57 protein-coding genes (1 of these 57 only partly in view) are annotated in these 51,390 nt (G+C 64.1%); 28 read left to right on the top strand and 29 right to left on the bottom strand.

Going from position 1 to position 51,390, the window contains the following annotated elements; genetic code table 11:
- Positions 1-384: 384 nt before the first annotated feature.
- On the top strand, positions 385-1,482 hold the full coding sequence (locus tag D8676_RS19850) for an NADH:flavin oxidoreductase/NADH oxidase (RefSeq protein ID WP_121582841.1): 1,098 nt from the start codon (positions 385-387) through the stop codon (positions 1,480-1,482).
- Between the two features lie 5 nt (positions 1,483-1,487).
- Here D8676_RS19850 and D8676_RS19845 read toward each other — a convergent pair whose 3' ends face one another.
- The 7 genes from D8676_RS19845 to D8676_RS19815 form a co-directional block, all read right to left on the bottom strand.
- A complete protein-coding gene (locus D8676_RS19845; RefSeq protein WP_121582821.1) occupies positions 1,488-2,567 on the bottom strand; it encodes an ABC transporter ATP-binding protein in 1,080 nt (359 codons plus the stop codon).
- Entirely contained in the window at positions 2,567-3,670 is a 1,104-nt protein-coding gene (locus D8676_RS19840; protein ID WP_121582820.1) for an ABC transporter ATP-binding protein, read from the bottom strand. The genes D8676_RS19845 and D8676_RS19840 overlap by 1 nt, the downstream gene beginning before the upstream one ends.
- A complete protein-coding gene (locus tag D8676_RS19835) occupies positions 3,667-3,915 on the bottom strand; it encodes a hypothetical protein (RefSeq protein ID WP_121582819.1) in 249 nt (82 codons plus the stop codon). Before D8676_RS19835 ends, D8676_RS19840 begins: the two co-directional genes overlap by 4 nt.
- Positions 3,912-4,871 carry a carbohydrate ABC transporter permease gene (locus D8676_RS19830; RefSeq protein ID WP_121582818.1) on the bottom strand — a complete coding sequence of 320 codons (960 nt, stop codon included), beginning with the start codon at positions 4,869-4,871 and terminating at the stop codon, positions 3,912-3,914. Before D8676_RS19830 ends, D8676_RS19835 begins: the two co-directional genes overlap by 4 nt.
- Position 4,872: 1 nt before the next feature.
- On the bottom strand, positions 4,873-5,778 hold the full coding sequence (locus D8676_RS19825) for a sugar ABC transporter permease (RefSeq protein ID WP_121582817.1): 906 nt from the start codon (positions 5,776-5,778) through the stop codon (positions 4,873-4,875).
- 85 nt (positions 5,779-5,863) lie between these two features.
- Positions 5,864-7,177, bottom strand: a complete 1,314-nt coding sequence (locus tag D8676_RS19820) for an extracellular solute-binding protein (RefSeq protein ID WP_121582816.1) — start codon at positions 7,175-7,177, stop codon at positions 5,864-5,866.
- Between the two features lie 342 nt (positions 7,178-7,519).
- The gene (locus D8676_RS19815) at positions 7,520-8,191 is read right to left on the bottom strand and encodes a TetR/AcrR family transcriptional regulator (protein ID WP_121582815.1); all 672 of its coding nucleotides are present in this window, start codon (positions 8,189-8,191) and stop codon (positions 7,520-7,522) included.
- Between the two features lie 99 nt (positions 8,192-8,290).
- On the opposite strand from D8676_RS19815, the gene D8676_RS19810 reads away from it, so the two are divergent.
- The 4 genes from D8676_RS19810 (at position 8,291) to D8676_RS19795 (ending at position 11,860) form a co-directional block, all read left to right on the top strand.
- On the top strand, positions 8,291-9,484 hold the full coding sequence (locus D8676_RS19810; protein ID WP_121582814.1) for a Tm-1-like ATP-binding domain-containing protein: 1,194 nt from the start codon (positions 8,291-8,293) through the stop codon (positions 9,482-9,484).
- A 25-nt stretch (positions 9,485-9,509) separates the two neighbouring features.
- Positions 9,510-10,346 (top strand): phosphoenolpyruvate hydrolase family protein, encoded by an 837-nt coding sequence (locus tag D8676_RS19805; protein WP_121582813.1) that lies wholly within the window; start codon positions 9,510-9,512, stop codon positions 10,344-10,346.
- A 29-nt stretch (positions 10,347-10,375) separates the two neighbouring features.
- Positions 10,376-10,798: a cupin domain-containing protein gene (locus tag D8676_RS19800; RefSeq protein ID WP_121582812.1), complete on the top strand. Its 423-nt coding sequence runs from the start codon at positions 10,376-10,378 to the stop codon at positions 10,796-10,798.
- Positions 10,799-10,969: 171 nt separating this feature from the next.
- Complete coding sequence (locus D8676_RS19795) at positions 10,970-11,860, top strand: DMT family transporter (RefSeq protein ID WP_121582811.1); 891 nt, start codon at positions 10,970-10,972, stop codon at positions 11,858-11,860.
- Between the two features lie 12 nt (positions 11,861-11,872).
- Here D8676_RS19795 and D8676_RS19790 read toward each other — a convergent pair whose 3' ends face one another.
- The 6 genes from D8676_RS19790 to D8676_RS19765 form a co-directional block, all read right to left on the bottom strand.
- Positions 11,873-13,066, bottom strand: a complete 1,194-nt coding sequence (locus D8676_RS19790) for a Xaa-Pro peptidase family protein (protein WP_121582810.1) — start codon at positions 13,064-13,066, stop codon at positions 11,873-11,875.
- 126 nt (positions 13,067-13,192) lie between these two features.
- Entirely contained in the window at positions 13,193-14,224 is a 1,032-nt protein-coding gene (locus D8676_RS19785; RefSeq protein WP_121582809.1) for a histone deacetylase family protein, read from the bottom strand.
- Between the two features lie 9 nt (positions 14,225-14,233).
- Positions 14,234-14,728: a GNAT family N-acetyltransferase gene (locus tag D8676_RS19780; protein ID WP_121582808.1), complete on the bottom strand. Its 495-nt coding sequence runs from the start codon at positions 14,726-14,728 to the stop codon at positions 14,234-14,236.
- A 16-nt stretch (positions 14,729-14,744) separates the two neighbouring features.
- Entirely contained in the window at positions 14,745-15,674 is a 930-nt protein-coding gene (locus tag D8676_RS19775) for a 3-keto-5-aminohexanoate cleavage protein (protein WP_121582807.1), read from the bottom strand.
- 10 nt (positions 15,675-15,684) lie between these two features.
- Complete coding sequence (locus D8676_RS19770) at positions 15,685-17,052, bottom strand: aspartate aminotransferase family protein (RefSeq protein WP_121582840.1); 1,368 nt, start codon at positions 17,050-17,052, stop codon at positions 15,685-15,687.
- A gap of 30 nt (positions 17,053-17,082) precedes the next feature.
- Positions 17,083-18,723, bottom strand: coding sequence for a ThuA domain-containing protein (locus D8676_RS19765; RefSeq protein WP_245426915.1), 1,641 nt, complete (start codon positions 18,721-18,723; stop codon positions 17,083-17,085).
- A 194-nt stretch (positions 18,724-18,917) separates the two neighbouring features.
- On the opposite strand from D8676_RS19765, the gene holA reads away from it, so the two are divergent.
- Positions 18,918-19,958, top strand: coding sequence for a DNA polymerase III subunit delta (holA, locus tag D8676_RS19760; protein ID WP_121582806.1), 1,041 nt, complete (start codon positions 18,918-18,920; stop codon positions 19,956-19,958).
- A gap of 38 nt (positions 19,959-19,996) precedes the next feature.
- Here the strand turns inward: holA and D8676_RS19755 are convergent, their stop codons facing one another.
- From D8676_RS19755 to hemE, 8 genes are all read right to left on the bottom strand, one after another.
- Positions 19,997-20,884 (bottom strand): ParB/RepB/Spo0J family partition protein, encoded by an 888-nt coding sequence (locus tag D8676_RS19755; RefSeq protein ID WP_121582805.1) that lies wholly within the window; start codon positions 20,882-20,884, stop codon positions 19,997-19,999.
- A 35-nt stretch (positions 20,885-20,919) separates the two neighbouring features.
- Positions 20,920-21,717: a ParA family protein gene (locus D8676_RS19750; RefSeq protein ID WP_121582804.1), complete on the bottom strand. Its 798-nt coding sequence runs from the start codon at positions 21,715-21,717 to the stop codon at positions 20,920-20,922.
- 41 nt (positions 21,718-21,758) lie between these two features.
- Positions 21,759-22,400: a 16S rRNA (guanine(527)-N(7))-methyltransferase RsmG gene (gene rsmG, locus D8676_RS19745; protein ID WP_121582803.1), complete on the bottom strand. Its 642-nt coding sequence runs from the start codon at positions 22,398-22,400 to the stop codon at positions 21,759-21,761.
- The gene (mnmG, locus tag D8676_RS19740; protein ID WP_121582802.1) at positions 22,397-24,268 is read right to left on the bottom strand and encodes a tRNA uridine-5-carboxymethylaminomethyl(34) synthesis enzyme MnmG; all 1,872 of its coding nucleotides are present in this window, start codon (positions 24,266-24,268) and stop codon (positions 22,397-22,399) included. Before mnmG ends, rsmG begins: the two co-directional genes overlap by 4 nt.
- A gap of 213 nt (positions 24,269-24,481) precedes the next feature.
- Entirely contained in the window at positions 24,482-25,813 is a 1,332-nt protein-coding gene (gene mnmE / locus D8676_RS19735; protein WP_183097171.1) for a tRNA uridine-5-carboxymethylaminomethyl(34) synthesis GTPase MnmE, read from the bottom strand.
- Positions 25,814-26,058: 245 nt separating this feature from the next.
- Complete coding sequence (gene rho / locus D8676_RS19730; RefSeq protein ID WP_121582800.1) at positions 26,059-27,324, bottom strand: transcription termination factor Rho; 1,266 nt, start codon at positions 27,322-27,324, stop codon at positions 26,059-26,061.
- 239 nt (positions 27,325-27,563) lie between these two features.
- Entirely contained in the window at positions 27,564-28,088 is a 525-nt protein-coding gene (hemJ, locus tag D8676_RS19725) for a protoporphyrinogen oxidase HemJ (RefSeq protein WP_121582799.1), read from the bottom strand.
- Positions 28,085-29,167 (bottom strand): uroporphyrinogen decarboxylase, encoded by a 1,083-nt coding sequence (gene hemE, locus D8676_RS19720; protein WP_121582798.1) that lies wholly within the window; start codon positions 29,165-29,167, stop codon positions 28,085-28,087. Before hemE ends, hemJ begins: the two co-directional genes overlap by 4 nt.
- Before the next feature lie 392 nt (positions 29,168-29,559).
- Between hemE and D8676_RS19715 the strand changes: the two genes are divergently transcribed.
- The 5 genes from D8676_RS19715 (at position 29,560) to dnaQ (ending at position 33,349) form a co-directional block, all read left to right on the top strand.
- A complete protein-coding gene (locus D8676_RS19715) occupies positions 29,560-30,387 on the top strand; it encodes a pyruvate, water dikinase regulatory protein (RefSeq protein WP_121582797.1) in 828 nt (275 codons plus the stop codon).
- A gap of 52 nt (positions 30,388-30,439) precedes the next feature.
- On the top strand, positions 30,440-31,039 hold the full coding sequence (locus D8676_RS19710) for a Maf-like protein (protein WP_121582796.1): 600 nt from the start codon (positions 30,440-30,442) through the stop codon (positions 31,037-31,039).
- Complete coding sequence (locus D8676_RS19705) at positions 31,032-31,892, top strand: shikimate dehydrogenase (protein ID WP_121582795.1); 861 nt, start codon at positions 31,032-31,034, stop codon at positions 31,890-31,892. The genes D8676_RS19710 and D8676_RS19705 overlap by 8 nt, the downstream gene beginning before the upstream one ends.
- A complete protein-coding gene (gene coaE, locus D8676_RS19700; protein ID WP_121582794.1) occupies positions 31,889-32,494 on the top strand; it encodes a dephospho-CoA kinase in 606 nt (201 codons plus the stop codon). The genes D8676_RS19705 and coaE overlap by 4 nt, the downstream gene beginning before the upstream one ends.
- A gap of 138 nt (positions 32,495-32,632) precedes the next feature.
- Positions 32,633-33,349, top strand: coding sequence for a DNA polymerase III subunit epsilon (gene dnaQ / locus D8676_RS19695; protein WP_121582793.1), 717 nt, complete (start codon positions 32,633-32,635; stop codon positions 33,347-33,349).
- A gap of 28 nt (positions 33,350-33,377) precedes the next feature.
- Here the strand turns inward: dnaQ and D8676_RS19690 are convergent, their stop codons facing one another.
- From D8676_RS19690 to D8676_RS19680, 3 genes are all read right to left on the bottom strand, one after another.
- Entirely contained in the window at positions 33,378-34,241 is an 864-nt protein-coding gene (locus tag D8676_RS19690; protein WP_121582792.1) for a DMT family transporter, read from the bottom strand.
- A gap of 139 nt (positions 34,242-34,380) precedes the next feature.
- Positions 34,381-34,878 carry a protein-export chaperone SecB gene (secB, locus tag D8676_RS19685; protein ID WP_121582791.1) on the bottom strand — a complete coding sequence of 166 codons (498 nt, stop codon included), beginning with the start codon at positions 34,876-34,878 and terminating at the stop codon, positions 34,381-34,383.
- A gap of 150 nt (positions 34,879-35,028) precedes the next feature.
- Entirely contained in the window at positions 35,029-35,541 is a 513-nt protein-coding gene (locus D8676_RS19680) for an FxsA family protein (protein WP_121582790.1), read from the bottom strand.
- A gap of 251 nt (positions 35,542-35,792) precedes the next feature.
- Here D8676_RS19680 and D8676_RS19675 point away from each other — a divergent pair, with 251 nt between their 5' ends.
- The 5 genes from D8676_RS19675 (at position 35,793) to D8676_RS19655 (ending at position 39,025) form a co-directional block, all read left to right on the top strand.
- Complete coding sequence (locus D8676_RS19675; protein ID WP_121582789.1) at positions 35,793-36,497, top strand: Tim44/TimA family putative adaptor protein; 705 nt, start codon at positions 35,793-35,795, stop codon at positions 36,495-36,497.
- A gap of 28 nt (positions 36,498-36,525) precedes the next feature.
- Positions 36,526-37,626, top strand: coding sequence for a murein transglycosylase A (locus D8676_RS19670; RefSeq protein WP_121582838.1), 1,101 nt, complete (start codon positions 36,526-36,528; stop codon positions 37,624-37,626).
- On the top strand, positions 37,623-38,156 hold the full coding sequence (locus D8676_RS19665; RefSeq protein WP_121582788.1) for a Smr/MutS family protein: 534 nt from the start codon (positions 37,623-37,625) through the stop codon (positions 38,154-38,156). The genes D8676_RS19670 and D8676_RS19665 overlap by 4 nt, the downstream gene beginning before the upstream one ends.
- Positions 38,153-38,536 carry a helix-turn-helix domain-containing protein gene (locus D8676_RS19660; RefSeq protein ID WP_121582787.1) on the top strand — a complete coding sequence of 128 codons (384 nt, stop codon included), beginning with the start codon at positions 38,153-38,155 and terminating at the stop codon, positions 38,534-38,536. The genes D8676_RS19665 and D8676_RS19660 overlap by 4 nt, the downstream gene beginning before the upstream one ends.
- Before the next feature lie 102 nt (positions 38,537-38,638).
- A complete protein-coding gene (locus D8676_RS19655) occupies positions 38,639-39,025 on the top strand; it encodes a DoxX family protein (protein ID WP_121582786.1) in 387 nt (128 codons plus the stop codon).
- A 3-nt stretch (positions 39,026-39,028) separates the two neighbouring features.
- Here D8676_RS19655 and D8676_RS19650 read toward each other — a convergent pair whose 3' ends face one another.
- The 5 genes from D8676_RS19650 to hslV form a co-directional block, all read right to left on the bottom strand.
- Complete coding sequence (locus D8676_RS19650) at positions 39,029-40,018, bottom strand: DUF1402 family protein (protein ID WP_121582785.1); 990 nt, start codon at positions 40,016-40,018, stop codon at positions 39,029-39,031.
- A gap of 183 nt (positions 40,019-40,201) precedes the next feature.
- The gene (hslU, locus tag D8676_RS19645; protein ID WP_121582784.1) at positions 40,202-41,512 is read right to left on the bottom strand and encodes an ATP-dependent protease ATPase subunit HslU; all 1,311 of its coding nucleotides are present in this window, start codon (positions 41,510-41,512) and stop codon (positions 40,202-40,204) included.
- An 83-nt stretch (positions 41,513-41,595) separates the two neighbouring features.
- Positions 41,596-42,195: a DUF2585 domain-containing protein gene (locus tag D8676_RS19640; RefSeq protein ID WP_121582783.1), complete on the bottom strand. Its 600-nt coding sequence runs from the start codon at positions 42,193-42,195 to the stop codon at positions 41,596-41,598.
- Positions 42,196-42,410: 215 nt separating this feature from the next.
- The gene (locus tag D8676_RS19635; RefSeq protein ID WP_121582782.1) at positions 42,411-42,938 is read right to left on the bottom strand and encodes a GNAT family N-acetyltransferase; all 528 of its coding nucleotides are present in this window, start codon (positions 42,936-42,938) and stop codon (positions 42,411-42,413) included.
- 85 nt (positions 42,939-43,023) lie between these two features.
- Positions 43,024-43,578: an ATP-dependent protease subunit HslV gene (gene hslV / locus D8676_RS19630; protein WP_121582781.1), complete on the bottom strand. Its 555-nt coding sequence runs from the start codon at positions 43,576-43,578 to the stop codon at positions 43,024-43,026.
- 206 nt (positions 43,579-43,784) lie between these two features.
- Between hslV and hisB the strand changes: the two genes are divergently transcribed.
- The 12 genes from hisB to D8676_RS19570 all read left to right on the top strand — a co-directional run.
- Entirely contained in the window at positions 43,785-44,384 is a 600-nt protein-coding gene (gene hisB / locus D8676_RS19625) for an imidazoleglycerol-phosphate dehydratase HisB (RefSeq protein ID WP_121582780.1), read from the top strand.
- Between the two features lie 4 nt (positions 44,385-44,388).
- Complete coding sequence (locus tag D8676_RS19620) at positions 44,389-44,874, top strand: DUF2628 domain-containing protein (protein WP_121582779.1); 486 nt, start codon at positions 44,389-44,391, stop codon at positions 44,872-44,874.
- 1 nt (position 44,875) lies between these two features.
- Positions 44,876-45,526: an imidazole glycerol phosphate synthase subunit HisH gene (gene hisH / locus D8676_RS19615; protein WP_121582778.1), complete on the top strand. Its 651-nt coding sequence runs from the start codon at positions 44,876-44,878 to the stop codon at positions 45,524-45,526.
- Positions 45,526-45,813, top strand: coding sequence for a DUF1330 domain-containing protein (locus D8676_RS19610; protein ID WP_183097170.1), 288 nt, complete (start codon positions 45,526-45,528; stop codon positions 45,811-45,813). Before hisH ends, D8676_RS19610 begins: the two co-directional genes overlap by 1 nt.
- A gap of 4 nt (positions 45,814-45,817) precedes the next feature.
- Positions 45,818-46,558, top strand: coding sequence for a 1-(5-phosphoribosyl)-5-[(5-phosphoribosylamino)methylideneamino]imidazole-4-carboxamide isomerase (hisA, locus tag D8676_RS19605; RefSeq protein WP_121582777.1), 741 nt, complete (start codon positions 45,818-45,820; stop codon positions 46,556-46,558).
- Position 46,559: 1 nt separating this feature from the next.
- Positions 46,560-47,396, top strand: a complete 837-nt coding sequence (locus D8676_RS19600; protein ID WP_121582776.1) for an arginase family protein — start codon at positions 46,560-46,562, stop codon at positions 47,394-47,396.
- Complete coding sequence (hisF, locus tag D8676_RS19595; protein WP_121582775.1) at positions 47,396-48,187, top strand: imidazole glycerol phosphate synthase subunit HisF; 792 nt, start codon at positions 47,396-47,398, stop codon at positions 48,185-48,187. Before D8676_RS19600 ends, hisF begins: the two co-directional genes overlap by 1 nt.
- 9 nt (positions 48,188-48,196) lie before the next feature.
- Entirely contained in the window at positions 48,197-48,523 is a 327-nt protein-coding gene (locus D8676_RS19590; protein ID WP_121582774.1) for a phosphoribosyl-ATP diphosphatase, read from the top strand.
- 11 nt (positions 48,524-48,534) lie between these two features.
- Positions 48,535-49,494: a type I pantothenate kinase gene (gene coaA, locus D8676_RS19585; protein WP_121582773.1), complete on the top strand. Its 960-nt coding sequence runs from the start codon at positions 48,535-48,537 to the stop codon at positions 49,492-49,494.
- A gap of 113 nt (positions 49,495-49,607) precedes the next feature.
- Positions 49,608-49,796 carry a hypothetical protein gene (locus tag D8676_RS19580; protein ID WP_147448228.1) on the top strand — a complete coding sequence of 63 codons (189 nt, stop codon included), beginning with the start codon at positions 49,608-49,610 and terminating at the stop codon, positions 49,794-49,796.
- A 314-nt stretch (positions 49,797-50,110) separates the two neighbouring features.
- Positions 50,111-51,055 carry a glycosyltransferase family 2 protein gene (locus D8676_RS19575; RefSeq protein WP_245426913.1) on the top strand — a complete coding sequence of 315 codons (945 nt, stop codon included), beginning with the start codon at positions 50,111-50,113 and terminating at the stop codon, positions 51,053-51,055.
- A gap of 28 nt (positions 51,056-51,083) precedes the next feature.
- A protein-coding gene (locus tag D8676_RS19570) for a hypothetical protein (RefSeq protein ID WP_121582770.1) crosses the window boundary here: on the top strand, positions 51,084-51,390 show its start. It continues 1,274 nt past the right edge of the window; 307 of the gene's 1,581 nt are visible here — the first part of the coding sequence; its start codon is at positions 51,084-51,086; its stop codon lies beyond the right edge, outside the window.

The following is a 51,390-nucleotide window of genomic DNA, read 5'->3' as shown; positions in this document are numbered from 1 at the left end:
CACCGGACGGGGGCGGAGGCCCAAAGCCTTCCGTCGCCTGACGCCAGGGGGTCAGGCTGGGTCGACAAGACCACCCACATTAAAAACTAGACTGGTGGTCACGACCCTCCCGTCTTCCCGACTTTCTTCAACGGCCAGATCGGAAACGAGGCGTGGCAACGGCGGAGCTTGGCCTGTTCCTCGCCCCCGCAACGCGGGGGAGAGGTGGATCGGCCCGCAGGGCCGAGACGGAGAGGGGGGAACTATGAAGCGCGAGACGCAAGGAAACCGCCGAGCGCTGCCTCCGCCGACCCCACCCGACTGGCCCATCGCCATCTGCCACGCACCCCGTTGCACGAAGCCTGCCGGCGCTTAAGTATGCACGATCCCTCCCAGGAGCTTCTCATGACGGATCATCTCTTTTCGCCGATCGCGCTTGGCGGCCTCGAAATCCCCAACCGCATCGCCATCGCGCCGATGTGCCAGTATTCGGCCGACGACGGCTCGGCCTCCGACTGGCATCTCCAGCAATGGATGACCTACGCGCTGTCAGGCGCCGGCATGGTCACCGTCGAGATGACTGACGTCGAACGGCGCGGCCGCATCTCGCATGGCTGCCTCGGCCTCTATTCCGATCACAACGAGGCGGCCGCGCGGCGCACTCTGGACGCGGCCAAACGCGTGGCGCTGCCCGGCACCAAATTCGGCGTGCAGCTCGCCCATGCCGGCCGCAAGTCCTCCTGCCAGCGTCCCTGGGAAGGCGGCGGACCGCTGAAGGCAGGCCAGGATCCGTGGCAGACCGTGTCGGCGTCCGCCCTGCCCTTCGCCGATGGCTGGCACACGCCCCACGCGCTGACCGAGGACGAGATCCATGCGCTGATCGGCCATTTCGTCAGCGCCGCGCACCGCGCCGAACGCGCCGGCTTCGACTTCATCGAGCTGCATTCGGCGCATGGCTATCTGCTGCACCAGTTCATCTCACCGCTCTCCAACCAGCGCACCGACAAATGGGGCGGCTCGTTCGAGAACCGCGTGAGGTTCGCCGCCGAGATTGCCCGTGCGGTGAAGAAGGCCGTGCCGAAACTGATGCTCGGGGCCCGCATCTCGGTGACCGACTGGGTCGATGGCGGCCTCTCGGTCGAGGAAGGCATCGAGGTCGCCCGCGCGCTGAAGGACGCCGGCGCTGCCTATATCTGCTGCTCGAGCGGTGGCAATTCCCCTCACCAGAAGATCCCGGCCGGTCCCGGCTACCAGGTGCATCTCGCCGAAGCGGTGAAGAAGGCGGTCGGCATTCCCGTGCGCGCTGTCGGCCTGATCGACGATGCCAGGCAGGCGGAAGAAATAGTCACCGGCGACCGCGCCGACATGGTGGCGATCGCACGCGCCCTGCTCGCCGATCCGCGCTGGCCCTGGCGCGCAGCCGCGACGCTCGGCCGCGAGTTCAAGACCGCCCCGCAGCTCGCCCGCGCGAGCCACATGCACAAGCACTGGGTGGCGGCGTAAGCCGCCTACCCGGCGTGCTTCAGGCTGTTGCCGCTCTTCTGGTCGAACAGCACGACCTTCTCGGGGTTCCAAGAGAAGCGCACCGCATCCTCGATGGCGAGGTGGGTCTGCGCGGGAACGGTGGCGCGCAGCATGGCGTCGCCGACGCGCAGCGTGAGGATCTTCTCGACGCCGTGGTTCTCGACATCGTGCACCTTGGCCTCGACCGGCGCGCCGCTTTCGACAACGAGGTCCTCCGGCCTGATGCCGAAGGTGAGCGCGCGTCCCTCGACATTGCCGTTGGCTGCGCCCTCATAGGGCAACTCGAAATTGAGCGGCGCCATGACGGCGCGGCCGGAGACGAGCTTGCCGTCGATCAGGTTCATCGGCGGCGAGCCGACCGCACGGGCAACGAACGTGTTCTTCGGATTGTTGTAGATCTCGTTCGGCGTGCCGGTCTGCACCAGATGACCATGGTTGAGGACGCCGATCTTGTCGCCCATCGACATCGCCTCGATCTGGTCGTGGGTGACGAAGAGAAACGTCTGGCCGAGATTCATCTGGATGTTCTTCAGCTCGGTTCTGAGCGCCTCGCGCAGCTTCGCGTCGAGTGCCGACAGCGGCTCGTCCATCAGGAACACGCGCGGCTTGCGGACGATGGCGCGGCCGATCGAGACGCGCTGCATCTCGCCGCCGGACAGCTTGTCGGTCTTGCGTTCGAGCAGGTGCTCGATGCGCAGCGTCTTCGCCACGCGCGCGACACGCTCGGCGATCTCTGCATCCGGTACCCGGCGCAGCTTCGACTTCAGCGGGAATTCGAGATTCTGGCGGACCGTGTAGCGCGGGTAGAGCGAATATTGCTGCAGCACCAGCGCCACGTCGCGCTCGGCCGCGCCCCAGTCCGCCACGTCGACGCCGTCGATCAGGACCTGGCCTTCGGTCGGCTTCTCCAGTCCGGCGATGATTCTCAGCGTCGTCGTCTTGCCCGCCCCCGTCTCGCCGAGAAGGACGAAGAACTCGCCGTCGGCGATGTCGAGGTCGAGATGGCGGAGCGCCGTGTGATTGCCGAACTTCTTGGTGACGTTCTTGAGCTGGATGTGAGCCATCAGAGCCGTACCCCGAGCGACTGGCCGCTCTCAGTGTCGAAGAAGTGCGCCTGTGCCGGGTCGATGCGGGCAAAGACACGGTCGCCGGGTTTGGCGACAAAACCCGAACGCGTGCGGGCGCGCAGCATCTGCTCGCCGAACTTCAGGTCAACGATGTCGTATGAGCCGAGCGGCTCGATGATGTGCGCCTCGGCTGGCAGGAAGCCGTCGGCGGCCTCATGCGCCACGACGAGGCCTTCCGGACGCACGCCGAGCGACAGCTTCCTGCCGGCGCTGCCGTTAAGGCTTCCGAGGAGTTGCTGCGGGAACGCGAAACCCTGCGGCGCGCCCTCGACGGTGACGGCGGCCTTGCCTTTCTCCTCCGCCACCGTAGCGCTGGCGATGTTCATCACCGGGCTGCCGACGAATTGCGCGACGAAGAGGTTCGCAGGATGCGCATAGACCTCCTCCGGGCTGCCGACCTGCTGCAGCACGCCCTCATGCATGATGACGATGCGGTCGGCGAGGCTCATCGCCTCGATCTGGTCGTGCGTGACGTAGATGGTGGTCGAGCCCTGCTTGATGTGCAGGCGCTTGATCTCGGCGCGCATCTCCTCGCGCAGCTTGGCGTCGAGCGCGCCGATCGGCTCGTCCATCAGCATCGCCTTGGGGCGGCGGACCAGCGCGCGCCCGATCGCGACGCGCTGCATGTCGCCGCCCGACAGCGCCGACGGCCTCCTGTCGAGCAGCTCGGTGATGCGCAGCACCTTGGCCACCTCGCGCACCGCACTGTCGGTGTCGGCCCGGTTCATGCGGGTGGCGCGCAGCGGGAAGGCGATGTTCTCGTAGACCGTCATGTGCGGGTAGAGCGAGAAGGACTGGAACACCATGGCGATGTCGCGGTCCGAGCATTTCAGGTGCTGCACCGCCTGCCCGTCGATGAGGATATCGCCCTCGTCGATCGTCTCGAGCCCGGCGATGGCGCGCAGCGTCGTCGTCTTGCCGCAACCGGACTGGCCGAGCAGCACGATGAACTCGTTGTCCTCTATTCTGAGATTGAGGTCCTTGATGACCTGGACGGCGCCGAAGAATTTCTGGACGCCGCGAAGCTCGATCTGGGTCATGACCGGCCTCCATGCGCGGTGCCGTCGTGATGGTCCGAGACGTCGAACACGCCGTCGGTGATCTCCTTGTCTCCGTCGCCCGCAGGCTTGCCGAACCAGCCGGTGAACATGAAAGTCAGGAGCCCGATCAGGATGATGGCCACCCCGTAGCGATGGAGGAACAGGTTCCAGGGCTGGCAGAGCGCGACGATGCCGAGCACCATCACGATCTCCGCGATCCTCTGCAGTTTGGCGCTCGAGATCATTTGCGGATCGCTCCGAATGACATGCCGCGCAGCAGGTGGTTGCGAAGCAGGAAGGTGAAGATCGCGACCGGCAGCAGGAAGAGGAACGTGCCGGCGGCGATCACCGTCCAGTCAGGCAGGCCGGAGCCGACCTGGCTGGGGATAAAGGGCGGCGCGGTCTGTGCGCGGCGGTTGGTCATGATCAGCGCGAAGGCGTATTCGTTCCATGCGGTGATGAAGCAGAAGACGGCGGTGGCGGCGATGCCGGTCGCTGCCTCCGGGATGACGATCTTGAAGAACGCCTCCATGCGCGTGTAGCCGTCGACCAGTGCCGCCTCCTCGTACTCCTTCGGGATCTCGTCGATGAAGCCCTTCATCAGCCAGACCGAGAAGGAGAGGTTGAAGGCGGTGTAGAGGATGATCAGGCCCCAATGCGTGTCGTTGAGGCCGACGGCGCGGTACATCAGGAACATGGGGATCGCCACCACGACCGGCGGCAGCATGCGCGTCGACAGGATGAAGAAGAGCATGTCCGCCTCCCCCTTCACCCGGAAGCGGGAGAAGCCGTAGGCGGTGATCGTGCCCATCGACACCGCCAGCACGGTCGATGTGATGGCGACGATCAGCGAGTTCATGAAGCGGTTCGGATAGGCCGACCACTGCACATTGCCCTTGCCGTCGCGCACGACCTTCTCGCCGCCGTCGAACACCATGCGCTCCCACCATGGCGCCGCAGCGTATTCCTCGGCCGTGGGCGGCTCGCGCAACTGCGAACGCTTGGTGAAAAGTTTCACGAAGGGCGAGACTTCAGGCGTGAAGACGATAGTCGGCGGGATCGTCGTCGACAGATTGCGCGGCTTGAACGAGGTGGAGACGATCCAGTAGATCGGCGCCAGGAAGATCAGCGTGATGACGAGCACGGCGACGATGGCGACGCGGTTAAGCGCCTTTTCGCCGGATGTCTGGACGGCGGCCATCTCAGCGTTCCTTCACCTTGTTGAGGTATTTCACGTAGATGTTGGTGATCGCCAGGATCATGATCAGCACGATGTAGGCCAGCGCACAGGAGCGACCGGTCTGCCACTCCTGGAAAGCCATCTTGTAGAGCCGGATCGAGATCACCTCGGTGGTCGGCTGGCTGGTCAGGATGTAGGCGAGGTCAAAGGTCTTGAACGCTTCCATCGTGCGGAAGATGATCGCGATCATCAGGATCGGCGCGACCAGCGGCAGCGTGATGCGAAAGAAGGTGTAAAGCGTGCCGGCGCGGTCGATCGCGGCAGCCTCGTAGAGATGCTTCGGCACCGCCGACAGTCCGGCGAGCGACAAGAGCATCACGAAGGGCGACCACATCCAGATGTCGGTGATGGCGACTGCATAGAGCGCCATGTCGGGGTTGGACAGCCACTCGAAGGTACCTAGCCCCAGCACGTGGTTAATGATGCCGAAGGACGGATCGTAGAGCAGCTTCCAGAACAGGCCGACGACGGCCATCGAGAGCATCATAGGCAGGAGCAGCAGCGTGGTGATCAGCCCCTTGAAGGGGATCGTGCGGTTGAGCAGCAGCGCGACACCGAAGCCGACGACGACCTGGCCAACGACCGAGACGATGACGTATTTCGCGGTGATGGCGAAGTTCGACCAGATGAAGGGGTCGTTGAGAAGCTCGCGATAGTTCTGCAGCCCGACAAAATTGGCTGCCGCCGGAGACGACGCCCTGAAGTCCGTGAACGAGTAGCCGAGCGAATAGATCAGCGGGAAGATGTTGAAGACGATCAGGAACAGGATCGTCGGGATGATGAAGAGATTGCGGATCGCGATGTCGCTCATGCCGCGCGAGGCGGCGCCCGATTTCGGATCCAGCGTTGTCATGACTGCGGTGGCCAAGGCCCGTTCCTTCCCGTACTTCGATTCCGACCGCTGAAAAAGAAACGGAGGGGGCGGGCCGCCGCCCCCTCCGATCCAGGCGTGCTTACTGCTGCACGCGGTTGTACTTCTTGAAGGTCGCGTTCCAGTCTCCCGCCAGCGCGTCGAGCGCTTCCTTGGCGGTGCCCTGGTCACCCGTGATGTAGGGATAGAGGCGCTGGTTCATCTGGATCAGCAGCTCCGCATATTCGGGTGTCGCCCAGAAGTCCTTCACCTTGAACATGGTCTCGTAGAAGGCCTTGTTGTACGGCGTGGCGTTCTGGAATTCCGGCGACTCCAGCACCTTGGCGCTGGCGGTATAGCCGCCGAGTTCGGCCCACTTCTTCTGGGTCTCGTCCTTGATGAACCATTCGAGGAACTTCATCGCTTCCTCCTGGTTCTCCGAGTAGGAGATCACGGAGATGCCCTGCCCACCGAGCGCGGCGAACTGATCGCCGTTCGGACCCGGAGGATTGGCGAAGAAGCCGGTGTTCTTGGCGTGCGGGTTCGACGCCTCGTTCACCAGCGCCGGGAAGAAGGCGAAGTAGTTCATGCTCATCGCCGCCAGGCCTTCGGTGATGGCCTGGTTGTCTTCCGCGAAGAACGTCTTGGCCCAGCCCGGAGGCGTAAAGCCGTAGAGTTCCTTGTAGGCCTCGAGCGCCTTGACGTTCTGTTCCGAGTTGATGATGCCGTCGACCTTGTAGTTGGCGTAGTCGCCAAGCTCGCCGCCGAAGGAGAAAATGGCGTTCTCGACGCCCATCACCAGCGCGTCATAAGAATTGTCGGTATAGATGGCGATGCCGTAGCGCTTCTCGTCCGGGCGATGGAAGAACTCCGCGATGTCACGCAGGGCCTTCCAGTCCTTCGGCGGAGCCAGGTCGTAGCCGTACTTGGCCTTGAACGCCTCCATCTCCTTGGGGTCTTCGAACCAGTCCTTGCGGTAGGACCAGCCGACCGCGTCGCCCTCGGCCGGGATCGACCAGTATTTGCCGGAATCGGACGGGTATTCGGCGTAGTATTTCACCGTCGCCGGCGCCATCACCTCCTTCAGATTGTGCTTGTTGAAGAAGTCGGTGAGGTCGACATAGTGGCCCGCCTCGGAGGCGGCGCCGATCCACTGCGAGTCGCCGACGACCATGTCGTAGGCGCTGCCCTTGGCGTTGAACTCGGTGAAGGCCTTGGTCTGGAAGTCCGACCAGGGCGTCGTTTCGACCGTGACCTTCACGCCGGTCTCGGCTTCGTAGATGTTCGCGAGTTCCTGCAGGTAGTTGGCCGGATCCCATTCCGCCCAGAAGATGGTGAGTTCCTGCGAGTACGCCGCCGTTCCGCTGGCGAGCGTCATCGCGATACCGGCAAGCATGCCGGTCAGTTTCCTGCGCATGTCCACTTCCTCCCTTGGTATCCTGCCCGATTCAGACGGGCGAGATCTCGACTAGTTCTTATGTTCCCGGCGGTTCTGCTCAGGCTCCTCCCCGACCAGTTCCGATATGGATCAGGTTCCTCTTCCCGATCCCATTCTACTTCAATCTGGTATTACCAATCCGAGAGTTCCGTCAAGCGCTTTCTTGGCAGCCTCCTCGCAGGCTGCGATCACAATTTTGCGCAAAAAACCCTTCAATTTCATCCGGTTCTGCATGATAAGCGAAAAAAAGCCAATGATTTCGCACCTGCGGCAGGTTTTGCAGGGCGATCAGTCAGCGAAATCTGGTCGAACCAGTTGTGCTTAAGCCGGCTTCACTGCTTCCAGCGTCGGGGCGGCATCCTCTTCCAGCGCGGCGCGGACGAGCGCATTGGCCGCCCATTGAGCCACAGATTGCGTTTCTTGACCACCCAGCCCCCAGATGTCCTTGAGAACCGTGAGCACCTCGACTCCGAAAACCAGCGACAGCGCCTGCGCCAGTCGTTCGAGCTTTTGCGGCTGGAGCTTGCCTTGCAGCGGCGCGAGTGCGTCCATGAGCAGATCGGTCCGGTGGCCGCGCTTGAACTCGGGCTCCTCTCCGAGCGTGCCGGCGCGACCCCGCGCCCATTGATCGAGGGACAGCTTCAGCGCCGCCTTGAAGGTCGCCTCGAATGTTTCGATCCGCGGCAGGCCGGTCGCAAGCAGGTCGGCGACGCGGTGCGCCGGATCCTTCGAGGTCGAGCTCCAGGTCAGGATGGGACCGAGCGCCTCATCGACCACTGCTCCCACAAGCGCGGCCTGGCTCGGGAAATAACGATAGGCCGTAGCGCGGGAAACGCCGGCAGCCTCGGCGACCTCGCTGACCGACGGCGTCGCGCCCGACTGCATCAGCCTGATCGCCGTTTCGAGCATCAGTCGGCCGGTACGGGCTCGCGGCCCGCCCTTGGAAGGACGTTCGCTATTGGTGCCGGCATCCGATTGACGTGAGACGAGCATATCAATACGATACGCCCGTCTCAAAAAAACGCAAGGGCGACGAACGTCGTCATTTGCAGGCGGCCAGGGCGGTCGGAGGATCCGGCCCGGAGGAAGACGTTGAAGCGCATCTACGTCGTCGGCACGGCCGACACCAAGGGCGAGGAACTCGCCTATCTGGCAGAGCGGATCGCGGCGGCAGGGGGCAATCCTGTCATCGTCGACGTCGGTACGAAAACGCCGGCAATCGAGCCGGGCATAAAGGCGGCAGACGTGGCGAGACATGGGCCAGCCGGCACCGTCGAGGCGCTGGCGTCGGGCGACCGCGGCCGCGCCGTTGCCGCAATGGCGGAGGCTTTCACGCAGTTCGCCACATCGCGCGACGATATTGCGGGCATAATCGGCATCGGCGGCGGCGGCGGCACCTCGATCGTCACCGCGGGCATGCGCGAACTGCCCCTCGGCCTCCCCAAGATCATGGTCTCGACGCTCGCCTCTGGAGATGTCGCCCCCTATGTCGGTGTCTCCGACGTCATGATGATCCCTTCGATCACCGACATGGCCGGCCTGAACGACATCAGCCGCGTCGTGCTGGCCAATGCGGCAGCGGCGATCGTGGCCATGGCCGCGCGCCCGGTCGAGGCGCGGGACGGCAAGCCGGCAATCGGGCTCACCATGTTCGGAGTCACCACATCCTGCGTCACGCAAATCGTCGAAAAACTGAAAGGCGACTTCGACTGTCTCGTGTTCCATGCGACGGGAACCGGCGGCCGCACCATGGAGAAGCTCGCCGATTCCGGCCTGCTGTCGGGCGTGATGGACATCACCACAACTGAGGTCTGCGACTTCCTGTTCGGCGGCGTGCTGCCGGCGACCGGGGACCGGTTCGGCGCGATCGCCCGCACCAGGCTGCCCTATGTAGGCTCCGTCGGCGCGCTCGACATGGTCAACTTCTGGGCCCCGGAGACAATACCCGAAAAGCACCGCGGCCGGCTGTTCTACAACCACAATTCCAATGTGACGCTGATGCGCACCACAGCGGAGGAATGCCAGGCCATCGGCGAATGGATCGGCGGAAAACTCAACGCCTGCGAAGGACCAGTCCGCTTCCTCATCCCCGAAAAAGGCGTCTCCGCCCTCGACATCGAAGGCGGCGCCTTCCGGGATCCGGAAGCCGACGCCGCGTTGTTTTCGGCGCTCGAGGCGACTGTCCGGCAGACGGCCAGCCGCCGCATCGAACGGCTGCCGCTTCACATCAACGATCCGGAATTCGCCGAAGCCGCGGTCGCGGCTTTTCGCGAGATCATCCGCTGACATAAGCACGTAACCCGAGGACCAGATGCCAGCTATTCCACGCGCCAAAATCCTGGAAAAATTCCGCGACATGATCGCGCGCGGCCAGCCGATCGTAGGCGGCGGCGCCGGCACCGGGCTTTCCGCCAAGGCGGAGGAGGCCGGAGGTATCGACCTCATCATCATCTACAATTCGGGCCGTTACCGCATGGCGGGGCGCGGTTCGGCGGCCGGCTTGCTCGCCTATGGCAACGCCAACGAGATCGTCAAGGAAATGGCCTATGAGGTGCTGCCCGTCGTGAAGCACACGCCGGTGCTCGCCGGCGTCAACGGCACCGACCCGTTCGTCATCATGCCGCGCCTGCTCGCCGAGCTGAAGGACATGGGCTTTTCCGGCGTGCAGAATTTCCCGACCATCGGCCTTTTCGATGGAGCCATGCGCCAGAGCTTCGAGGAAACCGGCATGGGGTTTTCGCTCGAAGTCGACATGATCGCCGGGGCGCACAAGCTCGACCTGCTGACCACGCCCTATGTCTTCAACCCGGACGAGGCGAAGGCGATGACCAAGGCCGGCGCCGATATCGTCGTCGCCCATATGGGCGTCACCACCGGCGGCTCGATCGGCGCTACCAGCGCCAAATCGCTCGATGATTGCGTCAAGGAGATCGACGCGATCGCCGACGCGGCGCGTTCGGTGCGCAGCGACGTCATCCTGCTCTGCCATGGCGGGCCGATCTCGATGCCCGCCGATGCGCGCTACATCCTCGAGCGCTGCCCCGGCCTGCATGGCTTCTATGGCGCCAGCTCGATGGAGCGCCTCCCGGCCGAAGCGGCGATCCGCGACCAGACGGCGGATTTCAAGGCGCTGCCGATCCGCAAATAGATTTCAGAACACGGGAGGAAACCAGCACCATGAGCAAGAGCGATCCGAACAGAATGTTCGTCTACCCCAAGGACGTCGACACCTTCGGCTTCGACTGGGGCCGGCTGGCTCTGACCGTCGCGCCGGAGGTGAACGGGGCGGCACGGTTTTCGGGCGGCGTCGTCGACCTGCCGCCCGGCCAAGGCCACACGCGCCACAATCACCCGGGCGCGGAAGAGATCATCTTCGTGATCTCCGGCAATGGCGAGCAGATGGTCGAAGACGAAGAGGGCAACCCGGTGACCAAGAAGGTCGGACCGGGATGCACCGTCTTCGTGCCTGAAAGCCGTTTTCATTCAACGCTGAACACGAGCTCGGCGCCGATGCAGCTCTTCGTCGTCTATTCGCCGGCCGGACCCGAACGCGGGCTGCGCGAACTGCCTGACTTCAGGATCATACCGGCCGGCGAGTAGCGGCTTGAAGCCGGGGGACGAGGCGACTCCGCTTCGCTTTCGTTGCCTGCGCAGAGACGCGGAAAAACCCCGGGCCTGGCGCAACAAATCTAACGAGCACGAAGAGGCGCGAGGATGTAGAAGCGAAGAATAGACCGCCGATTCGGCGCGGTCATTCTTCGAAAGACGCTCGTGAACAACGGAATCCTGCTGGCGCTCCTCGCCTATGCCGTCTACTCGTGGAGCGACGCCGCCGTGAAGGCGCTCGGCAGCGATCTAAACGTCTTCGAGATCGGCTTCTACATGACGCTGGTTTCGGCGGTCTGCATCGCCTTGACCACGCCCAAAGATGAGAAGCTCGTTCACTTCTGGCGCATGAAGCGGCCCTGGGCCGTGCAGGCGCGCGCGCTTTCTGGCACCGCGGCGAGCGTGCTCAGCGTCATCGCCTTCACCACCATCCCGCTGGCCGAGGTCTATGCGCTGATCTTCCTTGCCCCGCTCTTCGTCACGCTGATGTCTGTCTTCCTGCTCAAGGAGCAGGTCGGTCCCTGGCGATGGTTCGCCATCCTTGCCGGATTTGCCGGCGTGCTGCTTGTGGTGCGGCCAGGCTTCAGGGAACTTGAGGTAGGCCATGTCGCGGCGGTGGTCGTCGCCCTGCTCGCCGCCTTCAGCGTCATCTTGATGCGCTCGCTGTCGGCACGCGAGACCCGCACGACCATGCTCGGCTTCCTGATGCTCTACATCATTGGGTTCAACGGCGCGGCCATGCTGGTGACCGGCGCCCGAATGCCGACGATCGAGGAAGCGGCATTCCTGCTCATCGCAGGGGTTTTCGCGGCAACGGGCAACATCCTGATCCTCCGGGCAACGCGCTTCACGCCGGCCAACCAGCTCGCGTCGACGCATTATTCGCAGATCGTCTGGGCGGTAATACTGGGCGCGCTGTTCTTCCAGGAGAAGCCGGACCTGCTCGCCATCGCCGGGCTGGCGATCATCGGAAGCTCCGGCCTGCTGACCGTGGCGCGCGAGCGCATCCGGCTCGGCACTGTGCGCTGGAGCCTGTTCAGCCGGAACCGGATTTAGCGCGGCCGCTGTTCAGGCCGCCGTGCCGCCCCTGTTCCAGCCCCGACCGGTGTCGCCGAACATCTCGTAGCCGGTTGCAGTGACAGCGACCGTATCTTCCAGCTTGATGAAGCCGCGCTTGGGATGAAGCATGGTCGTCTCGACCGAGATCACCATGTTTTCCTCCAGCGGCCGGTCGGCGTCGACGCCCTCATAGGCGACCGGGTGGTTGGTCATCAGGAACGGCGCTTCATGGCTGATGAGCCCCATGCCGTGGCAGAAGAAGTCTGTGAAAGCGGCAGACGGCGAGGTCTTCAGCGTGGCCTCCGCCTCGATGATGACGTCTTCACCCATCGCACCGGCCTTGATCTTTGAGAAGGCCGCCTGCTGGATCGTGTCGATCTCGTGCAGCAGATCCTCGAGCTCCGAATCCGGTTCGCCCAGCACGCCCATCCGGCAGAGATCGCCGATATAGCCGTGATAGTTGCCGCCCGAATCGATGGACATCACCTCGCCCGCGGCCCAGGCCTGCTCCGAGGCAGCACGGTTGTGACTGGAGCCCAGCGTCAGCAGGCAGTATTCAAACTGCAGGCCGCGATTTGTCTCCTCGCGGCGCAGCCGCTCAATGATCTCGGCCTTGGTCGAACCCTCACGCGAGGCCGCTATGGTCGCCAGCATGGATTCCGTGATCAGGTCGGAAGCCTTGCGCAGCTTCGTCAGCTCCTCCGGCGTCTTCAGCGCGCGCATGCGCTCGAACGTAGAGGTCGCGTCGAACACCTTGGCGTCGGGCAGCGCCTTCCTGAGCGCGATATAGGCGTCGGAGGGCAGGAAAGCCGGCTCGATGCCGATACGTGCGTCGGTGCGGCCGATCTTTGAAAAATGCTCGGCGGCAAGAGCGGCGGCGTCGAGCGAGCCCCAGGTCGCGGTGTGCAGCTCCGGCGTCCAGAACGGCCGGTTCTGGTGCTCGCCGGCCTCCATCTTGTTGCCGATGTAGGCGGCGCGGTCGGGCCTGCCTTTCTCGTAGATGACGAGCGGCAGGTAGCGGCTGTGGCCGATGGCGTCCATGGCCGAGAAGAAGATGAACTTGTAGCCGCCAAGCAGGTATTGGACATTGTGCTTCGAGGCCGCGATGAGGAAGTCGAAGTCGGCCTCCTCCATCAGCCGGTCGAGACGCTCCTGGTCGAAGGGGGGCTTTGCTTCCTGGGTGGTTCCTACGATTGCGTCCATTGTGGCTTTCCCATCTCTTCCAGACCGGCCGCATCCCCTCGGCTCACGCTGGTCCGACCAGTCTGCACCAAACAGCCCCACGCGGTCCAGTATTGCTGCCAGTACCGGCTAATAGACTACCAATCGCTAAACTTTGTGGCGACTGGCGAAGCCGGTCAGAAAAGAAGTCAGATTGTCTGAAAGCGCATCGCAGAGATAGCCGCCTTCCTGCACGATGACGGTGGGCAAATCGAGAGCGGCGATCGCCTCGCCGATCCGGGCGAAACCGGGCGTGCTGACCGAAAGCCCGCCGAACGGATCGCCTTCGAAGGCGTCGAGCCCGAGCGCCACCACCAGCGCGTCGGGCGCGAAAGCCTCGATGCGGCGAATGCCTGCGGCAAGCGCCTGGAGGAATATCTCGTCGCCCGATTTCCGCTCCAGCGGCAGGTTGAGGTTGTAGCCCAGGCCGGGACCCTCGCCGCGCTCATCGGCATAACCCCAGAAGAAGGGATAGAAGCGCACGGGATCTGCGTGGATCGAGACTGTGAGCACATCAGGTCGCCGGTAGAAGACGCCCTGCGTGCCGTTGCCATGATGAAGGTCGACATCGAGGATCGCGACGCGGTCGGCCGACTTGCGCAGGCGCTGCGCGGCGATGCCCGAATTGTTGAAGAAGCAGAAACCGCCGGCGACGTCGGCGAAGGCGTGATGGCCAGGCGGGCGGCAGAGCGCATAAGCGGACGGCGCACCGGCGTCGATAGCTTCGGCTGCGGCGACCGCGGTCCAGGCGCTCCAGCAAGAGCTCTCGAACGTCTGCTCCGAGATCGGGCAAGATGTGTCCGCCATATGGTAGCCGGCCTGACCCACTGCCGAGTCGGGGCGGGAGCCGCCGCGTGCGATCGGATGGATGTTCGGAATCACCTCGGCCGAGGCGCCTTCGATACGCTGCCAGCGCTCGAAGATGCGCTGCAGGAATTCGATATACTCCGGCGTATGGATTGCGGCGATCGGACCAAGCCCGAAGCTCTTCGGCCGCTCGACGATGCAGCCCGCTGCCTTCGCGCCTCCGAGCAGCCGCTCGATGCGTTCCGGCACCTCGGGATTGGGTTTCGGCGCGCCTGAAGAAAGGAACGATTTCGGGTCGTGGCGGCGCTGCTCGTCGGCGAAATAGGCTTTCATGCTTCCACTCTAATCATCGGGATCGGCATCCGCCAGCGCATGGAAAGCCGTATCGTAGGCCGCGTGGATCTGCTCGGTATCGGAGTGCTTTATGCCCGCGCGCGCATAGAAGGCCTGGGCGCGGAAATTCTGCGTGTCGACGGCAAGACGGATGTAGCAGCCGCCGCGCTTGCGCGTGACGGAGGCCAGCCGCTGCAGCAGCCTTTCGCCGATGCCTTTGCCGCGAAATTCGTCGGCAACGTAAAAATCCTGCACATAGACGCCAGGCCTGCCGATCCAGGTCGAGAAGCTCGGAAAGTAGAGGCAGCAGCCGGCGAAGCGTCCGTCGATCTCGGCGATCAGCACTTCGAAGGCCGGCGTCTCGCCGAAGCCGAAACGCCGGATATCGTCGACGCTGCTTTTCAGCTTGTGCAGTTCCTTGACCGTTTCCGCGATACCGACCAGCGCCGAAAAAATATCCTCGGCATCTTCGACGGTTGCGAAGCGGATCGATATCTCGCTCATGGCTTGCCGCGTCACCTCAGAACGCCACCCTGTCGCCGCCCTTGAGCGCGAGCATCTCGCGTGCTTCCGCAGGCGTCGCGACCTCCAGCGACAGGCCGTCGAGGATAGAACGGATGCGGCGCACCTGATCGGCGTTCGATTTCGCCAGCGCGCGCCCGTCATAGAGCGAGTCCTCCAGGCCAACCCGGACATTGCCGCCCATTGCGGCGGCGATCGACAGCATCGGCAGCTGGTGGCGGCCGGCCGCAAGCACCGAGAATTCGTAGTCCTGGCCGAAGAGCTTGTCGGCGATGCGTTTCATATGGGTGAGGTTTTCGGGATCGGCGCCGATCCCGCCCAGAATGCCGAACACGAACTGGATGAAAAGTGGCCCCGCAACGAGGCCTCGGTCCCGAAAATGCGCCAGCGAATAGAGATGGCCGACGTCGTAGCACTCGAACTCGAAGCGAGTGCCGCAGCCACGCCCGAGCTTGTCGAGCACCGTCTCCATGTCGGCGAAGGTGTTCTTGAAGATCGTGTCGCGCGTCGCCTCAAGCAGTTCAGGTTCCCACGCATGCTGCCATTCCCTCGGCCTGTCGAGCATCGGGAACAGTGCAAAATTCATCGAGCCCATGTTGAGCGAGCACATCTCCGGTTCGGCCCGCAACGGCGCGGCCAGCCGCTGGTCGAGCGTCATCAGCGAAGAGCCGCCTGTGGTGATGTTGATCACCGCATCGGTGGCCTGCTTGATGCGCGGCAGGAACTGCATGAAGACGTCAGGGTCGGCGGTGGGACGCCCGTTCTCGGGATCGCGCGCATGGAGATGCAGGATCGAGGCGCCGGCTTCCGCCGCTGCGATCGCTTCGGCCGCGATCCGGTCGGGCGTCACCGGCAGATAGGGGCTCATCGTCGGCGTATGTACAGACCCGGTGACGGCGCAGGTGATGACAACTTTCTTCCGCGCCATGTTTCCGCCCTCAGCCGTTGACGGGTAGCTTGAGTTCGCTGGCCAGCGCCTCCAGCGTATCGGACAGGATCGCCATGATCTCGCCTATCTCCGCGCGCGTCACGATCAGCGGCGGGCAGACCATGAAGTTGTCGCTCTCCGGACCGCCGCGGACCCGCCGAGAATAAACGATGAGCCCGCGCTCGAAGGCAAGGTCGATCAGCCGGACATTGGCGTTCGCCTCGCGCGGCAGCGGCTTCTTCGCCTCCGGATCGGCATAGATATCCGCGCCGAGCAGCAGGCCTTTTCCGCGCACGTCGCCGACAAAGGGAAAACGCCGGGAGAGGTTTTCCAACTCGCCCTTCAGCACCTCACCCATCGCCGCGGCGTTGTCGATCAGATGAAGCCGGTCGACCTCCTGGAGTACGGCGAGTCCCGCCGCACAGGCGACCGGGTTGCCGCCATAGGTGTGGCCGTGCAGGAAACCTCCCATCCCGATGACAGGGCCCACGATCCGCTCGGGTGCTGCGATGGCGCCGAGTGGAGCATAGCCCGACGAGAGGCCCTTCGACAGCACGACAATGTCGGGCCGACAGTTCCAGTGGTTACCGCCGAGGAACTTTCCGGTGCGGCCGACGCCGGTCATCACCTCGTCATGGATGAGCAGGATGCCATGCCGGTCGCAGATCTCCCGGATGCGTGGAAAATAGCTGTCGGGCGGCACCAGCGCCGCCGTCGCCGCTCCACCGATCGGCTCCATGATGAAGGCAAGCACGCTATCGGCACCCTCTTCCAGGATCTTTGCCTCCAGCATGTCGGCGTAACGCAGTCCGCGTTCCTCCAGCGAGAGGTTGTCGCGGTCGCGATGGACAGTCGGCGCAGGGATCAGCGGCATCGGCCGGCTCATCGGCGCGAAGGTTTTCGTCAGCACATCATCGCCGGTCGGCTCCAACGCGCCGAGCGTGATGCCGTGATAGGACGGCATCCGGCCGATCACCTTCCATCGTTTGTCCTGGCCCGTGGCCACCGCCCATTGCCGCGCCAGCTTGATCGCCGCCTCGACGGCCTCGGAGCCTCCCGAGACGAAGTAGACCCGCTCGAACCCGCTTGGCAGGCGCACAGCGATCTCGCGAGCAAGATCGTTAGCCGGCTCGTTTTCGAAATGGATAGTGTAGGCGAAGGACACTCGGTCCATCTGCCGCTTCATCGCGTCGATGACCGAGCGATTGCCATGGCCGATATTGACGTTGACCGCACCGCTCGACCCGTCGATGTAACGTCGGCCGGTCTTGTCCCACAGATAGATGCCGCCGGCGCGGTCGACGACCGGACGCGGCAGCCGCGTGAAATGGAAGAGATTCGGGCGGGGCTTTGCCCCCGACTCTGCGTCTGCCTTCATGAAATCCTCATCGGCCATTCCTTGCCGGACCTAAGCGAGATAACGGTCCAGAACATTGGCGGTGACGCGTTCCACCATCGCGTCGCGGCGTAGCAGTCCCGCCACCCACTCGCAGCTTCCGGCGTGAAACACCTCGCCCTTGCCGCGCCGGAAATTGACGATCATGCCATTCGAATAGCGGACCTTTTCCAGGTTCTCGTCACTGGCGTCGCCATAGAGCATATCCGCAATGAAACGGCCGTCCTCGTCGCCGAAGAACTGGTCCTCGATCGACAGGAAGTCAGCCTCCTCGACCTGGCTCGCCATGCCCATCGCCAGGATCTCGAGTCCCTCGGGCGCTCCACTGGTTGCGGTCGGATACGGCCGGCCGTTGCGGATCTCATAGTCGAGGCCGTCGACCTCATAGCCGTAGACGTGGCTGTCGGCGCCAAGCAGATCACCGTAGAAAAGTCCGGTGTCTGCAAACGCCCAGTGCTCCGGCCGGTAGACGGGGAAGCCACGCACGCCGCGCGGCGTGCAGCCGCCCCATCCTGCATAGACGCCATTGGAAGAATTCAGGCCAAAGGTCTTCGAGCCCGGCCGCCCGATCTCGGGAGCATCCCAGGAATTGGTCGCGCGCGTGACGTCTTCCGCCTGGTAGATCGGGTCCTCGGCGCGCGCGCGATATTTGTAGCAGATCTGCCGCCGGCCCTCGTCCTCAAACCGGGTCTGCCACATGAAGTTTCCGGCGAAGCGCGCCGCATGGCCGCCCCGCTCGACATAGTCGTCGACGGCGTCGCGCATCTCCCAGGTCCAGTATTCGTCGTGGCCGACAAAGACGACGCAGTCATAGCCGGCAAGGATCTCCGGCGAGAAATGCAGCTCGTGCTGGCTGGCGAGGTCAACGGCAAAACCGGCGCGTTCGGCCCAGCGGAAGAAATGGCTGTCATAGCTCGCCCAGCCCGCCGAGGCGTATTTCTTGGAATGGCCTGTCGCCAGCGCCCATTCCATATGCGGATAGCGCGGCACCGTCTTCGGCGGCATGGAGATTTCGAGCGGCACGCGCGGCGCCTCGGGCGGCAGCGTGACGAAACCGCGGCACCAGGGGCGCTGGGTGGATACCATGCGCGCATACTGGTTTCGGCCGTGGCCGGTGATCCCCTCATAGGCGTTGGACCCACCCCATGTGTTGTAGGCGGTCCAGGTGCCTGTCGCCGCCACCTGCAGCACGCGGCCGGCCTTTTGCCCGGGCTTGGGGTGTACGATGAAGAGATGGCGGCAGGTGATCTCCGATCCGTCGCGGCCCTCGGCGACAAGCGTCACGCGATAGGCGCCGGACGGCCAGTCTTCGCCGATCACAATCTCGAAGGCGGACTCCCAGCCGCAGCCTTCGACCGAGCACTGATCCGGCGTGTCCTGCCAGCCGCAGGCGATCCCATGCTTCTCGAAAACCTGGGCCTCGTGCGCACCGTCGCGGACAATGCGGATGGCGAAGTTCTTGGCCGTCGCGCTGACATGAAGCCGGGCGATCTCTCCTTGCATGTAGGAAAAGCGATCCGTGTAGCACCAGATCTCCCCACGCTCCCCATCCATCCCCGGGAACTCGTAGTAGTGCCCGCGCACGGCAAAGCGCCGTTCTTCGGCCGTCAGACCGAAATCGGGAAATTCGTTGGCGGGCTGCTGCATCTGCATTTGGTCGTTCCGTCCGCCGGCTCCCCGGCGACCGCTGGCGATTGACTCCGTCATTCGCCCCGCGGTCAAGAGGCGAGGCTGCTTCGACGCTCGATCGGGACGCTCTGGCCCTTTCCAATTGGCGAACTGGCGCAAGCAGTGGAGCCACACGCAAAAACGTTCGCGCATTGCCTCATGCATGCTATCCAACCGCCATGGCGCAGAAGAAAGCACATGAGGTCGAAGCCTGGCTGAGGCGGCCGCCCGAAAACGTCACGATCGTGCTGATCTATGGGCCGGATCGCGGACTGGTGTCCGAGCGCGCCAAGGCCTTCGCGGAAAAGACAGGCTTGCCGCTCGACGACCCCTTCTCGGTCGTGAAACTCGACGCCGGCGAGGCGGAGCGCGACCAGGGACGCCTGCTCGACGAGGCGCGGACGGTGCCGATGTTCTCCGCGCGGCGGCTGCTATGGGTACGCAATGCCGGCGCACAGAAATCGCTGGCCGACGATGTGAAGGCGCTGTCGGCCGAACCGCCGCGCGACGCCGTGATCCTCATCGAGGCGGGGGACCTGAAGAAAGGCGCGGCGCTGCGTTCGGCCGTGGAGACCAGTGCCATCGGAATGGCCCTGCCCTGCTACGGCGACGAGGATCGCGACATCGACTCGGTGATCGACGACGAACTCGGAAAAACCGGCATGGGAATTGCGATGGAGGCGAGGAGCACGCTCAGACGCAATCTCGGCGGCGATCGGCTGGCCACGCGCGGGGAGATCGCCAAGCTGGCGCTTTACGCACATGGCAAGCACGAGATCGGAGTGGACGATGTGCTCGCTATGAGCGGTGATGTCTCCGGAATCTCGGTCGACGACGCGGTCGATGCCATGCTCGACGGCAAGGTCGACGATTTCGACCAGGTTTTCACCCGGCAGTCGCTTGGCGGCAGCCAGGCCTATCTGGTGCTCGCAGCGGCGATCCGGCAGATGCAATCGCTTCAACTGCTCAGCGCCGGCATGACGGGCCGCAACGCGGCAGCCGTGGTGGCCGCGGCTCGGCCGCCCGTCTTCTTCGCACGGCGCAAGCTCGTGGAGCGCCTTCTGGAGAGATGGCCTTCGGAAGCGCTGCAACGTGGCTTGGCGCGTTTGCAGGCAGCGGTGCTCGCCACGCGCCGCCGGCCGGAACTCGCGGTGGAGATCGCCAGACAGGCGTTATTGGGTATCGCTATCGAAGCCCGTCGTTTATCTGCAAGACGTTGATCAACAGCCGGCTAATGTTTGGTAAGTCATTGTAATTATTACTGTTGTAGGCGTCTGCACAAATCGTCGAGTTGTTCCAGGGTTCTATAGGCGATCTTGAGTTCGCCGCCTTTGTCCTTATGCGAGATTGCGACGTTGAGGCCGGTCACGTTCGACAGGAGCTTTTCGAGAGCGAGCGTATCGGCGTCTTTCTCAGTGATCGATGAGGGTTTGCGAGTCTTCTGGGTATCCGACTGCGGCTGCTGGGCCAGCGCCTCTGCCTGGCGGACTGAAAGCCCGCCTTCGACGATACGCTTGGCGAGGGCGGCGGGATCGGCTGCGTTCACCAGCGTGCGGGCATGGCCGGCCGACAGTGTGCCGTCGACCAGAAGATCGTGGATCACGTCGGGCAGCTTCAGCAGGCGGAGCGTATTGGCAACATGGCTCCGGCTCTTGCCGATGACGTTCCCGAGATCCGCCTGGGTGTAATTGTGCTCGTCAATCAACTGCTGGTAGCCAAACGCCTCCTCGACGGGGTTGAGGTCGGCGCGCTGAACGTTTTCGATGATGGCCAGTTCGAGCGCCGTGCGATCGTCGACGTCGCGCACCAGCACCGGGATTTCGGTCAGTCCGGCCCGCTGCGCCGCGCGCCAGCGCCGTTCGCCTGCGATGATCTCGTATTTGCCCTCGGGCCTGCGACGGACCAGCACCGGCTGGACGATGCCATGTTCGCGGATCGACTGCGCCAGATCGACCAGATCGGCTTCTGAAAAATTGCGGCGTGGGTTCTTCGGGTTGGGCGAGACGAATTCGATCGGCACGCGGCCGTCTGCAACCGCGGCTGGAGCCGCCGGCTGCCTGTCATCACGTGCCGCCGGCCGGTCCATGTCTCCGATGAGAGCCGCCAGCCCGCGACCCAGCCTTTTTTTGGAATGATCTTCGTTCATAGTAAATCCGGTTGGTTTCGAGTCCGAATCGAGTCTTACGCCGCGCGGAGGCGGCGCTCGCGGCGAATGACTTCGGAGGCAAGCTGCAGATAGGCTTGGCTGCCCGAGCACTTGAGGTCGTAGAGGATGGCGGGCTTGCCGTATGACGGAGCCTCGGACACTCGCACGTTGCGCGGAATCACGGTCTCGTAGACCTGGTCACCCATATGCGCCCTGACATCTTCCACAACCTGGCGGGCAAAGCTGTTGCGGCCGTCGAACATGGTCAGCACGATGCCCTGAATGGTCAGGTCCGGGTTGATCGAATTCCGAACTTGTTCAACAGTTTCAAGGAGTTGGCTAAGACCTTCGAGTGCAAAGAACTCGCATTGCAGCGGCACGAGGACAGAATCGGCGGCGGCCATCGAGTTCAGCGTCAGCAGGTTCAGCGAAGGCGGACAGTCTACCAGGACATAGGTGAAGGGGGCGTTGCGCAAGGACGAATCGTGCACTGCGTTACGCAGCCGGACCACCCGGTCAGGTGAACCTGCAATCTCCATCTCGATGCCGAGAAGATCGAGGGTCGACGGCACGATCCATAGCCCCGGCACGGCCGTCTGCATGGCGGCTTCTTCCAGCGTCAGCGCGCCAGTGAGCACGTCATAGGAAGATACTGAACGCTCGCGGCGATCGATGCCAAGGCCAGTGCTGGCGTTTCCCTGGGGATCCAGGTCGACGATCAGCACGCGCTCGCCAATCGCCGCAAGCGCCGTGGCGAGGTTGATGGCGGTGGTGGTCTTGCCGACACCGCCCTTCTGGTTGGCGAGTGTTATGATGCGTGGTCCGGGTTTCATCGTAACCCTATGTAGGCAATTGGTTTTTCTGCGTAGGCTATCTATCTTTGGCGCCGCTTGAGACCAGTGATTTCAAGGATGACGCTGTCGGCATCGAGCCTACTGCGGTGTTCTACCAGATCATATTGCCACTGAAGAGAGCTTTCTTGGATCTCTTGCCGGTAATCCCGCCCTTTATGCAGAAAACCTCTTGCTCCTGCCGACAGCCAGGGAGAAGCTAGCTCCAGCAGAAGCGGCAGCGGCGCCAAAGCGCGCGCCGTCACCACCTCTGGTTCTTCCAAACCACTGATTTTCCCGTCGATTCGGCAGGCATGAATACGGGCAGGGAGCGAGAACTGGCCGGTGACAGCCTGCAGGAAACCCGCTTTTTTCCGATTGCTCTCGACGAGATCGATCCGCCCGCCGGGCCTTTCCTTCAGCAGAAAAGCGAGCACGAGACCGGGAAAGCCGCCGCCGGAACCGAGATCGAGCCAACGGAGAGCTCCCGGGGCAAGTGGCACGAGCTGTGCGCTGTCCAGGATATGGCGGTTCCAGATGTCGTCCAAGGTCGAAGGCGCCGCCAGGTTGATGCGGCTTGCCCAGGTCCGGAACATGGATTCAAAGGCTTGGAGATCCTGGAATGTTTCACGTGAAACGGGACCTGCTACGTCGATAAGCCTTTGATACTTATCGTTCTTCGTCAAGCCGCACCTTCCTGCAGGTGTTCGGCATGTCGGACGTGGGAAACAATAATCGCGATGGCGGCCGGAGTCATGCCGTCGATCCGTTGCGCTTCGGCGAGCGAACGCGGCTTTCGCGACCGAAGCTTCTGCTTGATTTCATTTGACAATCCGGGCACAGCCGAAAAGTCAATCTCGTTCGGTATAGTGCGCTTCTCTTCCCGGCGTATCTGGGCAGCATCGGCAGACTGCCTGTCGAGGTAGACGGCATATTTCGCTTCTGTTTCAAGGCGTTCGCCGGTCTTGGCGTCAATTGAGCCGAGCTCAGGCCATAGCGCAGAGAGCGAAACTAAGGTCAGATCCTTCGTTGCCAGTAGATCGTAGGCGGAGCGGCGGACACCGTCCTGGTTCAGATCCAGGCCTCGCTTTTTCGCTTCACTCGGCGTGATGGAAAGGCTCTTCGCCAAAGAGCGAGCAGAATCAAGCGCTTCACGCCTGCCTTCATACCGGCTCACACGCTCCGGCGAAGCAATCCCCAGCTGCATCGCAAGCGGGGTCAGGCGCTCGTCGGCATTGTCGGCACGCAGGGACAGACGAAACTCCGCCCGGGATGTGAACATACGATAGGGCTCGGTGATTCCACGCGCCGTCAAATCGTCAATCATTACACCGACATAGGCCTCGGTGCGGCTCAAGACGACCTGGTTTTTGTTCACAGCACTCCTGGCGGCATTCAAACCGGCCAGAATTCCCTGCGCAGCGGCCTCTTCATAGCCGGTTGTGCCGTTAATCTGCCCGGCGAGGAACAGACCCTCGATACGTTTCGTCTCGAGCGTCGATTCCAGCTCCCGCGGGTCGACATGGTCGTATTCGATCGCATAACCCGGCTGGAGCATCGCAGCGCGTTCGAGTCCCGGGATGGTCTTCAGGATATCGAGCTGAACGTCTTCGGGCAGGGACGTGGAAATCCCGTTGGGATAGACCGTGTGGTCGTCGAGGCCTTCCGGCTCGAGAAATATCTGATGGCCGTCGCGGTCGCCGAACTTGACGATCTTGTCCTCGATCGAGGGGCAGTAGCGGGGACCGATGCCTTCGATGGAACCGGAATACATCGCCGAGCGGCCGAGGTTCTCCCTGATGACGTCATGCGTGGCCGGTGTTGTGCGGGTGATGCCGCATTCGATCTGTCGGTTGACGATACGGTCGGTCATCAGGGAGAAGGGGACCGGGTCCTCGTCGGCCGCCTGCATTTCGAGCGAGGCCCAGTCTATGGTGCGCCCGTCGAGGCGGGGGGGCGTGCCGGTCTTGAGGCGCCCGAGCGTGAAGCCGGCGCGGGCCATGGTCGCGGAAAGGCCCATGGACGCCTTTTCATTCATCCGACCGGCGACGATCTTCTTCTCGCCTATATGGATAAGACCACGGAGGAAGGTGCCTGTGGTGAGGACAACGGCGCCGCACGGAAGACGGCGGCCGTCGGCGAGGACAACGGACGCGACGCAGTTGTCCGTGATCTGGAGATCCTCGACCTCCGACTCGATTACTTCGAGCAGATCCTGTTCAGCGATCGCCTGCTGCATGGCCGCGGCATAAAGCTTGCGGTCTGCCTGGGTGCGCGGGCCGCGGACGGCCGGACCCTTGCGGCGGTTGAGAACGCGGAACTGAATGCCTGCGGCGTCGGCGACGCGGCCCATCAAGCCGTCGAGTGCGTCGATCTCGCGGACGAGGTGGCCTTTGCCGAGCCCACCGATCGCGGGATTGCAGGACATAACGCCGATTTTGTCGGCGCGGAGTGTAACGAGCGCAGTACGCGCCCCAGATCGGGCCGCTGCGCTTGCCGCCTCGCAGCCGGCATGGCCGCCGCCGACCACCACGACATCGTAGGTTTCAGACATTTCGGGTTCCGCTTCGTTGCCGCGACAGATGTGCGCAATGGACCAAAGTGTCAAGCCGTTGAAACAGCGAAGGTTTCACGTGAAACGCTGGCAGACGGGTAGGCCAGCCGTGTTTCACGTGAATCATGCTCCATAGCGGTGCTTTCCGGCTAGAACGCGCGCCGCCGACAATCAAGTTCGACGCAGGCTCAAAACGGGTCCCTGTGTCTTCAGTCATTTTCCAATGCAGAATTGCGAGAAGATGACGTCGAGCAGATCCTCAACGTCGACCGCGCCGCAGAGACGTCCAAGCCTGTCGGCCGCAAGCCGCAGATCGTCGGCGCGGAGTTCGAGATCGCGATCGCTTCCCCCCAAAGCAGCTTCTAGGTAGGCGACGGTTTCCCTGAGAAGTTCGATGTGGCGCATCCGGGACGGAAGGATATCGCCGGCGTCGCCGGCAGCCTTTTCCGCTCGTTCACCCAGCATCTCCAGCAGTTCGGAAATGCCTTGGCCGGACAGGGAGGATACCATCAGGCTAGGTCGCCCCGGAGAACGGTCGGCGCCAAGGAGATCAGCCTTTGTCCCTATGTGGATAACATTGGGGTTAACTACGGCCGGACGGCCGGACTTGTCACTTGTCGCATCGGCCAGGAGCAGGACGAGGTCCGCCGTCTCCGCGCGCTGCCTGGCCCTTTCGATCCCGATCGCCTCGACTTTGCCGGCCGCCTCGCGGATTCCAGCGGTGTCCGTCAACCGGACCTTCACGCCATTCAGATCGAGCGCCAGCTCGACGAGGTCTCGGGTCGTGCCGGGCTCGTCCGAGACGATCGCGGCATCGCGCCGAGCCAACGCGTTGAGAAGGCTGGATTTGCCAGCATTGGGTGCGCCGACAATGACAACATCGAAGCCGTCGCGGATGATCTCGGCGCGGTGATAGCTGCCAATGTGCTGGCGAATCTCGTTCGCCAGACTCTGCATGTCCGCCCAGACCACGTCCGCGACCGACCCGGGAACGTCGGGCTCGTCGGCGAAGTCGAGCTCAGCCTCGATCATGGCGCGGGCGTGGATGAGGCGCTGGCGCCAGGCGGAATAGAGCTTCGACTGTGCGCCGTCCGCATTGAGCACGGCCAGGCGGCGCTGCGCCTCGGTCTCTGCCGAGATCAGATCGGCGAGCGCCTCCGTTTCGGTGAGATCAAGCTTGCCATTCAGGAAGGCGCGGCGCGTGAACTCGCCCGCTTCGGCGTGGCGGACGCCAGGATGGGCAGTGAGCGCGTCCAGCAAAGCCGCGACCGCAGCCTTGCCGCCGTGGATCTGGAACTCGGCGCAATCCTCGCCGGTGAAGCTGCGCGGTGCAGGGAAAAATAGTAACAGGCCCGAATCGATCTTCGCGCCGTCGGGGTTGCGGAACGTTGAATACGACGCAACTCGCGGCTCGGTAACCTTATCAGCGATCGTTTCGAGCACGAATCGAGTCTGCTTGCCGGAGATGCGGACGACCGCGACACCGGCGGGCAGCCGGCCGCTGGAGAGCGCGACGATGGTGTCCGGGAACTCCACGGAGCTCACATTTCGTCCCTTCAAAGGTTGCTTCGCTCGTCAGCGAAGAAAGCTGCATACGGCTTCCTTCGCTTGCTGCCCGCCATACGGCTAAGGGACCGGGCAGGCAAGTTATGCTAGCGCACGGCGCGAATGTCGAAGATCGATTGTCATAGCCGCGGTCAGAACAAGGGCCCGTCAACCCATGGTTAACGAGCCCTTACCGAAATCATTCCGAGTCCGAATCGAGGCCCGGCTGTCGGGCCTCGCCGGAATCAGGTGTTCATCGAGTCGAAGAAATCCGCATTGGTCTTGGTCTGCTTCAGCTTGTCGATGAGGAACTCGATGGCATCGGTGGTTCCCATCGGCGCCAAGATGCGGCGAAGCACGAATATCTTCTGCAGGTCGGCCTTCGGCACCAGCAGGTCCTCCTTGCGGGTGCCCGACTTGAGGATGTCCATCGCCGGATAGATGCGCTTGTCGGCGACCTTGCGGTCCAGCACGATTTCCGAGTTGCCGGTGCCCTTGAACTCTTCGAAGATGACCTCGTCCATGCGGCTGCCGGTGTCGATGAGCGCCGTCGCGATGATAGTCAGCGAGCCACCTTCTTCGATGTTGCGCGCCGCACCGAAGAAACGCTTCGGACGCTGCAACGCATTGGCGTCGACGCCGCCGGTGAGCACCTTGCCGGAGGACGGCACCACCGTGTTGTAGGCGCGGCCAAGACGGGTGATCGAATCAAGGAGGATGACGACGTCGCGGCCGTGCTCGACCAGGCGCTTCGCCTTCTCGATGACCATTTCGGCGACCTGGACGTGGCGGGAGGCCGGCTCGTCGAAGGTCGAAGAAACGACCTCGCCCTTCACCGAACGCTGCATATCCGTCACTTCCTCAGGGCGCTCGTCGATCAGAAGAACGATCAGGTAGCATTCGGGATGATTGGCGGTGATCGAGTGGGCGATGTTCTGCAGGATCACCGTCTTGCCGGTGCGTGGCTGGGCCACGATCAGAGAACGCTGGCCCTTGCCGATCGGCGCCACCAGATCGATGACCCGCGGCGTGATGTCCTTGCCGGTCGGGTTCTCGATCTCCATACGCAGCCGTTCCGTCGGGTAAAGCGGCGTCAGGTTATCGAAGTGGATCTTGTGCCGGATCTTCTCCGGGTCGTCGAAATTGATGGTGTTGACCTTGAGGAGAGCAAAGTAGCGCTCGCCCTCCTTGGGGCTGCGGATCGGACCTTCGACCGTGTCGCCGGTCTTCAGCGAAAAGCGGCGGATCTGCGAGGGCGAGATGTAGATGTCGTCGGGACCCGGCAGATAGTTGGCGTTTGCCGAGCGGAGGAAGCCGAAGCCGTCCTGCAGCACTTCGACGACGCCGTCGCCGATGATCTCGATGTCCTGGCCGGCCAATTTCTTCAGTATCGCGAACATCAGCTCCTGCTTGCGCATGACGCTGGCGTTCTCGACCTCGAGCGATTCAGCGTAGGCGATCAGCTCCGGCGGCTTCTTGTTCTTGAACTCTGCGAGTTTCATTTCCTGCATAGATGGACTCTGGGTGTGCAATTGGTGGGAAAGGGTATGATCGGCTAACGCGATTGTTCGTCGAAAGCGGCCGAGCCAAGCTGGCGGAGAGGCGGCACAGGACGAGAAAGGAAGAATCGTGTTCTAGCGGTCCGCCCGGCAAAGAGCAAGACGGGAATCGTCCGATCCTGGGCCGGCGGAAGCGGATTCATTCCGCTCCGGACTTGCGCACCGCCAAGCCCGTTTCAAGAATTCGCGGCCTAGAATGGCTTCACGATCACCAGGATCACGATAACGATCATCAGCAAGGTAGGAACCTCGTTGACGATCCGCCAGTGGCGCGCCGGCTTTTCGTTGCGGTCCTCGGCAAAACGCCGGGCCGACGCGGACAGATAGCCATGCACGCCGGACATGACGAGGACGAGCGCGAGCTTGGCATGCAGCCAGCCGCCGGAGAATGAAAATCCCTTCCAGGCAAGCCAGAGCCCAAAAACCCAGGTGACGATCATCGCCGGGTTGATGATGGCCCTGAGCAGCCGGCGCTCCATGACCTTGAACGTCTCGGATTGCGGCGAGCCGACCGGAACTTCCGAATGGTAGACGAAGAGCCTGGGCAAATAGAGCATGCCGGCCATCCAGGAGATGACCGCGATCACATGGATCGCTTTCGCCCAAAGGTAGAGGTCATCAGGAGCGAGCAGGAAGAGGAGGGCGGTAAGAGCTGCAAAGATCGCCAGCGCGATGAAGGCCCGTCCGACGGGCGAAGTTTGCGTCTTTGCGGTCACGGCTGCCGTGCTCCCCTGATCGCCGCCAGCATCTGCTCGACATGAGCGACCGGCGTCTCCGGCGTGATACCGTGGCCGAGATTGAAGACCAGCGGACCGTCTCCGAGTCCGGACAGGATGGAGGCGACGCCGTCTGACAGCGCCTTGCCACCGGCGACGAGACGCTGCGGGTCGAGATTGCCCTGCACGGCGCCTTCCTTCTGGAGACGCTTCGCCTGGCTGAGCGGGACCGTCCAGTCGAGACCGAGCGCATCGGCGCCCGTGGCTTGGCGGAACCCGTCATAGCGGCTGCCAGCGCCCTTAGGGAAAGCGATCACCGGGACATCAGGATGCGCCGCCTTCACTTGGCTGACGATACGGGCGACCGGCTCGATGCAGCAGGCGGCAAAGCCCTCCTCATCGAGCATGCCCGCCCAGGAATCGAAGATCTGCACGGCGTCCGCCCCAGCCTCCATCTGGCGGATCAGATAGGCGGCCGACCAGTCGGCGAGCTGGCGAAGCAGCCGCTTCATCTCCTCGGGATGCCGGTAGAAGAAGTGCCGCGCCGGCGCCTGGTCCGGCGTGCCGTGGCCGGCGATCATGTAGGTCGCGACCGTCCAGGGCGCGCCGCAGAAGCCGATCAGCGTGGTCCCGGCCGGCAACTGGACGCGCAGGCGCCTGACCGTCTCGTAGACCGGCGACAGATTCACGTGAAACATTTCGCCGTCGAGCCGGTCGATCTCCTCGGCGCGGATCGGCGTCATCAGCGGCCCCCGGCCTTCCTCGAAGCGGAGCCCGCGGCCAAGCGCATGCGGCACGACGAGGATGTCGGAGAACAGGATCGAGGCGTCGAAGCCGAAACGGCGGATCGGCTGCAAGGTCACTTCGACGGCGAAGTCGGGATTGTAGCAGAGGTCGAGGAAACCGCCCGCGCGCTTGCGCGTTTCACGGTACTCGGGAAGGTAGCGTCCAGCCTGGCGCATCATCCAGACGGGCGGAGGGAAAACGGTCTTCCCCCTGAGCACGTCGAGCACGACGCGTCCTTCCGAATTCTCAGGCCTGGTCTTCCCTGAAGACCGCTGGGCGCTTTCCTGGCCCATACCATCCCTTTCTAAAACCAAATCGAAGATTCTTTCTGTTTCTGATTCTTAGACTCTGTGGGAATCGGTTGTCTCGAACCGTCCCCAAAAGGCGCGAAAATCCGGCTGCAGTCTTACAGGAGCAGATTTCGCCGGGAAAGGACAACTCTGGGGATGATCTGGATTCTGCGTGGTTTTGCCGCTACTTGGCTGCTGCCCGATGCGTGGCTGTTTTGCGTCGGGCGAAGCGGCCCGACTTTATCCCCACTGTCTTCCCGACCGGCAAAACGATCTTCAGAGAGGGGTGAATTGTGGACATCCGGCCATCTGATACAGTCGCCCGGCGAGGTGGGCCGAAATCGTCCCATTTTGTCCACAGGAGCCCACAGGCTTCCTGAAAACCCTGTGAAGAGATGAACAAAAGACAGAGCTTCTTCCACCTCCATCTGATCTCCGACGCCACCGGCGAGACACTGCTCGCCGCTGGGCGCGCCGTGTCGGCGCAATACAAGGACGCGCGGGCGATCGAGCACATATTCCCGCTGATCCGCACCGAAAAGCAGCTGGCCAAGGTGTTCGAGGACATCGAGGAGGAGCCGGGCATCGTACTCTATACGGTGGTCGACCAAGCGCTGGCGCGGCAGATCGACGAGCGCTGCGCGGCGATGGGCCTGCCCTGCGTCTCGGTCCTGGAGCCGGTGCTTGCCGTCTTCCAGTCCTATCTGGGCACGCCGGCCGGCCGGCGGGTCGGCGCGCAGCACGTGCTCGACGCGGAATATTTCCGCCGCATCGATGCGCTGAACTTCACCATGGAGCATGATGACGGCCAGTTGCAGGAAGAGGTCGACCAGGCCGACATCGTGCTGATCGGTATATCGAGGACGTCGAAGACGCCGACCTCGATCTACCTCGCCAACCGCGGCATCAAGACCGCCAACATCCCGATCGTGATCGGCGTGCCGGTGCCCGACAGCCTGGTGCGGGCGAAGAACCCGCTGATCGTCGGGCTGGTGGCGACCGCCGAGCGCATCTCGCAGGTGCGCCAGAACCGGATGCTCGGGCAGACGCCGGGCTTCGATGCCGAGGCCTATGCCGACCGCGCCGCGATCACCGAGGAGCTGACCTATGCCAGGCAGATATTCACCCGCCACGGCTGGCCGATGATCGACGTCAGCCGCCGCTCGATCGAAGAGACGGCGGCGGCGATCGTCGCATTGAGGGGCAAGGGGCGGCAGGGATGACGTCCCGCGCCTGCGTGCTATAGCGACACGAAACGCAACCGGAGCCGGCGACATGGTGGAAAGAATAGTGCTGGCATCGGGCAGCCGCTTCCGCAAGGCGATGCTGGAGGCGGCGGGCGTCGATATAGACGTGATGCCGGCAGAGATCGACGAGCGCGCGGTCGAGCGGACGCTCGAGGGCACCGGCGCCTCGCCGGAGGACGTGGCGCAGGTGCTGGCCGAGGCCAAGGCGCTCGACGTCAGCGAAAGAAACCCCGGACGGCTGGTGCTCGGCTGCGACCAGACGCTGTCGCTCGGCGACGAGCTGTTCCACAAGCCCGGGGACATGGAGGATGCCAGGCGGCACCTGCTCAAGCTGTCAGGCAAGACGCACCAACTCAACAGCGCCGCGGTGCTGGCCAGGAACGGTGAGGCGTTCTGGCGGCATGTCGGCGTGGCGCACCTCACCATGCGCAAGCTCGAGCCAGCCTTCATCGGCAGGCATCTGGCGCGGGTCGGGCCGATGGCGCTGAATTCGGTCGGCGCCTACCAGGTCGAGGGCGAGGGGATCCAGCTCTTCGAGAAGATCGACGGCGACCATTTTACCATCGTCGGCCTGCCGCTGCTGCCGCTGCTGAAGGAACTGCGGGAGTTGGGCGCGATCGATGGCTGACATGAAGAAGGCCTTCGTCTGCGGTCATCCGATCGCACATTCCCGTTCGCCCAAGATCCACGGCTACTGGCTGCGGAAATACGGCATCGCCGGAAGCTATGAGGCGATCGACGTGGCGCCGGAGGATGCGGCGGAGTTCTTTGCGACCTTCGGGGAAAGGGGGTTTGCGGGCGGCAACGTGACTATCCCGCACAAGGAGGCGGCCTTCGCAGCCGCCGCGCGGCGCGACGAGGCGGCGGAGCGGATCGGCGCGGTGAACACGCTGTGGCTTGAAAACGGTGTTCTCTGCGGGGGCAACACTGACGCGGAGGGTTTCGCCGCAAACCTCGACGAACGCGCGCCGGGCTGGGCCAAGGCGGGACCGGCGGTCGTGCTCGGCGCCGGCGGCGCGGCAAGGGCGGTGATCCAGGCGCTGAAGGAGCGGGGATTTACGGATATCAGGGTGGCGAACCGGACAGTCGAGCGGGCCATCGAGCTGGGGGACCGCTTCGGTCCCGGCGTCTCGGCGCATCCGGCGACGGCGACCGGCGAGTTGCTCGCAGATGCCGGCCTGCTGGTCAACACGACTGCGCTCGGCATGGCGGGTAAATCAGGATCGGAAGCATTGCCGGCTAACCCGGAAGCGCTGCCGCGGCATGCGATCGTTACAGACATCGTTTACGTCCCTCTCGAGACGCCGCTGCTGAAAGCCGCGCGGGAATGCGGGCTGAAGACGGTGGACGGGCTCGGCATGCTGCTGCACCAGGCGGCGCCGGGTTTCGAACGCTGGTTCGGCAGACGGCCGGAGGTGACGGAAGAATTGCGTGAGATGATCATCGCCGACATGGCAAAGGCTTCGACCGGAAAATCATGATCGTGCTCGGCCTGACAGGCTCGATCGGCATGGGCAAGTCGACGACGGCGAAGATGTTTTCCGACTTCGGCGTGCCGGTGCATGATTCCGACGAGGCGGTGCACCGGCTCTATCGAGGCAAGGCGGTGCCGCTGGTGGAAGCGGCTTTTCCCGGTACCACGGCAGGCGGGACGGTCGACCGGGCAAAGCTCGCGGAGCGCGTTCTCGGCGACCCGGCTGCGTTGAAGCGGCTCGAGGCGCTGGTGCATCCGCTGGTCCGCGCCGACGCCACGGCCTTTCTGAAACGCCACCATGCGGCGGGCGCGCAGCTCGCGGTGGTCGATATACCGCTGCTCTTCGAGACCGGCGGCCAGGAACGCGTCGACCAGGTGGTGGTGGTGACAGCCGGGCCCGAGGTGCAGCGGGAACGGGTGCTGGCCCGTCCCGGCATGACCGAGGAGAAGTTCGAAAAAATCCTCGCCAAGCAGGTGCCGGACGAGGAGAAGCGGCGCCTGGCGGATTTCGTCATCGATACCGGCCGGGGCATGGAGGCGGCGCGCCTGGCGGTCGCCGACATCATCGAGGAACTGACGGGAAAGAGGCCCGTCGCCAAGGCGAGCTGACAGGCGCGGCATTTCCCCAGACGGGACGGTCGCATTCGAGCCTTTCGCGCTCAGCTACTTTCTTGGGGCAAGGATCCGCCAACCTTGCGCCGCCGCATCCGACATCCCATGCTTCTCCACCAAGGAGAAACTGATTCGATGCGGGAAATCGTCTTCGACACCGAGACGACGGGACTGGACTGGCGCGACGACCGGGTCATCGAGCTCGGCGGCATCGAACTCGTCAATCGTTTCCCGACCGGCCGCTCCTTCCACCGCTACATCAACCCGCAGGGCCGCGAGATCAACGCCGAGGCGCAGGCGGTGCACGGCATCTCCATGGCCGATCTCGCCGACAAGCCCAGCTTCGGCGATATCGTGGAAGAGTTCATCGAATTCATCGACGGCGCGCATCTGGTTGCCCACAATGCCGGCTTCGACATCGCCTTCATCAATGCCGAGTTCGCCCGGCTGGGGCAGCCTGCGGTTGAGCAGGGCCGGGTGGTCGATACGCTGGCGATCGCCAAGCGCAAGCATCCGATGGGGCCGAACTCGCTCGACGCGCTCTGCCGGCGATACGGCATCGACAACAGCCACCGCACCAAGCATGGCGCGCTGCTCGATTCGGAGCTTCTGGCCGAAGTCTATATCGAACTGATCGGCGGCAAGCAGGCGGCGCTCGGTCTCGACAGCATCGCCTCCGGCTCGTCGTCGGCGATTGAGATCACCACGATCGAGATCACCATACGCCAACGCCCGGCGCCGCTGGCGCCGCGCCTCACCGAGGCTGAGCTCGCAGCGCACGGCATGCTGGTCAAGGAACTCGGCGAGAAGGCGATCTGGCTGAAGATGGGCGAAGCGGCAGCGGCGCAATAGCCCTGAGCTGCCGCGGTTCGGTTCTATCTTATTTGGCGAATTTCCGCGCGCCGAAGACGCAAAGGATCACCCCGACGGTGATCAGCATCATCATCCAGGTGACGGATTCGCCGAGCAGCGCCGCGGCGATGGCCAACCCGAAGAAGGGCTGCAGAAGCTGCAACTGGCCGACGGCGGCGATGCCGCCCTGGGCGAGGCCGCGATACCAGAAGACGAAGCCGATCAGCATGCTGAACAGAGAGACGTAGGCGAGGCCGATCCATGCCGGCAGACTTATGCCCTCGAAAGTCGAAGGCATGGTGGCGATCGAAAGCGGGATCATCACCGGAAGCGACAGGACGAGCGCCCAGGAAATGACCTGCCATCCCCCGAGCGTACGCGACAGCTTTGCCCCTTCGGCATAACCCAGCCCGCAGACGACGATGGCGGCGAGCATCAGCGCATCTCCCGCCGGCGAGGCGGCCAGCCCCTGCATCAGGGCAAAGCTGCCGACCAGCGCGCTTCCGAGTGCCGAAAACAGCCAGAAGGCGGGCTTCGGCCGCTCGCCGCCGCGCAGCACCGCGAAGATCGCGGTCGACAAGGGCAGCAGGCCGATGAAGACGATCGAATGCGCCGAGGTCACATATTGCAGGGCAAGGGCAGTGAGCAGCGGGAAGCCGACGACAACGCCAAGTGCGACGATGAAGAGCGAGATCAGATCGCCGCGCGAGGGGCGTTTTTCCTTGAACAGGAGCAGGAGGCCGAGCCCCAGCAGCCCGGCGATCGCCGCTCGCGCCGCGGTGAGGAACAGCGGGTCAAACTCGAGGACCGCCACTCTCGTGGCCGGCAGCGAGGCGCTGAAGATAATGACGCCGATGAGTCCGTTGACCCATCCGCTCGCCGTCCGGTCCATGCGCGTTTCCAAGACTGTCATAGGGCGCAGGAAAGGGCGGTCTGGGACGGTTCGATGCAAGTGCCAGAGCGGCGAAACGACCGGGGCACAAAAAAGCCCGGCGCCAGGGCCGGGCTTTGATTTCTCGGGTTTGAGCCGCTCAGCTCACTTGGACCTTTGCCTTGGCCTGGTCCTCGGCAAGCTTCTGCTGGAACATCTGCGCGAAGTCGATCGGGTCGAGCATCAGCGGCGGGAAGCCGCCGTTGCGGGTCGCCTCGGCGATGATCTGGCGGGCGAAGGGGAACAGCAGCCGCGGGCATTCGATGAAGAGCAGCGGCAGCATGTGCTCCTGCGGGAAGCCTTCGATGCGGAAGACGCCGCCATAGATCAGCTCGACGTTGAAGAGCACGTCCTTTTCGAACGAGGCCTTGGCAGTGAGCGTCAGCGTGACGTCGTATTCCTTTTCCGAAAGCGGATTGGCGTTGACGTTGACATTGATGGCGATGCCGGGAGCCTTGTCGCGGCCGCGCAGCGAGTTCGGCGCGCTGGGGCTCTCGAAGGAGAGATCCTTGACGTATTGCGCCAGCACGTTGAGCGCCGCCTTGGTGCCGTTTCCGTTGGTCGCAGCGCCTGCCGGCTTCTGTTCTTCGTTGGCCATGAGCCGGTTCCTTGCCTTTATCCCATGCGGCCGACATCGCGGCCGGGTTCAAATCGCGGGTTGGCTAGCATGGCAGACATGGCAAGACAAGGTTTGCGAGGGCCGCGAAAGGGCAGCGCCCGCTCGCGCCGAAAGCCTCGCGAAAGGTGATTAATCGCCGTCGATGCGACGCCAGGGCGAATCCTCACGGGGGCCGCCATTGGGTCCGGAACTGTATTCGTCGGCGTCTAGATCGATGGTCTTGCCGTCCCGACGTCGACTTGGGCCCGTGCCCGAAGCCGCAAAGCCGCCGAATCCGCGCGTCGAGACGGAAACACGGCTCCTGAGAAAGCGCCAGGCAGCGTCACGCACCGGCGGGAGGAAGAGCAGCAGGCCGACGATGTCGGTGATGAAGCCGGGGATGAGGAGCAGCACGCCGGCGAGCAGGATCATCGCCCCATGGGCAAGCTCGCGGCTCGGATCGCCGCCGGCGTCGAGCTCGCGCCGGACACGCGTCATCACGCCGAAGCCCTGGACGCGCAGCAGGACCGCGCCCAGCACGCCGGCCGCTACGACGAGGGCAAGTGTGTAGAACAGGCCGATCTGCTGTCCGACGACCACGAAGCCGGCGATCTCGAGAAAAGGCAGAGCAAGAAGGAAGAGCGGGATGACTGGAAATCGCATCGGTTTCGGATATGTCTCCGCGGGATCGTATCAGAAGATCTTATCAGCCTTGCGCCGCCGCATGCGAAACAAAACCTTGCCGGCGCGGCAAATGCCCCGTCGCCGCTGGCGCTTTCCGTGTTAGATAGGTATGCAGGCCATTGATTTGAATGATCGTGGCATGCGTTCTATATGCAGGTATCGGAACCTGCGCGGCTGGAACGGCCGATCGCCGGCTGACGGCTGAAGCAAGGGATCTACTGGCGGCACATATGGAATTTTTCGACTTCGGCACGATTTTTTTCCTGATTGCGGCTGTGGTGATTTTTTTCCAGCTGCGCAACGTGCTCGGCCGTCGCACGGGCAACGAGCGTCCGCCCTTCGACCCCTATACCGCCGCCCGCACCGCCAAGGACGCCCCGGCGAAGAACGAGAATGTCGTTTCGCTGCCCCGCAAGCGCGCGGCCGGCGAGCCGGTTGACGATGCCTATGCGGCGATCGACGCCTTCGAGAAGCCGGGCAGCGACCTGAACAAGGGGCTGCGGGCGATCAAGGACGCCGATTCCGCCTTTGAGCCAAAATCTTTCGTCGACGGCGCCAAGATGGCCTACGAGATGATCGTGATGGCCTATGCCGACGGCGACCGCAAGACGCTGAAGAACCTGCTGTCGCGCGAGGTGTTCGACGGCTTCGTCGCGGCGATTTCCGACCGCGAGTCGCGCTCCGAGAAGATCCAGTCCTCCTTCGTCGGTATCGACAAGGCCGACATCGTTTCGGCCGAGATGAAGGGCAGCGAGGCGCATGTGACGCTGCGCATCGTCAGCGAGCTGATCTCGGCGACGCGCAACAAGGCCGGCGAGGTCATCGACGGCGATCCGGAGACGGTGGCAGAGGTGAAGGACGTCTGGACCTTCGCCCGCGACACCCGCTCGAAGGACCCGAACTGGAAGCTCGTCGCGACCGAAGAGGAAGAGTAGGCGGGTTTGCGGGCGTGGGATGATGCCCGTGCCGCTATCGCCGCTCTTTCGTCCAGTTTCCTTCTCCGACCTGCCCGGCTGGGCAAATGACGATCATCTGCCGGCCTTCGAGGCGTTCCGCCGCTCCGCCTTCCATGTCCTGAGCAAGCCGTACCGCACGGGATCTCTCGGGGTCGGTTTCGAGAGCTTTGCAGCGGCCTATTCGGATTCACGTGAAACACCGGTGCCCGACGGTGGTGCGGCACGGCGCTTCTTCGAGCGGCATTTTGTGCCGGCGCGGGTGTCCGTGGAGACGGGGGCCGGCTTCGTGACCGGCTTCTACGAGCCGGTCGTCAAGGCATCCGCGGCCAGGACGGAAACCTTCGCCGTGCCGTTGCTCCGACGGCCAGACGACCTTGTCGACGTTGACGACACCAATCGGCCGCCCGGAATGGATCCTTATCTCGCCTTCGGCAGGCGAACCGGGACGGGGACGGTCGAGTATCACGACAGGCCGGCGATCGAGCGAGGCGCTCTGAAGGATCGCGGGCTGGAGATCGCCTGGCTCGAGAGCCGGGTCGACGCCTTTTTCATCCACGTGCAGGGCGCGGCGCGGCTCGAGATGACGGACGGCTCGACCAAGCGGGTGACCTATGCGGCAAAGTCCGGCCAGCGGTTCACCGGGATCGGCCGGGTGCTCGCCGATCTCGGCGAGATTCCGCTGGCGGAGGTGACGATGCAGTCGATACGCGCCTGGCTGGCGACGAATCCCGGGCGGGTCGATGAGATTCTCTGGAAGAACCGCTCCTACATCTTCTTCCGCGAGGCGGCGGTCGAGAATGCCGGGCTGGGGCCAGTGGCGGCGGCAAAGGTGCCGCTGACGCCGGGCCGCTCGTTGGCGGTCGACCGGTTGCTGCATACGTTCGGCACTCCTTTCTATATAGACGCGCCATCGCTGATGGCGTTCGGCGGGACGGAATTCCGCCGGCTGATGATCGCCCAGGATACCGGCTCGGCGATAACCGGGCCGGCGCGCGGCGACCTGTTTGCCGGCTCGGGCGACGCGGCGGGCGAGATCGCCGGCGTGGTGCGGAGCGAGGCGGACTTTTACGCGCTGCTGCCGAAGCCGCTCGTCGAGGCCGCCCGATGAGCAGCCGGCCGGACAAGAAGCTGAGCGACGAGGACCGGGTCCTGTGGAACCTGGTGGCCAAGTCGGCGACGCCGCTCAAGGGCCGCAAGACCGTCGAGGATGAACCTCCGAAGGCCAGGGCGGATGAAAAGATGCCGAGCCCGGTGGCAATCGCCGCACCGGCAGCGCCGGCTGCGGCGCCGCCGAAGCGGCAGCACGTGATGCATTCGATGGACCGGCCGACGCTGGACAGGCTGTCCAAGGGCAGGCTGCCGATCGAGGGCCGCGTCGACCTGCACGGCATGACGCAGAGCGAGGCGCATGCGCTGCTCCTGTCCTTCCTGCGGCGCGCGCATGCCAACGGCGTGCGTTACGTGCTCGTCATCACCGGCAAGGGATTTTCGTCGGGCGGCGACGGGATCCTGAGGCGACAGGTGCCGGCATGGCTGTCGACGCCGCCTTTCCGGCAGCTGGTCTCCAGCCACGACGTGTCGGCGCGCCATCACGGCGGCGAGGGAGCGCTCTATATCCGCCTCAGGAAGACGGCATGACGCCGCTCGGGCTGAAAATGCGGGAGCTGCGCCGCAGAAAGGGCGTCAGCCAGAAGGAGATGGCGGCGGCGCTCGGCGTCAGTGCGGCCTATCTTTCGGCGCTGGAGCACGGGCGGCGCGGCGTGCCGACCTGGGCGCTGCTGCAGAAGATCATCGGCTATTTCAACATCATCTGGGACGATGCCGACGAGGTGCAGCGGCTGGCCGGGCAGTCGCATCCGCGCGTCGTCATCGATACGTCCGGCCTGTCGCCGGCCGCGACCGAACTCGCCAATCTGCTTGCCGAACGGATCGGCGGCCTCGATGTCGTGACGCTGGAGAGGATGCTCGCCATTCTGGCCGGCCCGGCCCGGGAGACGCCGCGGCGGTACGACGACTAGCAGGCGACTAGGGTCATCCCTCGACCAACCCGCAATCGGCTGGTGTAGGAGCCGGCCGCACTCGTCCGTCCTTGGTGCAAAATGCATGCTCAGGAGAGGATGATGAATTCGAGAGCGATGACGATAACGGGCTGGGTGCTGTCTGGCCTGTTCGTGGTTTTCATGCTGGGCGCGTCGGTGGCGCCGAAACTGCTCGGCATGCAGGTCGCCGACGACACCATGCGGCAGCTCGGCTGGCCGGACGGCTACGTGCTCATGATCGGTATCACCGAGCTGGTCCTGGTGCTGCTCTACGTCTTCCCTAGGACCAGCGTGCTCGGCGCGGTACTGATGATGGCACTGCTTGGCGGCGCCATGGCGACGCAGATCCGCGCCGGCAGCCCGCTGTTCAGCCACAAGCTGTTCTCGATCTATCTCGGCCTGTTCATGTGGGGCGGGCTGTGGCTGCGTGACCCCGCCCTGAGGGCGCTGTTTCCGTGGCGGAAGTAGCCTTCAGAAGAGCGCCTGCAGCTCCGGCAGCTTCTCGTTGACCAGCCAGCCGTAATAATTCTCTTCGGGAAAACGGGCCGCTTCGCCGCGCGACGCGCGCTCGTCGTTCTCGCGCTTGAGGGCGTAGGCGCGGGCGTCCGGATTGCCGATATTGTAGAGCGTGGCGGTGATGCCGGGATTCTGCGAGATATCGAAGCCGGCGATATCCCGGTAGGCATCGATCGATTTCTTCAGCGCCGCGGCGACGTAGTTGAGCGTCAGGTCCGGGTCCATGATCGTCTCGTAGACCTGGTTCGGATTGGCAGCGTCGAGGCGCGGCAGGCCGGAAACCTTGTTCACGAGGTCGCTCATCTGGAGGGCGGTGAGCGGGCTGAGCTGTCCGAGCCCGAACGTCTGGCCGGCATAGTAGGGCTGGAAGAAGACAGCGGCGAAACGATTGTCGGGAAAGGCGGTGCCGCCGACCGTCCTGCCGCGGAAAGAACTGTTCCAGACGCGCTCGCGACAAGTCCAGAGCTCATAGCTGCCGGTGGCGGTGCATTCGGAAAACGGCGGCCGCTTCACGAAATCGTCGACGTCCTCGCCCTCATAGGTGAAGCTGAGATCGGCCTTCAGATAGGCGACCGCCTTGACGTAATAGGTCTGCAGCCGGTCGTAGGCGTCGACATTATAGGTATGCTCGCCGACGATGGCGCCGACGATGTGCATGGGATCGATGCCGTAGGCGCTGGCGGTCTCGACGATCTTCTTGTGCAACGCGCGGTCGTTCTTCAGAAGCGCGTAGACCTTGCGGTACTTGGCATCGAACGTGGTCCGGCCGGCCTTCGTCCGCTTGGACGAGCCGCCGGGCACGCCAGGCTGCTCGACCGAGCGGTTGCCGGGCGGCACAAGGGTCACCGCAGCCGCGGTGAATACGCCGCTGGCGAGAAAGAGCGCCGCCAGAAAGGCGGTGAACGCTCGTCCGAAAAATGCCTGTCCAAACAACTGTCTGCTCATTCGCCGCACCCGAGGGGTTGCCGTCCCTCAAACAACGCCGCGCAAACTAGGCAATACATCTCCCGGAGTCGAGAAAAAGGCGATCGGACCGCCGTTTTCCCGGGCCAGGAGATGCTGGGTGGTTCCATCGGGCCACACCCTACGCCGAACAGGCGCTCCGACCGAAGCGCCCGTCGGGCCTGCTTAGAGGATGAAGCGCGACAGATCCGTGTTGCGTGCCATGTCGCCGACATTCTTCTCGACGTAGTCGGCATCGACCGTCACTGTCGAGCCGCTCCGGTCCGGCGCGTCGAAGGAGACGTCGTCGAGCACGCGCTCCATGACGGTCTGCAGGCGCCGCGCGCCGATGTTCTCGACATTGGCGTTCAGATCGACCGCGATCTGCGCCAGCCTGTCGATGGCGTCGGTGGTGAAGTCGAGTTCAACGCCTTCGGTCTTCATCAGCGCGATGTACTGCTTGATGAGGCTGGCCTCGGTTTCGGTGAGGATACGGACAAAATCGTCCTTCTCCAGCGCCCTGAGCTCGACGCGGATCGGCAGGCGGCCCTGAAGCTCCGGCAGCAGGTCGGAAGGCTTCGAGACGTGGAACGCGCCCGACGCGATGAACAGGATGTGGTCGGTCTTGATCGGCCCGTATTTGGTGGCGACCGTGGTGCCTTCGACGAGCGGCAGCAGGTCGCGCTGCACGCCTTCGCGCGAGGGGCCGCCGACGACGCCGGAGCGCGCCGCGATCTTGTCGATCTCGTCGAGGAAGACGATGCCGTCGTTCTCGGCCGATTCCATTGCCTGGCGGACGACCTCGTCCTGGTCGAGCAGCTTGTCGGACTCGTCGTTGACCAGCACGTCGTAGGATTCCTTGACGGTGGTCTTGCGCGTCTTGGTGCGCTTGCCGCCCATCGCCTTCTGGATCATGTCGTTGATGTTGAGCACGCCGACGCTGCCGCCCGGCATGCCGGGGATGTCGAAGCCGGGCATGCCGCCGGTGCCGGTGTCGGCCACCTCGATCTCGATCTCCTTGTCGTCGAGCTCGCCGTCGCGGAGCTTCTTGCGGAAGGAGTCGCGGGTCGCCGGCGAGGCGGTCTTGCCGACCAGGGCTTCCAGCACACGCTCCTCCGCGTTGACATGGGCGCGCGCCTTGACGTCCTCGCGCATGCGTTCACGCACCAGCACGATGGCGATCTCGACCAGATCGCGGATGATCTGTTCGACGTCACGGCCGACATAGCCGACCTCGGTGAACTTGGTCGCCTCGACCTTGACGAAGGGCGCGCCGGCCAGCTTGGCGAGACGGCGCGAGATCTCGGTCTTGCCGACGCCGGTCGGCCCGATCATCAGGATGTTCTTCGGCATCACCTCTTCGCGCATCTGACCTTCAAGCTGCTGGCGGCGCCAGCGGTTGCGCAGCGCAATTGCCACGGCGCGCTTGGCGTCCTTCTGGCCGATGATGAAGCGGTCGAGTTCGGAGACGATCTCACGGGGAGAGAAATTGGACATTCAGGATACTCGAATGAAACAGGAGGGTCGCCGCTTATGTATGGGCCGCAAGCCGCCGTGCAAGGGCCCGAGCCATGCGGCGATCACAAGCCTCCCTGCCAGGCCTTCACGGCTTCGATCGGATAGACCAGCATCAGCACGTTGAGGGTGAGATTGTCGCGGATCAGCCAGCCGACCAGGAGCTCGAAGAAGATGGCGAGCGCGACGGTCAGCCAGACGGGCAGGCGGGCGGCGAGCAGGAAGCCGAAGACCATCCATGCGGTATCGGCGACCGAGTTGATGATCGAGTCGCCGAAATAATCGAGCGAAATGGTGGCTTCACGGTAGCGGTTGATGATGATCGGGCTGTTCTCGAGGATTTCCCAGGCGGCTTCGAGCAGGACCGCGAAGGAGAGCCGTGTCCATACGGTCGAGCGGCGGAAAAGCAGCCAGAAGAGCAGGTAGAACAGGAAACCGTGGATGATGTGGGACGGCGTGTACCAGTCGGAGAGGTGCTGGGAGTTCTCCGAACTCACCACCACGCCGTGCCACAGCTTCACGTAGCCGCATTCGCAGATCCAGATGTGGCCCTGGAGGCGCAGGATCAGCGCCTGCGCGGCGGCCAGAAGCGCGACGACGATGACGCCGGCCTTCCAGTCGAGGCCCCAGGATGCAGGTTCGCGCTGTGCGGTGAGTTGAGCCAAGTCGTGTCCCCTTCGCGGCGAATCATCCGTCTGTGCCGACAAGAACACATAGTGCGGCTATTTGGAGGGGAAAGTTTTGGCCGGTGAGCCGGATGCCCGCGCCGAATAGGCACCAGGGAGGATCATTCGGTCGGTGGAATCCGGCAGATCACTGCATCGTATTTCGACTTTTGTCTCGCGTGCGATGATCTGTCCGCCAAGCGCCTCCGACCGGCTCAGTCGTCTTCGCCGGCGTCGCGAGCCATCATCAAAGCGGGGCCGAAGATGGTCGTGCGCGTGTCGAAGGCGCTGAAACCCGCCTTCTCATAGGCGCGGATGGCGCGTTTGTTAGCCGGGTTCGGATCGATGACGACGCGCGGGGCGCCTTCCTCGAAAAGCAGGTCGCAAAACTGCCGGACGATCGCCGTGCCGTGTCCCTTGCCGACGAGGTCGGGGATGCCGATGGTGACGTCCATGCCGAGCGTGCCGAAAGGCTGGTCCTGGTAGGGGTGGTCGTCCTCCATGTGGGGGTCGTAGCTCTGGATATAGGCGATCGGCCGCCCGTCGAGCTCGACGATCAGCGGCTCGGTGTCGATGCTCTCCATCGCCTCGCGGATGCCGGCGAGCGAGACCTCGATGGCGTCATCCCACCACTCAGCGACATGCGGCTCGGCGAGCCAGGCCGCCAGCATGGGCAGGTCTGCCTCAGTCACGCTCCGGAAGTCGTAGACGGGTTCGGCAGGGCGGGCGGTTCGGGCGGTCATGGTTTCGAGAATCCCCTCTCCGCCTCGTTGCGCCTGGCGCCCTGGCCCCACATTCGCGGGGCGAGGAGCTTGGGTCCCGGTCCGATCAGGCTGCGGCATCCAGCGTTTCGATGACGAAGCTGTCGTTGGTGTAGACGCAGATGTCGGAGGCGATCTTCATCGCTATGCGCGCGATTTCTTCCGCATCCTTGTCGGTGTCGATCAGCGCGCGGGCCGCGGCAAGCGCGTAGTTGCCGCCCGAACCAATCGCCATAACGCCGTGCTCGGGTTCGAGCACGTCGCCATTGCCGGTGATGGCCAGCGATACGCTCTTGTCGGCGACCAGCATCATCGCTTCGAGATGGCGCAGATAGCGGTCGGTGCGCCAGTCCTTGGCGAGCTCGACCGCGGCGCGGGTGAGCTGCTCGGGATATTGCTCGAGCTTGGCCTCGAGGCGCTCGAGCAGGGTGAAGGCGTCGGCGGTCGCCCCGGCGAAGCCGGCGATGACATTGCCATTGGCGCCGATGCGGCGGACCTTGCGGGCGTTGCCCTTCATGATCGTCTGGCCGAGGCTGACCTGGCCGTCGCCGGCGATCACGACCTTGCCGCCCTTGCGCACCGTCACGATCGTCGTGGCGTGCATGGTCAATTCATTGGACATTGTGTTGCTCCGATTTCGCACGGGCCCCGGGATGAGGGTCTGTCGGCAGCCCGCGCGCTACGAGGTTGGTTGCGGCATATGTATGCAGGGGAAGCCGATTTGCAAATGCCCGGAAGCCCGCTGGAAACCAAGCGCTGCATCGCAACTGGCAATCGCCCGACCATGCTGTTAGAAGGCTGACGCTTTCGCAGCGCAGGACCCGAAAAATGGCATCCCGTTCCGCCAAAATCAGCCGCAAGACGAAGGAAACCGAGATTTCGGTCTCGCTCGACGTGGACGGCGCCGGCAAGTCCGACATGGCGACCGGCGTCGGCTTCTTCGACCATATGCTCGACCAGCTTTCCAGGCATTCGCTGATCGACATGACGGTGAAGGCCAAGGGCGACCTGCATATCGACGACCACCACACGGTGGAGGACACCGGCATCGCGATCGGTCAAGCGCTGTCGAAGGCGCTCGGCGAGCGGCGCGGCATCATGCGCTACGCCTCGATCGACCTCGCCATGGACGAGACGCTGACGCGCGCCGCGATCGACGTGTCGGGCCGGCCCTACCTGGTCTGGAACGTCGCCTTCTCGTCGCCGAAGATCGGTACCTTCGACACCGAGCTGGTGCGCGAGTTCTTCCACGCGCTGGCGCAGAATGCCGGGGTGACGCTGCATGTCACCAACCACTATGGCGCCAACAACCATCACATCGCCGAAACCTGCTTCAAGGCGGTGGCGCGGGTGCTGCGCGCGGCGCTGGAGCGCGATCCGCGCCAGCCGGATGCCGTGCCCTCGACCAAGGGCAGCCTGAAAGGGTAGGTCAATGGCGATCTATGTCGTGATGGAGCCGCCAGCCGCCAATGCGGCAGCGGCGGCCGAGCGTGCCGTTCTGGTTCGCGACGGCTTTGCCTTTCTCGCCTTCCTGGCGCCACCGCTCTGGCTTTTATGGCACCGCCTGTGGATCGAGGCGGCACTTGCCTTCGCCGTCGGCGTCGGGCTGACCGCGCTCGGCGAGACGGCAGGCTTCGGCTTTACTGGCGCGGTGCTGTCGCTGCTGGTCTCGATCTTCGTCGGGCTGGAGGGCCAGGCGCTGCGCGTCAACGCGCTGAGGCGGCGCGGCTGGCGCGAATGGGGCGTGGTCGAGGCGAGCGATCTCGGCGACGCGGAAATCCGCTATCTCGCAAGGGAACCGGCGGCGACCCCGGCGCAGGAGGTACCTCGTACGCTGGCGGCTCCCGTGGCAACTCCGGTGCGGCCAGCTTCGTCGACGCCGGCACTCGGACTGCTCGGCTATACCGGAAGGCCCTGACATGCGCGTCGCGATCATCGACTACGGCTCGGGCAATCTGCGCTCGGCCACCAAGGCCTTCGAGCGGGCCGCGCGCGAGGCGGGCATCGCGGCCGAGATCGACCTCACCGCCGATCCGGAGCGAGTGCGGAGCGCCGATCGCATCGTGCTGCCGGGCGTCGGCGCCTATGCCGACTGCGCGGCGGGGCTGAGGGCCGTCGCCGGCATGTGGGATGCTGTGCAGGAAGCCGCGATCGAGCGTGCAAAACCGTTCCTCGGCATCTGCGTCGGCATGCAGCTGATGTCGGAGCGCGGGCTGGAGAAGGTCGTCACCCAGGGTTTTGGCTGGATCAAGGGCGACGTGAAGGAGATCACGCCCAAGGATCCGTCACTGAAGATCCCGCAGATCGGCTGGAACACGATCGAGCTGAAGCGCCGTCATCCGCTGTTCGAGGGGATCGCCACGGGCGAGAATGGCCTGCACGCCTATTTCGTGCACTCCTATCATCTCGACGCGAGGGACCCGGAGGAGGTGGTCGCGGTCGCCGACTATGGCGGGCCGGTGACGGCTGCCGTGGCGAAGGACAATCTCGCCGGCACGCAATTCCACCCCGAGAAGAGCCAGGCGCTCGGCTTGGCGCTGATCGCCAACTTCCTGAAATGGAGGCCGTGATGAAAAAGGGCTACTGGATGGCGATGGTCGACGTGACCGACGAGGCCGGCTATCCGCAATACATCGCTGCAAACAAGGCTGCCTTCGACAAATACGGCGCAAAGTTCCTGGTGCGCGGCGGCGAGGGCCAGGTGTTCGAGGGGCCGGCGGCGTCGCGGCTGGTGGTGATCGAATTCGACAGCTACCGGACGGCGCTCGACTGCTTCCACTCGCCCGAATACCAGGCAGCGCTGAAGCTCAGGCAGAAATTCTCGAAAGCACATTTCGCCATCGTGGAAGGGGCGTGAGACGGTGATCCTTTTCCCGGCGATCGACCTCAAGGACGGCAAATGCGTGCGCCTCAAGCTCGGCGACATGGATACGGCCACGATTTACAACGAGGACCCGGCGGCGCAGGCGAAAGCCTTTGAAGACCAAGGGTTTAGCTGGCTGCACGTGGTCGACCTCAACGGGGCTTTCGAAGGCAGGAGCGTCAACGGCGCGGCGGTCGGGGCGATCCTCAAGGCGACGAAAAATCCGGTGCAGCTCGGCGGCGGCATCCGCAGCCTCGACCAGATCGAGGATTGGCTGGACCGCGGGCTGGCGCGGGTGATCCTGGGCACCGTGGCGGTGCGCGAGCCGGAACTCGTCAGGCAGGCGTGCAAGCAGTTTCCCGGCAAGGTCGCGGTCGGCATCGATGCGCGCGGCGGCAAGGTGGCGGTCGAAGGCTGGGCGGAAGCGTCGAGCCTCAGCGTCGTCGAGCTGGCCAAGAAGTTCGAGGGCGCGGGCGTGGCGGCGATCATCTACACCGACATCGACCGCGACGGCGTGCTCTCCGGCATCAACTGGCAATCCACGATCGCGCTGGCTGAAGCCGTGTCGATCCCTGTGATCGCCTCGGGCGGGCTCGCCTCGCTTGACGACATCAGGCGCATGACCAGACCCGACGCGAGGAAGCTGGCGGGCGCAATCTCCGGACGCGCACTATATGATGGCAGGATCGATCCGGCCGAAGCGCTGGCGATCCTGCATGAAGCGAACACGGACAACTGACGTGAAACTCTCCCTTATCGTGGCGCCCTATGACAGCGGGCGCCGGCACGAAGGTTTCGGCAAGGGGCCGGATGCGCTGCTCTCCGGCGGGCTGGTCGAGATGCTGACCATGAACGGTCACGACATCGAGGTCGAGGAGATCGGCAAGATCAAAGGGCTGGACGACCGTGAGATCGCCACCGGCTTCGCCGTCTGCAAGGCGGTGGCCGAGAAGGTCGCCGAGAGCGAGGCCAAGGACCGCTTTCCGGTGGTGCTGTCGGGCAACTGCCTGACCACCTGCGGCGCGGTGGCCGGCGAGAAGGCGGATTCGATCATCTGGTTCGATCAGCACGGCGACATCAACACGCCCGAGACCTCCGCCCATGGTTTCCTGGACGGCATGGCGCTCGCCACCGCGCTTGGGCTGTGCTGGCGGCCGATGGCGAACACGATCCCCGGCTTCCAGCCGGTCGATCCGGCGAAATGCATGCTGGTCGATGCGCGCGACCTCGATCCCGACGAGAAGGCGCTGCTGGAGAAACTGCCGGTCATCCGCGCCGAAGTGAGCGAAGCCGCCGAGAAAGTGGCGGCGCTGAGGGAGGCCGGCGTGCGGCGCACGCATCTCCACATCGATCTCGACGTGCACGATCCGGACGAGCTGCAGGTGAACCGCTATGCCGAGGCCGGCGGGCCGCAGCCGGACGCCGTGCGCGAGGCGGCCGCCTGCATGGCGCGGTCGGCGCCGATCGTCGGCCTGACGATATCGGCCTACGATCCCGCCTTCGACGCCAAGGGCGAGGTGCCGCCCGTCGTCGGCAGGCTGATGGTCGATTTCCTGGCCGCGATGGAGCGGATCTGATGCTGAAGGCCCGTGTCATTCCCTGCCTGGACGTGAAGGACGGCCGCGTCGTCAAGGGCGTCAACTTCGTCGACCTGGTGGACGCCGGCGATCCGGTCGAGGCGGCGACCGCGTATGACGCGGCAGGCGCCGACGAACTCTGCTTCCTCGACATCACGGCGTCGTCGGACAATCGCGAGACGATCTTCGACGTGGTCGCGCGCACCGCCGAACGCTGCTTCATGCCGCTGACGGTGGGCGGCGGCGTGCGGCAGGTGGCCGACATCAGGAAGCTTCTGCTTGCGGGCGCCGACAAGGTGTCGATCAACACCGCCGCGGTGAACAATCCGGACTTCGTCGCCGAGGCCGCCGACAAGTTCGGCAACCAGTGCATCGTGGTGGCGATCGACGCCAAGAAGGTTTCGGCGCCCGGTGAGGCCGACCGCTGGGAGATCTTCACCCATGGCGGCCGCAACGCCACCGGCATCGATGCGGTGGGTTTTGCCGAAAAGGTGGTGGGACTTGGCGCCGGCGAGATCCTGCTCACCTCGATGGATCGCGACGGGACCAAAGCCGGCTACGATATCGCACTGACTCGCGCCGTGGCTGACGCGGTGCGCGCGCCGGTGATCGCGTCGGGCGGCGTCGGCACGCTCGACCATCTGGTCGAGGGTGTGCGCGACGGCCATGCGACGGCGGTGCTTGCCGCCTCGATCTTCCATTTCGGCACCTATTCGATCGCCGAGGCCAAGGCTCATATGGCGAAGGCGGGACTGCCGATGCGGCTGGACAGCGCCGCTGCGGCGCAATAAACGGCCTGCATGAGCGGGTTTTCACTGGACGAGCTGGAAAAGATCGTCGCCGAGCGCGGCCGTTCCGGCGATTCCGGATCGTGGACGGCAAAGCTGTTTGCCGGCGGCATGGACCGCGCCGCCAAGAAATTCGGCGAGGAAGCGGTCGAGACGGTGATCGCGGCCGTCGGCGGTGACAGGAAGGCGCTCGTTTCGGAAAGCGCCGATCTCCTCTATCATTGGCTGGTGGTGCTGGCGCTCGCCGGGGTTCCCCTCTCCGAGGTGATTGCCGAACTCGAGCGGCGGACGGCGCAGTCGGGCGTGGCGGAGAAGGCCTCGCGCAGCGAGCCGGGCTGACGGGAGCGTCGATGGATCAGCTTGTCGCGACGGAGAAATATTCCCCGTACCGCTTCTACGCCGCGGAGCGATGGGCGGAATTCGCGGCCGGTTCGTCGCTGACGCTGACGGCGGAGGAAGTGCAGCGGCTTTCCTCGCTCAACGACCCGATCGATCTCGACGAAGTCAGGCGCATCTATCTGTCGATGTCGCGGCTGCTCTCCGTACATGTCGAGGCGAGCCAGCTCCTCTTTCGCGAGCGCCGCGCCTTCTTCAACGTGCCGCATGCCATCAAGACGCCGTTCATCATCGGCATCGCCGGTTCGGTCGCGGTCGGCAAGTCGACCACTGCGCGCCTGCTGAAGGAGCTTCTCGCCCGCTGGCCGTCGAGCCCGAAGGTCGACCTGGTGACGACCGACGGCTTCCTGCTGCCGAACGAGACGCTGCGGCGGCAGAACCTCATGGAGCGCAAGGGTTTCCCGGACAGCTACGACGTCGGCGCGCTGCTGCGCTTCCTGTCGGCGATCAAGTCCGGCCAGCCCGACGTGCGCGCGCCTGTTTATTCGCATCTCACCTATGACGTGGTGCCCGGCGAATACGTCACCATCGACCGGCCCGACATATTGATCTTCGAGGGGCTGAACGTGCTGCAGCCGCGTGATCTGCCGAAGGACGGCAAGTTCGTGCCGTTCCTGTCCGATTTCTTCGACTTCTCGATCTATATCGATGCCGAGGAGGAGATGATCCATGGCTGGTACGTGGACCGCTTCATGCGGCTGAGGGAAACCGCCTTCCGCAACCCGCAATCCTTCTTCCACCGCTACTCCGAACTGTCGGAGGATGCTGCGCGCGCGATCGCCGAGGGGCTTTGGGCCAACATCAACCTGAAGAACCTGCGCGAAAACATCCGCCCGACGAGGCCGCGCGCCGACCTTATCCTGCGCAAGGGCGCCGACCACCGGGTCGAGGAAGTGGCGCTGAGAAAGCTGTAGGGCCGGCGGCTCTGATCTTCACGCATCGCTCCGGCAGGAACGGAATTGTGATTTCGGGCTGCCGCATTCGCCGCGTAACCTTCGTTGCGGGGTTCAGGACGAAGGAGTCTACGATGAAGACAGTTCTCGTACTTGCCGCCGCATTGGGTCTTTCGATCTCCGCCGCATCAGCCGACTGCGCAGCCCACAAGCAGGTGAATGCCTCGGCAGACACCGGGACCAAGGTTGCCAGCGTCGCGAAAGAGATGCCTCCGGTGCCCGTCTCCGAGTCCGCAAAGGCTGAAGAGAAGCAGGCAGAGTAGGCCTCCCGCAAAGCAGTCGCGAGGGCGGCAGCCCGCTGCCGTCCCCCGCCGGGTGCCGAGCAAAACCCCCTCCAACAGGAGGCAGGGATAGAAAGCTTGAGCCCCGACCTGGCGGTTCGAGCGCTGCCGATTCGGTCGAAACAGCCTGAAAACCGACTGTCCAGTTTAAAGTTAACTTAACCGCGCCGCATTACGGTCCCGCCTCACGATCTGCCATTAAAGGCTTGGGGCGGACGATGAACGCACTTTTCCCGCATCCGGAACGGCCGGCGACGGAGTCTCCATTCGCAGGTCAGGCGTCTCCGGACGTCTGTGTGGCGACCGTGGCCCTGATCGTTCCGGTCCACAACGAGGAAGATGCGATCGCCCCGTTCCTGGAGGCGGTCTATCGCAACACCGAGGTGCTGACCGAGCAGGGCATCGCCTTCGACTTCATCTTCGTCAATGACGGCTCGACCGACGCCACGCTCGGCTGCCTGCTCGAGGCCCAGAAGGACGATCCGCGCATCCGCGTCGTCGACCTGTCGCGCAATTTCGGCAAGGAAGCCGCGATGACCGCCGGCCTCGACATATGCGACGCCGACGCGGCGATCCCGATCGACGTCGACTTGCAGGACCCGCCGCATGTCATCCCGCTGCTGATCGAGAAGTGGCGCGAAGGTTTCGAGGTAGTTCTGGCGAAGCGGTCCGACCGCTCGTCGGACGGTTTCATGAAGCACCGCTCGGCATCGCTGTTCTACCGCGTGCACAACATGATCGCCGCCCAGAAGATCCCCCACGACGTCGGTGACTTCCGCCTGATCGACCGCCAGGTGATCGACGCGCTGCGCGCCCTGCCGGAGCGTCGCCGCTTCATGAAGGGGCTGTTCGCCTGGGTGGGTTTCCACACCGCGACGATCGAATATGTGCGCGAGCCGAGGACTGCGGGGCGCTCGAAATTCTCAGGCTGGAAGCTCTGGAACTTCGCGCTCGAGGGTATCACCAGCTTCTCCAGCGCGCCGCTTGAGATCTGGACCTATGTCGGCGCGACGATATCGGTCCTGTCGTTCCTCTACGGGCTGGTGATCGTCGCGAAGACGCTGGTCTTCGGCATCGACGTGCCGGGCTACGCGTCGCTTCTGGTCAGCATACTCTTCCTCGGCGGCATCCAGCTGCTCGGCATCGGCATCATCGGCCAGTATCTGGGCCGCGTTTATGCCGAGATCAAGCAGCGGCCGATCTACATCGTCAGGCGTACCTTCGGAGTAACGCCGTCGTGAAGTCCCGTGGCGGCGGCCTCCTAAAGCAATGAGCGCGACTGAACCGATCGGCCGGTTGCGCCAGGGACTGGCGGTGCCGCGTGCCGGTGGCAATCTAGCACTGACCATAGCAGCGATCACGCTGGTTGCCGCACTCTACCAACTGCGCTGGGGCACGGTTCCGGACACAAGCTGGCTAATTACGGTCTGCGAACGCGTGCTCGCGGGCGATCTGCTCTACAAGGATGTCTTCGAATCGAATCCGCCTTTCAGTATCTGGATGTATCTGGGCCCGGTTGCGGTGGCGCACATACTCGACATCTCGCCAGAGTTCGCTGTGCAGGCGTGGACCTATC

The sequence above is a fragment of the Mesorhizobium sp. YM1C-6-2 genome (assembly GCF_003666685.1).
In the GTDB taxonomy this organism is placed as follows: Bacteria; Pseudomonadota; Alphaproteobacteria; order Rhizobiales; family Rhizobiaceae; genus Mesorhizobium_K.
This window is presented reverse-complemented; position numbering and strand designations above follow the sequence as displayed.

Excerpts from the sequence above, each read along its gene's own strand:
- D8676_RS19845 (WP_121582821.1), bottom strand. The coding sequence starts at position 2,567 with ATGGCTCACATCCAGCTCAAGAACGTCACCAAGAAGTTCGGCAATCAC.
- D8676_RS19635 (WP_121582782.1), bottom strand. The coding sequence starts at position 42,938 with ATGACCGCCCGAACCGCCCGCCCTGCCGAACCCGTCTACGACTTCCGG.
- D8676_RS19850 (WP_121582841.1), top strand. The coding sequence starts at position 385 with ATGACGGATCATCTCTTTTCGCCGATCGCGCTTGGCGGCCTCGAAATC.
- D8676_RS19660 (WP_121582787.1), top strand. The coding sequence starts at position 38,153 with ATGACGCCGCTCGGGCTGAAAATGCGGGAGCTGCGCCGCAGAAAGGGC.
- D8676_RS19820 (WP_121582816.1), bottom strand. The coding sequence starts at position 7,177 with ATGCGCAGGAAACTGACCGGCATGCTTGCCGGTATCGCGATGACGCTC.
- coaA (WP_121582773.1), top strand. The coding sequence starts at position 48,535 with ATGGATCAGCTTGTCGCGACGGAGAAATATTCCCCGTACCGCTTCTAC.
- D8676_RS19705 (WP_121582795.1), top strand. The coding sequence starts at position 31,032 with ATGGCTGACATGAAGAAGGCCTTCGTCTGCGGTCATCCGATCGCACAT.
- D8676_RS19715 (WP_121582797.1), top strand. The coding sequence starts at position 29,560 with ATGAACAAAAGACAGAGCTTCTTCCACCTCCATCTGATCTCCGACGCC.
- D8676_RS19750 (WP_121582804.1), bottom strand. The coding sequence starts at position 21,717 with ATGAAACCCGGACCACGCATCATAACACTCGCCAACCAGAAGGGCGGT.
- D8676_RS19675 (WP_121582789.1), top strand. The coding sequence starts at position 35,793 with ATGGAATTTTTCGACTTCGGCACGATTTTTTTCCTGATTGCGGCTGTG.
- D8676_RS19590 (WP_121582774.1), top strand. The coding sequence starts at position 48,197 with ATGAGCGGGTTTTCACTGGACGAGCTGGAAAAGATCGTCGCCGAGCGC.
- hslV (WP_121582781.1), bottom strand. The coding sequence starts at position 43,578 with ATGTCCAATGAATTGACCATGCACGCCACGACGATCGTGACGGTGCGC.
- hisH (WP_121582778.1), top strand. The coding sequence starts at position 44,876 with ATGCGCGTCGCGATCATCGACTACGGCTCGGGCAATCTGCGCTCGGCC.
- hemE (WP_121582798.1), bottom strand. The coding sequence starts at position 29,167 with ATGGGCCAGGAAAGCGCCCAGCGGTCTTCAGGGAAGACCAGGCCTGAG.
- D8676_RS19655 (WP_121582786.1), top strand. The coding sequence starts at position 38,639 with ATGAATTCGAGAGCGATGACGATAACGGGCTGGGTGCTGTCTGGCCTG.
- hisB (WP_121582780.1), top strand. The coding sequence starts at position 43,785 with ATGGCATCCCGTTCCGCCAAAATCAGCCGCAAGACGAAGGAAACCGAG.
- D8676_RS19790 (WP_121582810.1), bottom strand. The coding sequence starts at position 13,066 with ATGGACGCAATCGTAGGAACCACCCAGGAAGCAAAGCCCCCCTTCGAC.
- secB (WP_121582791.1), bottom strand. The coding sequence starts at position 34,878 with ATGGCCAACGAAGAACAGAAGCCGGCAGGCGCTGCGACCAACGGAAAC.
- hisF (WP_121582775.1), top strand. The coding sequence starts at position 47,396 with ATGCTGAAGGCCCGTGTCATTCCCTGCCTGGACGTGAAGGACGGCCGC.
- D8676_RS19580 (WP_147448228.1), top strand. The coding sequence starts at position 49,608 with ATGAAGACAGTTCTCGTACTTGCCGCCGCATTGGGTCTTTCGATCTCC.
- hslU (WP_121582784.1), bottom strand. The coding sequence starts at position 41,512 with ATGTCCAATTTCTCTCCCCGTGAGATCGTCTCCGAACTCGACCGCTTC.
- D8676_RS19665 (WP_121582788.1), top strand. The coding sequence starts at position 37,623 with ATGAGCAGCCGGCCGGACAAGAAGCTGAGCGACGAGGACCGGGTCCTG.
- D8676_RS19650 (WP_121582785.1), bottom strand. The coding sequence starts at position 40,018 with ATGAGCAGACAGTTGTTTGGACAGGCATTTTTCGGACGAGCGTTCACC.
- D8676_RS19780 (WP_121582808.1), bottom strand. The coding sequence starts at position 14,728 with ATGAGCGAGATATCGATCCGCTTCGCAACCGTCGAAGATGCCGAGGAT.
- D8676_RS19620 (WP_121582779.1), top strand. The coding sequence starts at position 44,389 with ATGGCGATCTATGTCGTGATGGAGCCGCCAGCCGCCAATGCGGCAGCG.
- D8676_RS19815 (WP_121582815.1), bottom strand. The coding sequence starts at position 8,191 with ATGCTCGTCTCACGTCAATCGGATGCCGGCACCAATAGCGAACGTCCT.
- D8676_RS19755 (WP_121582805.1), bottom strand. The coding sequence starts at position 20,884 with ATGAACGAAGATCATTCCAAAAAAAGGCTGGGTCGCGGGCTGGCGGCT.
- D8676_RS19775 (WP_121582807.1), bottom strand. The coding sequence starts at position 15,674 with ATGGCGCGGAAGAAAGTTGTCATCACCTGCGCCGTCACCGGGTCTGTA.
- D8676_RS19770 (WP_121582840.1), bottom strand. The coding sequence starts at position 17,052 with ATGAAGGCAGACGCAGAGTCGGGGGCAAAGCCCCGCCCGAATCTCTTC.
- D8676_RS19680 (WP_121582790.1), bottom strand. The coding sequence starts at position 35,541 with ATGCGATTTCCAGTCATCCCGCTCTTCCTTCTTGCTCTGCCTTTTCTC.
- D8676_RS19805 (WP_121582813.1), top strand. The coding sequence starts at position 9,510 with ATGCCAGCTATTCCACGCGCCAAAATCCTGGAAAAATTCCGCGACATG.
- D8676_RS19835 (WP_121582819.1), bottom strand. The coding sequence starts at position 3,915 with ATGATCTCGAGCGCCAAACTGCAGAGGATCGCGGAGATCGTGATGGTG.
- holA (WP_121582806.1), top strand. The coding sequence starts at position 18,918 with ATGGCGCAGAAGAAAGCACATGAGGTCGAAGCCTGGCTGAGGCGGCCG.
- D8676_RS19800 (WP_121582812.1), top strand. The coding sequence starts at position 10,376 with ATGAGCAAGAGCGATCCGAACAGAATGTTCGTCTACCCCAAGGACGTC.
- dnaQ (WP_121582793.1), top strand. The coding sequence starts at position 32,633 with ATGCGGGAAATCGTCTTCGACACCGAGACGACGGGACTGGACTGGCGC.
- D8676_RS19610 (WP_183097170.1), top strand. The coding sequence starts at position 45,526 with ATGAAAAAGGGCTACTGGATGGCGATGGTCGACGTGACCGACGAGGCC.
- D8676_RS19710 (WP_121582796.1), top strand. The coding sequence starts at position 30,440 with ATGGTGGAAAGAATAGTGCTGGCATCGGGCAGCCGCTTCCGCAAGGCG.
- rho (WP_121582800.1), bottom strand. The coding sequence starts at position 27,324 with ATGCAGGAAATGAAACTCGCAGAGTTCAAGAACAAGAAGCCGCCGGAG.
- D8676_RS19830 (WP_121582818.1), bottom strand. The coding sequence starts at position 4,871 with ATGGCCGCCGTCCAGACATCCGGCGAAAAGGCGCTTAACCGCGTCGCC.
- D8676_RS19840 (WP_121582820.1), bottom strand. The coding sequence starts at position 3,670 with ATGACCCAGATCGAGCTTCGCGGCGTCCAGAAATTCTTCGGCGCCGTC.
- mnmG (WP_121582802.1), bottom strand. The coding sequence starts at position 24,268 with ATGTCTGAAACCTACGATGTCGTGGTGGTCGGCGGCGGCCATGCCGGC.
- D8676_RS19785 (WP_121582809.1), bottom strand. The coding sequence starts at position 14,224 with ATGAAAGCCTATTTCGCCGACGAGCAGCGCCGCCACGACCCGAAATCG.
- coaE (WP_121582794.1), top strand. The coding sequence starts at position 31,889 with ATGATCGTGCTCGGCCTGACAGGCTCGATCGGCATGGGCAAGTCGACG.
- D8676_RS19765 (WP_245426915.1), bottom strand. The coding sequence starts at position 18,723 with ATGCAGATGCAGCAGCCCGCCAACGAATTTCCCGATTTCGGTCTGACG.
- D8676_RS19690 (WP_121582792.1), bottom strand. The coding sequence starts at position 34,241 with ATGGACCGGACGGCGAGCGGATGGGTCAACGGACTCATCGGCGTCATT.